The sequence below is a fragment of the Aequorivita sp. Q41 genome (genome assembly GCF_039831855.1).
Classification (GTDB): domain Bacteria; phylum Bacteroidota; class Bacteroidia; order Flavobacteriales; family Flavobacteriaceae; genus Aequorivita.
This window is the reverse complement of sequence record NZ_JBDPMS010000004.1, coordinates 1-57,671: the sequence shown is the minus strand read 5'-3', so window position 1 is coordinate 57,671 and position 57,671 is coordinate 1. Positions and strand designations below refer to the sequence as shown.

49 protein-coding genes are annotated in these 57,671 nt (G+C 33.4%); 36 read left to right on the top strand and 13 right to left on the bottom strand.

Features of this window, described 5'->3' with window-relative positions:
* Positions 1–215 precede the first annotated feature (215 nt).
* Together ABJ955_RS12810 and ABJ955_RS12805 are read right to left on the bottom strand one after the other, a co-directional pair.
* Positions 216–632: a response regulator gene (locus tag ABJ955_RS12810; RefSeq protein WP_347375028.1), complete on the bottom strand. Its 417-nt coding sequence runs from the start codon at positions 630–632 to the stop codon at positions 216–218.
* A gap of 10 nt (positions 633–642) precedes the next feature.
* On the bottom strand, positions 643–4,701 hold the full coding sequence (locus ABJ955_RS12805; RefSeq protein ID WP_347375027.1) for a PAS domain S-box protein: 4,059 nt from the start codon (positions 4,699–4,701) through the stop codon (positions 643–645).
* Between the two features lie 695 nt (positions 4,702–5,396).
* Here ABJ955_RS12805 and ABJ955_RS12800 point away from each other — a divergent pair.
* Positions 5,397–6,740, top strand: coding sequence for a DEAD/DEAH box helicase (locus ABJ955_RS12800; protein WP_347375026.1), 1,344 nt, complete (start codon positions 5,397–5,399; stop codon positions 6,738–6,740).
* Between the two features lie 2 nt (positions 6,741–6,742).
* Complete coding sequence (locus ABJ955_RS12795; RefSeq protein ID WP_347375025.1) at positions 6,743–8,056, top strand: DEAD/DEAH box helicase; 1,314 nt, start codon at positions 6,743–6,745, stop codon at positions 8,054–8,056.
* Positions 8,057–8,165: 109 nt separating this feature from the next.
* Here the strand turns inward: ABJ955_RS12795 and ABJ955_RS12790 are convergent, their stop codons facing one another.
* Positions 8,166–8,657 carry a DNA starvation/stationary phase protection protein gene (locus ABJ955_RS12790; protein WP_347375024.1) on the bottom strand — a complete coding sequence of 164 codons (492 nt, stop codon included), beginning with the start codon at positions 8,655–8,657 and terminating at the stop codon, positions 8,166–8,168.
* Positions 8,658–9,224: 567 nt separating this feature from the next.
* On the opposite strand from ABJ955_RS12790, the gene ABJ955_RS12785 reads away from it, so the two are divergent.
* The 28 genes from ABJ955_RS12785 to ABJ955_RS12650 all read left to right on the top strand — a co-directional run bounded on the left by ABJ955_RS12785 (position 9,225) and on the right by ABJ955_RS12650 (position 40,425).
* Positions 9,225–9,875: a hypothetical protein gene (locus tag ABJ955_RS12785; RefSeq protein ID WP_347375023.1), complete on the top strand. Its 651-nt coding sequence runs from the start codon at positions 9,225–9,227 to the stop codon at positions 9,873–9,875.
* Positions 9,876–10,089: 214 nt separating this feature from the next.
* Positions 10,090–11,220, top strand: a complete 1,131-nt coding sequence (gene wecB / locus ABJ955_RS12780; RefSeq protein WP_347375022.1) for a UDP-N-acetylglucosamine 2-epimerase (non-hydrolyzing) — start codon at positions 10,090–10,092, stop codon at positions 11,218–11,220.
* A gap of 124 nt (positions 11,221–11,344) precedes the next feature.
* Positions 11,345–12,556, top strand: a complete 1,212-nt coding sequence (wecC, locus tag ABJ955_RS12775; RefSeq protein ID WP_347375021.1) for a UDP-N-acetyl-D-mannosamine dehydrogenase — start codon at positions 11,345–11,347, stop codon at positions 12,554–12,556.
* A gap of 200 nt (positions 12,557–12,756) precedes the next feature.
* Positions 12,757–13,545 (top strand): 3'(2'),5'-bisphosphate nucleotidase CysQ, encoded by a 789-nt coding sequence (gene cysQ, locus ABJ955_RS12770; protein WP_347375020.1) that lies wholly within the window; start codon positions 12,757–12,759, stop codon positions 13,543–13,545.
* Positions 13,545–13,961: a DUF2061 domain-containing protein gene (locus ABJ955_RS12765; RefSeq protein WP_347375019.1), complete on the top strand. Its 417-nt coding sequence runs from the start codon at positions 13,545–13,547 to the stop codon at positions 13,959–13,961. Before cysQ ends, ABJ955_RS12765 begins: the two co-directional genes overlap by 1 nt.
* A gap of 9 nt (positions 13,962–13,970) precedes the next feature.
* Positions 13,971–14,567: an adenylyl-sulfate kinase gene (cysC, locus tag ABJ955_RS12760; protein ID WP_347375018.1), complete on the top strand. Its 597-nt coding sequence runs from the start codon at positions 13,971–13,973 to the stop codon at positions 14,565–14,567.
* Positions 14,564–15,469 (top strand): sulfate adenylyltransferase subunit CysD, encoded by a 906-nt coding sequence (gene cysD, locus ABJ955_RS12755; RefSeq protein WP_347375017.1) that lies wholly within the window; start codon positions 14,564–14,566, stop codon positions 15,467–15,469. The genes cysC and cysD overlap by 4 nt, the downstream gene beginning before the upstream one ends.
* Positions 15,470–15,508: 39 nt before the next feature.
* Positions 15,509–16,765, top strand: coding sequence for a GTP-binding protein (locus ABJ955_RS12750; protein ID WP_347375016.1), 1,257 nt, complete (start codon positions 15,509–15,511; stop codon positions 16,763–16,765).
* A gap of 31 nt (positions 16,766–16,796) precedes the next feature.
* Entirely contained in the window at positions 16,797–18,200 is a 1,404-nt protein-coding gene (locus tag ABJ955_RS12745) for a nucleotide sugar dehydrogenase (RefSeq protein WP_347375015.1), read from the top strand.
* A 5-nt stretch (positions 18,201–18,205) separates the two neighbouring features.
* A complete protein-coding gene (locus ABJ955_RS12740) occupies positions 18,206–19,213 on the top strand; it encodes an NAD-dependent epimerase/dehydratase family protein (RefSeq protein ID WP_347375014.1) in 1,008 nt (335 codons plus the stop codon).
* A gap of 96 nt (positions 19,214–19,309) precedes the next feature.
* Complete coding sequence (locus tag ABJ955_RS12735; RefSeq protein ID WP_347375013.1) at positions 19,310–20,143, top strand: sulfotransferase; 834 nt, start codon at positions 19,310–19,312, stop codon at positions 20,141–20,143.
* 23 nt (positions 20,144–20,166) lie between these two features.
* The gene (locus ABJ955_RS12730; protein ID WP_347375012.1) at positions 20,167–21,021 is read left to right on the top strand and encodes a sulfotransferase; all 855 of its coding nucleotides are present in this window, start codon (positions 20,167–20,169) and stop codon (positions 21,019–21,021) included.
* Positions 21,018–22,487, top strand: a complete 1,470-nt coding sequence (locus ABJ955_RS12725; protein ID WP_347375011.1) for a lipopolysaccharide biosynthesis protein — start codon at positions 21,018–21,020, stop codon at positions 22,485–22,487. Before ABJ955_RS12730 ends, ABJ955_RS12725 begins: the two co-directional genes overlap by 4 nt.
* A 22-nt stretch (positions 22,488–22,509) precedes the next feature.
* Positions 22,510–23,652: a glycosyltransferase gene (locus tag ABJ955_RS12720; protein WP_347375010.1), complete on the top strand. Its 1,143-nt coding sequence runs from the start codon at positions 22,510–22,512 to the stop codon at positions 23,650–23,652.
* A 25-nt stretch (positions 23,653–23,677) separates the two neighbouring features.
* Positions 23,678–24,883 carry an O-antigen ligase family protein gene (locus tag ABJ955_RS12715; protein WP_347375009.1) on the top strand — a complete coding sequence of 402 codons (1,206 nt, stop codon included), beginning with the start codon at positions 23,678–23,680 and terminating at the stop codon, positions 24,881–24,883.
* A gap of 64 nt (positions 24,884–24,947) precedes the next feature.
* Positions 24,948–26,027 carry a glycosyltransferase gene (locus ABJ955_RS12710; RefSeq protein ID WP_347375008.1) on the top strand — a complete coding sequence of 360 codons (1,080 nt, stop codon included), beginning with the start codon at positions 24,948–24,950 and terminating at the stop codon, positions 26,025–26,027.
* Entirely contained in the window at positions 26,024–26,782 is a 759-nt protein-coding gene (locus ABJ955_RS12705) for a hypothetical protein (protein ID WP_347375007.1), read from the top strand. The genes ABJ955_RS12710 and ABJ955_RS12705 overlap by 4 nt, the downstream gene beginning before the upstream one ends.
* A 91-nt stretch (positions 26,783–26,873) precedes the next feature.
* Positions 26,874–28,037, top strand: coding sequence for a glycosyltransferase family 4 protein (locus ABJ955_RS12700; RefSeq protein WP_347375006.1), 1,164 nt, complete (start codon positions 26,874–26,876; stop codon positions 28,035–28,037).
* Positions 28,038–28,105: 68 nt separating this feature from the next.
* Positions 28,106–28,717 (top strand): sugar transferase, encoded by a 612-nt coding sequence (locus tag ABJ955_RS12695; protein ID WP_347375087.1) that lies wholly within the window; start codon positions 28,106–28,108, stop codon positions 28,715–28,717.
* Positions 28,718–28,770: 53 nt separating this feature from the next.
* Positions 28,771–29,298, top strand: coding sequence for a GNAT family protein (locus ABJ955_RS12690; protein WP_347375005.1), 528 nt, complete (start codon positions 28,771–28,773; stop codon positions 29,296–29,298).
* A 33-nt stretch (positions 29,299–29,331) separates the two neighbouring features.
* Positions 29,332–30,378 carry a hypothetical protein gene (locus ABJ955_RS12685; protein ID WP_347375004.1) on the top strand — a complete coding sequence of 349 codons (1,047 nt, stop codon included), beginning with the start codon at positions 29,332–29,334 and terminating at the stop codon, positions 30,376–30,378.
* Positions 30,365–31,402 (top strand): GNAT family N-acetyltransferase, encoded by a 1,038-nt coding sequence (locus tag ABJ955_RS12680; protein WP_347375003.1) that lies wholly within the window; start codon positions 30,365–30,367, stop codon positions 31,400–31,402. The genes ABJ955_RS12685 and ABJ955_RS12680 overlap by 14 nt, the downstream gene beginning before the upstream one ends.
* Before the next feature lie 253 nt (positions 31,403–31,655).
* Entirely contained in the window at positions 31,656–32,198 is a 543-nt protein-coding gene (locus ABJ955_RS12675; protein ID WP_347375086.1) for a sugar transferase, read from the top strand.
* Positions 32,199–32,531: 333 nt separating this feature from the next.
* Entirely contained in the window at positions 32,532–33,668 is a 1,137-nt protein-coding gene (locus ABJ955_RS12670) for an aminotransferase class I/II-fold pyridoxal phosphate-dependent enzyme (RefSeq protein ID WP_347375002.1), read from the top strand.
* Between the two features lie 3 nt (positions 33,669–33,671).
* Complete coding sequence (locus ABJ955_RS12665; RefSeq protein ID WP_347375001.1) at positions 33,672–35,624, top strand: nucleoside-diphosphate sugar epimerase/dehydratase; 1,953 nt, start codon at positions 33,672–33,674, stop codon at positions 35,622–35,624.
* A 265-nt stretch (positions 35,625–35,889) separates the two neighbouring features.
* A complete protein-coding gene (locus tag ABJ955_RS12660; RefSeq protein WP_347375000.1) occupies positions 35,890–36,555 on the top strand; it encodes a polysaccharide biosynthesis/export family protein in 666 nt (221 codons plus the stop codon).
* Positions 36,556–36,705: 150 nt separating this feature from the next.
* Positions 36,706–39,078 (top strand): polysaccharide biosynthesis tyrosine autokinase, encoded by a 2,373-nt coding sequence (locus ABJ955_RS12655; RefSeq protein ID WP_347374999.1) that lies wholly within the window; start codon positions 36,706–36,708, stop codon positions 39,076–39,078.
* A 21-nt stretch (positions 39,079–39,099) separates the two neighbouring features.
* On the top strand, positions 39,100–40,425 hold the full coding sequence (locus tag ABJ955_RS12650) for a capsule assembly Wzi family protein (RefSeq protein WP_347374998.1): 1,326 nt from the start codon (positions 39,100–39,102) through the stop codon (positions 40,423–40,425).
* Here ABJ955_RS12650 and ABJ955_RS12645 read toward each other — a convergent pair.
* The gene (locus tag ABJ955_RS12645; protein WP_347374997.1) at positions 40,422–41,426 is read right to left on the bottom strand and encodes a lipoate--protein ligase; all 1,005 of its coding nucleotides are present in this window, start codon (positions 41,424–41,426) and stop codon (positions 40,422–40,424) included. The two genes, ABJ955_RS12650 and ABJ955_RS12645, sit on opposite strands and share 4 nt — an antisense overlap.
* Before the next feature lie 97 nt (positions 41,427–41,523).
* Between ABJ955_RS12645 and ABJ955_RS12640 the strand changes: the two genes are divergently transcribed.
* Positions 41,524–43,080, top strand: coding sequence for an FAD-dependent protein (locus ABJ955_RS12640; RefSeq protein WP_347374996.1), 1,557 nt, complete (start codon positions 41,524–41,526; stop codon positions 43,078–43,080).
* 121 nt (positions 43,081–43,201) lie between these two features.
* On the opposite strand, the gene ABJ955_RS12635 is transcribed toward ABJ955_RS12640, so the two are convergent.
* Together ABJ955_RS12635 and mnmE are read right to left on the bottom strand one after the other, a co-directional pair.
* Entirely contained in the window at positions 43,202–43,630 is a 429-nt protein-coding gene (locus tag ABJ955_RS12635; RefSeq protein WP_347374995.1) for a peptidylprolyl isomerase, read from the bottom strand.
* Between the two features lie 112 nt (positions 43,631–43,742).
* On the bottom strand, positions 43,743–45,131 hold the full coding sequence (gene mnmE, locus ABJ955_RS12630) for a tRNA uridine-5-carboxymethylaminomethyl(34) synthesis GTPase MnmE (protein WP_347374994.1): 1,389 nt from the start codon (positions 45,129–45,131) through the stop codon (positions 43,743–43,745).
* Between the two features lie 164 nt (positions 45,132–45,295).
* Here mnmE and ABJ955_RS12625 point away from each other — a divergent pair, with 164 nt between their 5' ends.
* A complete protein-coding gene (locus tag ABJ955_RS12625; protein WP_347374993.1) occupies positions 45,296–45,655 on the top strand; it encodes a DUF4870 domain-containing protein in 360 nt (119 codons plus the stop codon).
* Positions 45,656–45,740: 85 nt separating this feature from the next.
* Here ABJ955_RS12625 and dnaN read toward each other — a convergent pair whose 3' ends face one another.
* The 5 genes from dnaN to ABJ955_RS12600 all read right to left on the bottom strand — a co-directional run bounded on the left by dnaN (position 45,741) and on the right by ABJ955_RS12600 (position 50,663).
* A complete protein-coding gene (gene dnaN / locus ABJ955_RS12620; RefSeq protein ID WP_347374992.1) occupies positions 45,741–46,859 on the bottom strand; it encodes a DNA polymerase III subunit beta in 1,119 nt (372 codons plus the stop codon).
* 211 nt (positions 46,860–47,070) lie between these two features.
* Positions 47,071–48,768, bottom strand: coding sequence for a gliding motility-associated ABC transporter substrate-binding protein GldG (gene gldG / locus ABJ955_RS12615; RefSeq protein WP_347374991.1), 1,698 nt, complete (start codon positions 48,766–48,768; stop codon positions 47,071–47,073).
* A complete protein-coding gene (gene gldF / locus ABJ955_RS12610; protein WP_347374990.1) occupies positions 48,765–49,472 on the bottom strand; it encodes a gliding motility-associated ABC transporter permease subunit GldF in 708 nt (235 codons plus the stop codon). The genes gldG and gldF overlap by 4 nt, the downstream gene beginning before the upstream one ends.
* A 52-nt stretch (positions 49,473–49,524) precedes the next feature.
* A complete protein-coding gene (locus ABJ955_RS12605; RefSeq protein WP_347374989.1) occupies positions 49,525–49,821 on the bottom strand; it encodes an antibiotic biosynthesis monooxygenase family protein in 297 nt (98 codons plus the stop codon).
* A gap of 2 nt (positions 49,822–49,823) precedes the next feature.
* The gene (locus tag ABJ955_RS12600) at positions 49,824–50,663 is read right to left on the bottom strand and encodes an SAM-dependent chlorinase/fluorinase (protein WP_347374988.1); all 840 of its coding nucleotides are present in this window, start codon (positions 50,661–50,663) and stop codon (positions 49,824–49,826) included.
* 106 nt (positions 50,664–50,769) lie between these two features.
* On the opposite strand from ABJ955_RS12600, the gene ABJ955_RS12595 reads away from it, so the two are divergent.
* Positions 50,770–51,723 carry a PhoH family protein gene (locus ABJ955_RS12595; protein ID WP_347374987.1) on the top strand — a complete coding sequence of 318 codons (954 nt, stop codon included), beginning with the start codon at positions 50,770–50,772 and terminating at the stop codon, positions 51,721–51,723.
* Positions 51,724–51,783: 60 nt separating this feature from the next.
* On the top strand, positions 51,784–52,734 hold the full coding sequence (locus ABJ955_RS12590) for a phosphoribosylaminoimidazolesuccinocarboxamide synthase (protein WP_347374986.1): 951 nt from the start codon (positions 51,784–51,786) through the stop codon (positions 52,732–52,734).
* A gap of 10 nt (positions 52,735–52,744) precedes the next feature.
* On the opposite strand, the gene ABJ955_RS12585 is transcribed toward ABJ955_RS12590, so the two are convergent.
* Positions 52,745–54,007: an acyloxyacyl hydrolase gene (locus ABJ955_RS12585; protein ID WP_347374985.1), complete on the bottom strand. Its 1,263-nt coding sequence runs from the start codon at positions 54,005–54,007 to the stop codon at positions 52,745–52,747.
* A 79-nt stretch (positions 54,008–54,086) separates the two neighbouring features.
* On the opposite strand from ABJ955_RS12585, the gene ABJ955_RS12580 reads away from it, so the two are divergent.
* A complete protein-coding gene (locus ABJ955_RS12580) occupies positions 54,087–55,460 on the top strand; it encodes an alanine/glycine:cation symporter family protein (RefSeq protein ID WP_347374984.1) in 1,374 nt (457 codons plus the stop codon).
* A 19-nt stretch (positions 55,461–55,479) separates the two neighbouring features.
* On the opposite strand, the gene ABJ955_RS12575 is transcribed toward ABJ955_RS12580, so the two are convergent.
* On the bottom strand, positions 55,480–56,565 hold the full coding sequence (locus ABJ955_RS12575; RefSeq protein WP_347374983.1) for a M42 family metallopeptidase: 1,086 nt from the start codon (positions 56,563–56,565) through the stop codon (positions 55,480–55,482).
* Positions 56,566–56,692: 127 nt separating this feature from the next.
* Here ABJ955_RS12575 and ABJ955_RS12570 point away from each other — a divergent pair, with 127 nt between their 5' ends.
* Positions 56,693–57,394 carry a DUF4294 domain-containing protein gene (locus tag ABJ955_RS12570; protein ID WP_347374982.1) on the top strand — a complete coding sequence of 234 codons (702 nt, stop codon included), beginning with the start codon at positions 56,693–56,695 and terminating at the stop codon, positions 57,392–57,394.
* The last annotated feature ends 277 nt before the right edge of the window (positions 57,395–57,671 follow it).

Below are 57,671 nucleotides of genomic sequence, written 5' to 3'. Positions count from 1 at the left end.
TCTTAAAAAACAAATATAGTAATTCAAAAAACAATCCATGGTTTTAAACCCAATGCAAGAGAATCTCTTTTATATTTAAAGAAGTGTATTAAAAGCAGTAGCAGTAACCCATTATATTTATAATGAAGCGGAGGCTACTTTAATAAGTAAGAGGAAAAAAAGTATCACAAGACCTTGTAGTGGTTAGATTTTTAGGGAAAAGTACGTGCAAAAAATTAATTTTTTCTTTTATCGTGAAACGTAGATACTAATGAAATAACTTCATCAGACTTTATTGGTTTTACAATATAATCAGAAATCTCTGTAATTCTATTGGAGAGTTCCACATCACTAGCATCAACAGAGGAGGACACCATAAAAATCTCTATATCCTTTTCAATATTCGGCTTAAGTTTTACATATTCGTCCATAAACTGAAACCCATCCATTATTGGCATATTAATGTCTAGAAGGATAATGTCAGGAAGGTTTTCCTTTGCGTTTTGGTTTTCAATGAAAAAATCTAAAGCCTCTTCTCCATCTGAAAAAACAAGAATATTTTTTGCTAATTCATTTGCCTTTAATATTTTAGACACCGTGTATTGATAAATTTTATCATCATCAATTACACAGATAGAATATAAATTTTTCATCCTTGTTTGTTTAAAAGATTACTGTAAAGATAGAACCTTTATTTACTTCACTGGTAGCAAATATTGAACCACCCATAGTCTCAACCTGTATTTTGGTTAAATAAAGTCCCACACCTTTTGCTTCAGGATGACGGTGAAATGTTTTATTAAGCCCAAATAATTTATGGCCATGTCTTTTAAGATCTATACCCAATCCATTATCTCGAAATGTAAGATTTATTTTACCGTTTATATAATCTGTTTGAATAAATATATCAGGTTTGCGATCTGGGGAACTATATTTAATAGCATTCGTTATTAAGTTAAGAAAAATACTTTCCATATAGGTTTTATGGTATTTAATAGTAGGGGTCTTTGAAAAATCACTTCTTATAGTTGTATTTGTTTCTATTATTTGGCCTGAAATAATTTCTTTTGTTTTAGCTAGTATTTTTTCAAAGTGTAATGTCACTAATGGTTTCTCAATTTCTTTTCTTGTTTTTATTGCTTCAACTAAGGTGTTTAGTGTTGTTGTAAGATGGCTAATTACTAACTCGAATTTTTCAAACAACACCTTTTTTTCTTCCTCATCATCAACCATTTCATAGAGGTGAAGTAATGCGTTTAAGTTACTTACAGGTGCGCGCAAATTATGGGAAGTAATATGCGCAAATTCTGCTAGCTTTTTATTCTGTCCAGTAAGGTGCTCTGTTAAAACCTCTAAACTTTCTTTGGCTTGTAGTATTCTATTTTCTGCCTGCTTCTGAACCGTAATATCACGAATGGCCACAGAAATTAATAGGCCTTCTTCTGTTTCCAGCGGACTTAAACTAATCTGGATTGGTATTTTTGCATTTTCTTTATTTATTCCGAAAAGATCCTCTTGAAATCCCATTGTGCTAACCTCAGGATTATTAAATAAAATTGCTTGATGAATTGTTTGGTCACTACTAAATCGTGTAGGAATAAGTATCTCGATAGATTTTTCCAGCAATTCATTGAGTGTATAGCCAAATAATTTTTCTGCTTGCTTGTTAATAAGTTGAATTTTCCAATTCTCATTCATAATAACCATAGCATCTGGAGCAGATTCTAATAAACCTCTAAACTTGTTCTCAGCCATTTTTTGCTTAGTAACATCTTGACAGGCACCAATAAGCTCAATTAATTCGCCTGCAGGATTGGTGATAAATTCAGCCAAAAGATGTATTATTTTTACGGTGCCGTCTTTTAGCAAAATACGGTGTAATAAATCATCAAAGCTTTTCGCTTCAAAAGACTTTTCAATGTGTTTGCTTACGCGTTCTTTATCGTCTGGATGTACATAATTAAAATAGGTTTCGAAAACAATGGTGGAGCCTTCTTCTTGCCCAAATATATCGTAAAGATTTACAGACCATAATACTTTATTCGTTATTAAATTCCATTGCCAGTTTCCCATTAAGGTAATTCTTTCAGCAAAACTTAATAATTGGTTTTTACGGATAAGTTCATTTTTTGCTTTTTTCTGTAATGTAATATCCCGAATTGCTGTAGAAACTAACAAACCTTCTTTGGTTTCTAGTGGGCTTAAACTTATCTGTATAGGTATTTCGTTTCCTTCTTTATTTATTGCTACCAAATCTTTACCAACCCCCATTTCTCTAACGTTGGGGTTGCTAAAAAAGCTTTTTTCATATAGCCTGTGATTGCTTGTATATTGCTTAGGTATTATTGCTTCTATAGGTTTATTGAGTAGTTCATCTAAAGTATATCCAAAGAGTTTTTCAGCTTGGTTGTTTATTAATTGTACTTTTCCTTTTTCATTTACAATAACCATTGCGTCTGGTGCTGACTCTAATAAACCTCTAAATTTGTTTTCAGCCATTTTTTGTTCTGTAACATCTTGGCACGTTCCAATAAGCTCTATTACTTTACCTTCATCATTAGTAACATTAATTGCTAAAAGCTGTATTGTCTTGATAGTCCCGTTCGCTAATACAATGCGGTGTATTGCATTATTAAATTGATTCCCATTTAAAGAAAGTGATATTTTTTCAATAACTAAATCCTTGTCTTCGGGATGTACAAAACCAAAATAGGTGTCAAAATTTACTGCCGAACCTTCTTCAACCCCAAAAATTCTATATAGATTAGATGACCATTGTAAAATATTGGTTGTAAGGTTCCATTGCCAATTTCCCATTTTGGTTATTTTTTCAGCAAAAAGTAATAGTTGGTTTTTTCGTAACAGCTCATTTTCAGCTGTTTTTTGCAGGGTTATATTGCGTATAGCTGCAGATATTAAGAGCCCTTCTTCGGTTTCTAAAGGACTTAAACTTATTTGGATGGGTATTTCTATTCCATTTTTATGTATGCCATAAAGATCTTTTTCTACTCCCATAGCTCTATAGTTAGGGTTGCCGTAAAAGCTATCTTGGTACATTTTGCTATTGCCTGGAAATGAAGCTGGAATAAGTGTTTCAACGGCTTTGTTTAGTAATTCAAGGGAAGTATAACCAAACATTACTTCAGCTTGCTTATTTACTATTTGAATCTCTCTTTTTTCATTTACAATCACCATCGCATCTGGTGCAGACTCTAACAAACCTTTAAATTTATTTTCTGCTATTCGTTGTTGACTAATATCTTGGCAGGTGCCAATCATCTTTATTACTTTGCCATGTGTATCAGCGTAAACAACCCCTTGAAGTTGGACGGTTTTTATTTTCCCATTAGTAACGATATGATGTGTAAAACTTTTAAAATCTGCGGTGTTTAAAACATGATCAAAATACGCACTAACAAGTTCTTTATCGTCAGGATGTACAAAATTAAAGTAGGTGTTAAAATTTAAAAGGGTTATTTTTTTATCAAGCTCAAATATATTATAAAGATTATTAGACCATTGCACCTTATCATTAGCCACATCCCAATACCAATGTCCCATCATATTAATCTCTTCAGCCAAGTTTAACAATTGGTTTTTTTGTAATAACTCATCCTTAATCTTTTTTCTTTCAGAAATATCAAATGAAATCCCTAAAACACCTATTTTTTCACCTATATCATTTAAAATAGCAGAAAGTGTAAGTTGAATAGGGAAGGTAGTACCGTCTTTTTTCACACAAGTCCATTCACGAGTATCATATTCATTGTGTTTTGCTAATTCATTAAAAGGGTTACATTGCTGTGGGGCTATACCGTATTTTGTAGCGATATCAACTCTAAATAAGTCTAACTCTGCTTTTAGATGGAATATTTTAGGACTTTTAATCCCTATTATTTCAGAAGCAGAATATCCTGTTAATAATTCAGCTCCATAATTGAAATGTTTAATAATGCCATCAGCCCCTATTGATATAATGGAAACTGGTCCCGTATTTAAGATAGCTCTCAATTCTGCATTAAGCTTATTTAAAGCCAATTTTGACTCTTTTAGATTGTTTTTTGAGATTGATAGTTGTTCATTTACTTCAGTTAGGGCTCTATTTTTATTTAGTAGATATTTTACCCCTGGCATATAGACTAATAAATACTCAATTAAAAAAAGTAAAACAGCTATAATGGCTAGTACAAACATTGTGCTAACTAGACATTTAAGATGCTCTTCGGGAACTTTCTGGTATTCACTAACTACAGCATCCATGGCTAAAAGATACGATGGTTCTGCAACTGCAATAGTTGTTACATTACTCTTTAATAATGTTGCATTGGGGTTGGCACTAATATTTCGAGATGCAGAAAGAATCTTGTTAAGGTAGGGTTCACTTATTAGTAATAAGGAGTCAATTTTACTATTGTTTTCATCTGTTTTATTATGGGAAACAAGATACTTATGGGAGCGTTCTAATGCATCAGTAACATCTTTTAATGAGTTTAAATAGCTGGTTTTAAGGGTGTCTGTTAGGTCGTTATTATATGCAAAGGCAAATTTAGCAACACTTTGACTTAGCATACGTTGCTTTCCAGACTTGCTAATTAAAAACGCATTATGTCTTTGTAACTCAGCACTTCGATGTATTATATAAAGAGCTGCCCCTAGAATTGTAAGCAAGGTAACAATAAGTAGGACGTACCTATTTTTAATAGTCGTAGTAGGTTTTTCCATCTTAATACTAGTATCTAATAGTAAAAAGATGAATTGTAAAAGTTAAAAAATTTTTAGGTGTGTAGGTTTGTTTTAGAATCATGAGGATTTTTAATTTAGTGTCACTAATTGGGTTGTTAGGTAATTGTTTGACGATGTATAGATTTTGTAGCTATAAGACTGCAAATGGTATGTTTGTAGTTCATGTTTCAAAATCTAATTTTAACTACACTTTAAGGGGATTACTAAATATATAAAATTTTAACTAAATATAATAAATTTTTCCTTAGTTTAGAATTGTTATTGTCTTTAGAGCTTAGATAATTTTGTTTTTAATGTATTTTTTTAAAAGGATTAAAGCTCTAATAACTCCTAGTTTCTGTTAATAAGCTTGCATATCCATCAAAACCATGTATTGATTTATACATTTCATATAATTACACTAATGAAGTGTTTAGCTTTCGCACACGAAAACACATAGCTAGCTTTCCCTGTGATGCCGTTACAGACTGTCTTAATGTAATGATAGCTTTAAAGATAAGCAACATATTTCCCGCTTTGAATAATTTGTATTATAAAAGTTACGATAGAAATACTTTAAGAGAAAGGCTTAAATTAAAAACTGAATAGAAGTAATTCGGGTATTGGTAACGAACTTCTCTCCAGAGTGTCCCATTCCTAGCAAAAGCCTGCCTATCTTTGCCGAAAATTTTTTTATGCCCAATACTTTTCCCGATTTAGGAATTAATAAGCAATTACAACAAAGTTTAGCAGCTTTAGCTATAACTGTACCTACAGATATTCAGTGTAAAGCAATTCCACAAATACTAACGCAGACCAAAGATATAGTTGCTTTGGCAAAAACAGGAAGCGGAAAAACCGCTGCTTTTGGGTTGCCTTTATTACAGCTTATGGATACTAAAAATACAAGTGTGCAAGCTGTAATTTTAGTGCCCACCCGCGAGCTAGGGCAGCAAATACACGCTACCCTGGTTTCATTCGCTTCACATAGCCCAGAGATTGCTATTGCAGCAGTTTGTGGTGGTATTCCTATAAAACCACAAATAGAGCGCCTAAAAACTGCTGCGCATATAGTTGTTGCAACCCCTGGTCGTTTGGTAGATTTATTAAACAGGAAAGCTATTACGCTTACAAAAACAGCATATTTGGTATTGGATGAAGCCGATGAAATGATAAGTGCTTTAAAAACAGATCTAGACAGTATAGTTGCAGCTATTCCCAAATCACGAAGAACACTTCTATTTACGGCTACAATGCCAGGTACTATTAAGCAATTGGTGCAAAACTATATGAGTAAACACGTGCTGCATATAGAAGCAGATATGGAAACAAAAGGGCATCAAGGTATAGACCATCAATTTGTGGTTGTAGCACCTATAGAAAAATTGGATGTTTTGTTACATTTTTTAAGTGCTAAGGAAGGAGAACGGGGTATTATATTTTGTAAAACAAAGGCCGCTGTTAACAAACTAGCAAAAAACTTAGCAATAAATAAATTTTCATCGGGAGCTATTCATGGAAGTCTAACACAAGCCATACGCGACCGCGTTATGGGACAATTCAGAGAAGGGCATATCGCTATTTTGGTCGCTACAGATCTTGCTGCTCGTGGGTTGGATGTAAAAGAAATTAGTTATGTAATAAACTATCATTTACCAGATACCTACGAAACCTATGTGCATAGAAGTGGCCGTACGGCTAGAGCAGGAGCAAAAGGACTTTCGGTTACTATTTTGCAGCAAGAGGAAGTTTTTGAAATTCCAGAATTTGAAGAAGAATTAGGGATTATTTTTAATGAAATGAAAAAACCAGATGCACAAAGTACCGAAGAAAACAATACCTTGCTTTGGGCGAAAAAAATATTTAAAACCAAACCCAATCGAAGTATTTCTGTTGCGTTTAAAGAAAAAATAAATACTGTTTTTCATCATTTAACCAAGGAAGAGTTGATAGATAAGATACTAGCACATCAAATAGCACAAACCACTGTTGTGGCTCCAAAAGAAGAAGCGCCAAGCCAGAAAAAGAAGAAAAAATAATAATGGCAAATCTTATAAAAAATCAACAAAGTATTCTGGAAAAGCTAGGAATAAAAGCTTTAAACCTGATGCAAGAAAAAGCAATCTCAGTTATAGATAAAACAGAAAATACTATTTTACTATCACCCACAGGTACAGGGAAAACATTAGCTTTTCTTTTACCAGTGCTAAAAACATTAAGTACAGAAAATCCTGAAGTACAAGCCTTAATTGTGGTGCCTACACGAGAACTTGCCATACAGATAGAGCAAGTAGTTCGAAATATGGGTTCAGGATTTAAAGTAAACGCAGTATATGGGGGTAGGTCGAAGAGTAAAGATAAGATAGAACTAAAACACACGCCAGCTATATTAATTGGCACTCCAGGTAGAATTTTAGACCATTTTGACGACGGTCGCTTTTCAAAAGCTACTATACAAACACTGGTTTTAGATGAATATGATAAATCCTTAGAGATCGGTTTTGAAGGGGAAATGCGTGAAATAATAAATGAGTTGTCAGGGGTTCGCAAACGTATTTTAACCTCTGCCACACAAGGTGTTGGGGTTCCTAAGTTTGTGAAATTAGCGAGTCCTGTAATTCTTGATTTTCTTTTAGAAAAAACAGACCCTAAATTAGCAATTAAAACGGTAATTGCAGCCGATAAAGACAAACTGGAAGCGTTGATAAATCTTGTGAATTACTTAGGCAATCAACCAGGGATTATCTTTTGCAATTTTAGGGATAGCATTGAGTTGGTAAGTGGATTTTTACTAAAAAATAAAATAAGTCATAGCTGTTTTTCTGGGGGAATGGAACAAAAAGATCGTGAGCGGGCTTTAATTAAATTTAGAAATGGAACAAGCAGGATTTTGCTAGCTACAGATCTTGCTGCCAGGGGGATTGATATTCCTGAATTAAAATTTATAATTCATTATGAACTGCCACATTCGTCAGTAGAATTTACGCATAGAAATGGTAGAACTGCACGCGTGAATGAAAAAGGAACGGCCTATGTTTTAAAATGGAAAAACCAGCTTTTACCAGATTTTATTGAAAAAACGGATGCACTAACTATTTCTAAAGTTTTTGAAAAAACTGAACAATACTGGGAAACGCTCTTTATCTCTGGCGGAAGAAAAGATAAGATTTCAAAAGGAGATATTGCAGGTTTATTTATAAAACAAGGAGGGTTAACCCAAGAACAACTTGGGGTAATTGAGTTAAAGCAGGACTGTGCTTTTGTGGCTGTGCCTTTAGCACTCGCTTCAAAGTTGGTTGAGAATTTAACTAATACGCGGTTAAAAAAGAAAAAGGTACGGGTGTATATTTTGTAAATTGTTTGTAGTTAATTAATCAAAATAAAAAACCTATTTAACTTGATTTCGTTAAATAGGTTTTTTTAAACTTTCAGGTTGTTATTTTAATGATATGTATGCGTAGGTATTATACTTCAGGATGGTTATCGCTACTTTTCATAGCCCAAGCATCGAGCATCCAACTTATTTTTTCAATATGACCAATAAAACCACCAATTAAATCGATCGTACCTTCATCTCCAGCCTCATCTGCTTTTTCAACTACTTTGCGCATTTGTTTTAAGAGTTTCCCGTGGTCGTCTAAAAGAATTTTTACCATTTCAAGGTCTTTTGTCTCTCCTGAAGATTCTTTAATATTACTCATTTCAAGATAATCAGAAAGATTACTAGTTGGTTGGTAGCGAAGTGTTAAGATGCGTTCTGCAATTTCATCTACTTTTAGTTTGGCATCTTCATACATTTCTTCAAACTTAATATGAAGGTCAAAAAAGTTGCGACCTACAACATTCCAATGGAAGTTTCGCAGTTTTTGATAGTATAAGTGGTAGTCTGCCAAAAGTATATTAAGCTCTTTCGCGGTGGCAGTTGTTTTCTTTTTATCCAGGTTTAAATAGCCCATAGTTTTCTTTTTTAGTTTTACTCAAAGATAACAAACAGCAGTGGTCAAATCAATTTTAAAGAGGCATTTAGCCTTTTTTTAACGCTTAAAATATAAGCTAAAAACCACAAAAAAACTTTTCTTGAGTTAATAGAGGACTTGATTTATTGTACCTTTTTTATTAATAAAAAAATATAAAAGCTGTAGCGTTATAGTTATTGCTGTAAACGGTGCTTTTGAAGCAGAATAAGAAATTATAATGGTTTATATTACTAATTTTAGGTTCGCATCTATCCTTGATAATATTTCTTTACTTATGTTTAATTTAAGAAGATAATTAAGAAAACAGTTTTAATTTTTAGGACTATACCCTGCTTTCTTTTGAAAAAAAAATAAAGAATGTGCAATTTTTTTAAATATATTAAGTTATAAATTAGCATTTTTGGCATTCAATCCTCATTAAAAAGGATAAAAGATATATTTCCTTTACTTTTGCGGCGGCTGTTATTATAAATTATATAATTTAAAATACTCAATAAAAGTGTTTGCCTTGGTAAGCAAAAAAATAATAAATTTAAATTATCCCCTATGATTTTGTTGAATACTAAGCGATTGTGTTTTGTTTTTTTAGTGTTAATTGGAATGTCTGCTTCCTCTCAGGAAGATAAATTTAATCGTATCTCTGTAGAGATAACCACAGGTGTTCATGTACCTTTTGCTCCAGTAAATCACATATCTCGAAGTAACTATGTAGGTTTTAAACAATTTCAGCTTTCCGGGCGTTATATGCTGACAGAGAGTTTTGGGTTAAAAGGACATTATGCTTTTAATGGTTTTTCTTCCTCTAAAAATAAAAATTATAAAATTAGTTTTAATCGTGTTGGACTAGAAGCTGTTGCGAATGTAGGGAAGTTACTAAAAGTTGATTACCGTCTTCGTGAGCGCTTAGGTCTTTTGGTACATTCAGGCTTTGGTATAACATTAGCGAAACCATCATTTGTTGACGGTACAGATCACATCGGCAATTTTTTAATAGGTTTAACTGGGCAAATAAAATTAAATGATAATTTTACTCTTTTAGGCGATATGACCTACGTGCGTAGTTTTGAACAACAATATTCCTACAAAGGTCAATTGATAAACGCTAATTTTGATCCTGTTTCAGGGAGCTTCGTGAATGTTAGTATTGGTATTATGTACAATTTTGGTGAAGAGCGCTATCATGCAGATTGGTATTAATACTGTGTTGTTGATATTTTATTTTTTTATATAATTTTGTTTTTTATTCTAAATTTATACTTCTTTCTTTTCTTTTTCTCCCCCTTTTAATTTGAGAACATAACATAGAGTTAACTTTATAACGTCATTATTTGTCGTTTAATCGGAGATGATTTTCTATATTTGTGACTTTTTAAAAAAATGTTAACTTTTTAACAAATAAGGGATTGTTTTAATGAAAAAGATTCTTATAGTATTCGGAACCAGACCAGAAGCTATTAAAATGGCTCCTTTGGTGAAGGAGTTTGAATTACATCCAGAAGAATTTGATGTACGAGTTTGCGTTACTGCCCAACATCGTGAAATGTTAGACCAGGTTCTAACTTTTTTTGATATTAAGCCGCAATATGATTTAGATTTGATGAAACCAGGTCAGGATTTGTACGGTCTTACTGCAGCTATTATCACGGAATTAAAACCTGTATTAGAAGATTTTAAACCCGATTTTATTTTTGTTCATGGAGACACTACAACAACTATGGCTTCTAGTATAGCTGGTTTTTATAGTGGTGCTAAAGTATGTCATATTGAAGCGGGTCTTCGTACTCATAATAAATACGCACCTTTTCCTGAGGAAATTAACAGACAGATAACGGGGCGACTCACAGATTTTCATTTTGCACCGACCACTGCTTCTAAGGAAAACTTAGTAAAAGAAAACATTGATCCAAAAGATATATTAGTAACAGGTAATACCGTTATAGATGCACTAATTCAAAGTGTAGAAAAAGTTAAGCGCGAACCTAGTTCTTTAATTAAGGACTTAGATGACAAATTAAATAAAGCCCCTTTATTGCTGGTTACAGGTCACAGAAGAGAAAATCACGGGGATGGTTTTATTCGTATTTGTGAAGCATTAAAAACAATTGCTATTGAACGTAAAGAATTACAAATTGTATACCCTGTACACTTAAACCCAAAGGTATTAGAACCTGTTAATCGTATATTGGGTGATATAGAAAATATTCATTTAATAAAACCCTTGGCTTACCATGATTTTATTTGGATGATGGATCGAGCTAAAATAATTATAACAGATAGTGGTGGAGTACAAGAAGAAGCTCCGAGTTTAGGTAAACCTGTTTTAGTAATGCGCGAAACAACTGAACGACCGGAGGCTGTTGATGCGGGAACCGTAATTTTAGTTGGCACAAATACGCAAAAAATAATTAATGAAACATTTGCATTGCTAGATAATGAGGCTCATTTTAAGGAAATGAGTAGTAGGCATAATCCGTATGGTGATGGAAATGCTTGTAGTAGGATTGTTAACTTTATGAAGGAATTAGATTTAAAGAATGTTTAAAAAGAGTGATTGCTACTGCAGCTTTGAACGTCTGGTTTTTTTAAATTGATGTATATCTAACCATATGTTTTGACTCTTGCTAATAAAATGAATACTAAATAAGAATGAAATTAAAAAACAACAAATGATTCCAGATGTAGTAACCATAGGTTTAGGATATATAGGATTACCAACCTCAGCTTTAATGGCTTCTAAAGGCATACAAGTTCATGGTGTAGACGTGAATGAAGAAGTTGTTAAAACCATAAACCAGGGCAAAATTCATATTATTGAAATGGATTTGGAAGAAGCTGTAGCTTCGGCGGTAAAATCTGGGCATTTAATTGCCGATGTAAAACCGGTTAAAGCAAATACCTATTTAGTAGTTGTTCCAACCCCATTTAAGGGTAATCATGAACCAGATATTTCATATGTTGAGGCAGCGACAAAAGCTATAATTCCGTTATTAAAAGAGGATGACTTATATATTATAGAATCTACGTCCCCGATTGGAACGACTGAAAAAATGATGGAGCTTATTTTTAAAGAGCGCCAAGAGCTTAAAGGCAAAATTCATTTAGCATATTGCCCTGAAAGAGTACTGCCGGGCAATGTTATGCACGAGTTGGTTTATAATGATAGGGTAATAGGTGGGGTTGATGCTGCAAGTACTGAAAAAGCAATTACATTTTATAAACAATTCGTTAAAGGAGAATTACACGCTACGAACGCACGTACAGCGGAGATGTGTAAGCTTACAGAAAATTCAAGTCGCGATGTGCAAATAGCTTTTGCAAATGAACTCTCTTTAATTTGTGATAAAGCAGGTATAAATGTTTGGGAGTTAATCCGGTTGGCAAACAAACACCCTCGTGTAAATATCTTACAGCCTGGTTGTGGAGTTGGTGGCCATTGTATAGCTGTAGATCCTTATTTTATTACATCCGATTTTCCTTTAGAATCACAAATTATTGGGAAAGCAAGAGAAATAAATAATTATAAAAGCTTTTGGGTGGCAGAACAAATTAAAAAAGCACGTCATGCTTTTCAGTTAGAACATGGACGCCCTCCTGCCATTGCATTAATGGGGCTAGCTTTTAAACCCAATATTGATGATTTACGTGAATCTCCTGCAAAATATATAGTCCAAAAGGTTATACAGGAATCACAGGATGAAACCTATTTTATTGTAGAACCAAATATTGTAGATCATCAAGTGTTTAAAATTACGGATTATAATGAAGCCGTAGAAAAAGCTGATATAATTGCACTGTTGGTGGCACATAATGAGTTTAAAGAATTAGAATTTTCAGCTGAGCAGGTTGTTTTAGATTATTGTGGCGTTAGAAACAGCTAAAACAAAGAGTATGTAATTTTCTATACTTTAGCGTATTGATTTGAAATTTGAGAAGATAAAATTATTTAAGGACATAGTTGTAAAAAATTTACATTCACAAAGAAAGGCTTCACTAAGATGAAATTTTGTGAGGTGGTAACCAAAAGTATATTGAAAAAAAATTATTATAAAATTCAAATACCAAAGGATTAAAAATATTTATGAGAAACAATTTAAGCATTGCCATAAAGGCAGCAATAGAAGCAGGAATTGAAATACTAAAAGTCTATGGCACGAACTTCCAAGTTGAAGTTAAAGGAGATGAGTCGCCACTGACTCAAGCTGATAAGAATGCTAACGATATTATAAACCGATATTTACTACCTACAAAAATTCCAATTATTAGTGAGGAAAATAAACAATTAGACTATGAGCAACGGAAAGATTGGAGTCAATGCTGGGTGGTCGATCCTTTAGATGGTACTAAAGAATTTATTAAACGAAATGGAGAATTTACAGTTAATATAGCGCTTGTTAAAAATGGTGTTCCTATACTAGGTGTTATCTATGTTCCCGTAACTAAAACGCTTTATTTTACGACAGAAGATGCTACAAGCTCCAAAAAAATTATCCTTGAGTCTGAAAATATAGAAATTGACGCAATCTTTCAAAAAGCGATCGCAATAAAGCCTCAGATCGATAATGATATAATAAAGATTGTGGGTAGTAGATCCCATCTCAATGAGGATACTAAAAATTTTATAGACGATATTGAAAAAAACAATAAGGTAGAAATTGTAAGTAAGGGGAGTTCCTTAAAATTTTGTTTGGTTGCAGAAGGTTTAGCAAATATTTATCCACGTTTTGCACCGACGATGGAATGGGATACTGCTGCAGGAGATGCAATTTGTAGAGCGGTAGGTTTGCAAGTTATAGATCAATCTACTAACAAACCTTTGGTTTATAATAAAGAAAATTTATTAAATAACTATTTTTTGGTTAAAAGCTAATGTTAGGAAAATCCCAAAAAAGACATATTGCAAAAGCTATAACTTGGCGATTAGTAGGGACTATAGATACTATATTGATATCTTGGTTTATAACTGGTAATCCCTGGACGGGCTTGAAAATTGGATTAGCAGAGGTGCTAACAAAAATGATATTGTATTATTTCCATGAACGTGTCTGGTTTAAAATTAACTTAACAAAGGCTGGTATCATTAGAGAAAGTAGAGTGAGGCACATAGCAAAAACTATTACGTGGAGAGGTGTTGGAACGTTAGATACAATGTTGTTAGGTTGGTTGATAACAGGAAATCCATTATCGGGCCTTAAAATTGGAATGTCTGAACTCTTAACTAAAATGGTTCTATACTACTTACATGAACGGGTGTGGTATAGACTAAATTATGGTTTAAAAAATTGATGTGATTTTATGGAAAAAAACATACATAAATACGATTTTACAATTAATAAAGAAAACCGGAATAACCATAAAAAACATGGTTCACTTTTAATTTGGTTTACGGGCCTTTCGGGATCTGGAAAATCTACCATTGCTAATGCGGTAGAGCAAGCCCTATTCAATAAAGGTATTCATACTTATTTATTAGATGGAGACAATGTTCGTAAAGGAATCTGCTCCAACCTAACTTTTTCACAAGAAGACAGGTCTGAGAACATACGTAGAATAGGGGAAGTTGCTAATCTCATGATGGATGCCGGTTTGGTGGTCCTAGCCTCTTTCGTTTCCCCATACCGTGAAGATCGCGAAAGAGTTAAAAAAATTGCTGGTTATACAAATTTTGTGGAAGTCTTTGTTAATACGCCAATTGAAGAATGCGAAAAACGAGATGTAAAAGGGCTGTATAAAAAGGCTAGAACGGGTGAAATCACAAATTTTACTGGCGTTAATGCCCCCTATGAGTTACCTTTGGCCCCAGATATTGAAGTGGACACTACCCAATTAGATTTGGAAGCTATTGTAGATTTGATTATAAAACAAATACTTGGAAAAATACAAAAAAAATGAGTAAGTATTATTTAAATTATTTAGACGAATTGGAATCAGAAGCAATCTATATCCTTCGGGAAGTATGGGCGCAATTTCAAAATCCTGTAATTCTATTTTCAGGAGGTAAAGATTCAATCCTTATAACGCATTTAGCACGGAAAGCGTTTTACCCAGCCAAGATTCCTTTTCCTTTAATGCATGTAGATACGGGGCATAACTTTCCAGAAACTATTCAGTTCCGTGATGATTTAATTAAAGAATTAGGCGTACCCCTTATCGTGGGTTCTGTTCAAGAATCCATTGACTCAGGTAGGGTTGCTGAAGAAAAAGGAAAAAACGCTACTCGCAACGCGCTTCAAATTACAACTTTGCTTGATGCCTTAGAAAGTAATAAAGTAGACTGTGCTATTGGTGGTGGAAGACGCGATGAAGAAAAAGCTCGGGCCAAGGAACGCTTCTTTTCACACCGAGATGATTTCGGGCAATGGGATCCTAAAAATCAACGTCCCGAACTATGGAACTTACTTAACGGAAAATATTTTGAAGGGGAGCATTTCCGTGCTTTTCCAATAAGTAATTGGACCGAAATGGACGTTTGGAATTACATAAAACGTGAAAATATTCAAATACCATCATTGTATTTAGCGCACCAACGCCAAGTAGTATGGCGTAGCGATACTTGGATTCCTGTTTCAGAACATTTAAAATTAGAGGAAAACGAAAAAATTGAAACCAAAAAAATCCGTTTTAGAACCCTTGGAGATATTACTATTACTGGGGGAATAGAATCTGATGCAGATACATTAGAAAAAATTGCGGAAGAAGTTTCTGCTATGAGAATGACGGAGAGAGGAAATCGTTCAGACGATAAACGCTCTGAAACGGCAATGGAGGATAGAAAAAAACAAGGTTATTTTTAGGATTTCTTAACTAAACAAAAAATTATAAATTCAGAATAAATGATAGTAGATAACAATCAATTATTACGATTTACCACAGCTGGGAGTGTTGATGACGGTAAAAGCACATTAATAGGAAGACTGCTTTACGACTCAAAATCAATATTTGAAGATCAATTGACTGCTGTAGAAAATACAAGTAAGAAAAAAGGGCACGATAATATTGACCTTGCAATGTTTACAGATGGTTTAAAAGAGGAGCGTGAGCAAGGGATTACCATTGATGTGGCATATAGGTATTTTACAACTCCAAAAAGGAAATTTATTATAGCGGATACCCCAGGGCATATTCAATATACTCGAAATATGATAACGGGGGCTTCCACTGCTAATGCCGCTATTATTTTAGTCGATGCGCGACATGGAGTTATTGAGCAAACTAAAAGGCATTCCTTTATTGCTTCGCTTTTGCAAATACCACATTTAATAGTATGTATAAACAAAATGGACCTCGTAAACTATGACGAAGCAGTTTATAATGATATTGTGAGTCAATATGAAGAGTTGTCCTCAAAGCTTGTTACTAAAGACATCACTTACATTCCTATAAGTGCACTTTACGGCGATAATGTTGTTAATCGATCTGAAAACATGAAGTGGTATAAAGGCGCCGCTTTATTATACACCTTGGAAACGCTGCACATTACGAATGACCTTAACAAAATTGACGCCCGTTTTCCAGTTCAAACAGTCCTTCGTCCACAAAGAGAAGGTTTTATAGACTATCGAGGTTATGCAGGTAGAATAGCAAGTGGTGTTTTTAGAGTAGGGGATGAAATAATAGCACTTCCCTCTGGTTTTACCTCAAAGATAAAAAGTATTGATGGCTTTGAAAAGCAATACGATGAAGCTTATGTACCAATGTCTGTCTCCATAACTTTGGAAGATGACATAGATATAAGTAGAGGCGATATGATTGTTAGAACTAATAATAAGCCAGAAACATCACAGGAGTTTGATGTTATGTTGTGTTGGATGAGTAATAAACCTTCTCAACCAAGAGCAAAATATACTATTTGCCATACAGAAAATTTGCAAAAAGCTATGATTAAAAGCGTTTTGTACAAGGTGGATATCAATACATACGATCGTATTAAAGACGAAGACACTTTTGAGATGAACGAAATAGGGCGGGTAACCATTAGAACCACCAAGCCATTAATGATAGATTCCTATGGTACTAATCGTACAACTGGAAGTATAATTTTGATAGATGATAATACCAATGAGACTGTTGCGGCAGGAATGATAGTGTAATTGAAACAATTCAATTTTATACTTTTTTAAAATGAAAATAAAAAATATTTGTTGTATTGGAGCTGGATACGTTGGTGGACCAACAATGTCAGTACTTGCACTAAAAAACCCAAATATAAAAGTCACGGTAGTTGATGTTAATGAAAGTCGGATTGCGGCCTGGAATGATCCAGATTTAACTAAGTTACCAATTTACGAACCTGGTTTAAAAGAAGTCGTTCAAGAAGCAAGAGGCCGCAATTTATTTTTTAGTACGGAAGTAGAAAAAGCAATTGAAGATTCAGAAATGATATTTATCTCTGTCAATACTCCTACCAAGACCTACGGAAAAGGAAAAGGAATGGCTGCAGATTTAAAATATATTGAATTATCTGCTAGACAAATTGCAAAAGTTGCCACTTCAGATAAAATAGTAGTAGAAAAATCTACACTACCTGTTAGAACAGCACAGGCCATAAAGGATATTTTAGATAATACAGGTAATGGCGTTAAATTCCAAATTCTTTCTAATCCAGAATTCTTAGCGGAAGGTACTGCGGTTGAAGATTTATTAAATCCTGATCGTGTTTTAATTGGAGGAGAAGAAAGTGAAGAAGGAAAAGAAACAATAGCTGCCTTGGTGCAAATTTATGCTTCGTGGATTCCACAAAACCAAATCCTTACAACAAATGTGTGGTCATCAGAACTTTCAAAATTAGTTGCAAATGCATTTCTTGCACAACGGGTTTCTTCAATCAATGCTATTTCAGAGTTATGTGAGGTAACAGGAGCTGATGTAAGTGAGGTTAGCAAAGCGATTGGAATGGATAGTAGAATAGGACCAAAATTCTTAAAAGCTTCAGTAGGTTTTGGAGGCTCATGTTTTCAGAAAGATATATTAAATCTTGTGTATATCGCTAAATCGTATGGTTTGAATGAAGTTGCTGATTATTGGGAACAAGTGATCATTATGAATGATCATCAAAAAAATAGATTTGCCGAAAACATTGTTACTAAGCTATATAATACCGTCTCAGGAAAAAAGATAGCATTCTTAGGCTGGGCATTTAAGAAAGACACCAATGATACTCGTGAGTCTGCTGCAATTTATGTAGCTGATGCCTTGCTAAATGAAGAAGCAGAGATTACTATATACGACCCTAAGGTAGATGAAGAAAGAATTTATGCAGATTTAGATTATTTAAATACCAGAAGTTCAGCAGAAAATAGAAGATTAGTAAAAGTAGTTACGGATCCTTATAGTGCTTGTAATAATGCGCATGCCATTGCTGTGTTAACAGAGTGGGATGAATTTAAAGCATACGATTGGCAAAAAATATATAACGCTGCTGTTAAGCCTGCTTTTGTTTTTGACGGGAGAAAGATTTTGGACGGTGATATGATGACAAGTATTGGCTTTCAACATTCAGCAATAGGAATAGGAAATAATAATTAATTGGTATGAAAATATTAGTTACAGGAGCGGCGGGGTTTATAGGCTATCATTTATGTGAGAAGCTACTTTCTTTGGGGCATACTGTTGTGGGATTAGATAATATTAATGATTATTATGATACTAATTTAAAATTTGCTCGTCTTAAAAATTTAGGGATTGCAGAAAGCCGTATTAAATACAATAAGAATGTGGTGAGTGAACTGCACCATGAGCAGTTCATTTTTATACAGATGAATTTAGAAGATCAAAACAATCTTCCTCTACTTTTTGAAAACAATACATTCAGCATGGTATGTAACCTTGCAGCCCAAGCTGGTGTTCGCTACAGCATTGAGCAACCAATGAAATACGTTGAAAGTAATATAGTAGGTTTTGTAAACTTGTTAGAATGCGTTCGGCACGCCAAGGTTGAAAAACTCGTTTATGCCAGTAGTTCTAGTGTATATGGCATGAACGATAAAATACCGTTTTCTGTTGAAGATAATGTAGATCATCCTATTAGCATGTATGCGGCTACAAAAAAAAGTAATGAATTAATGGCGTATACCTATAGCCATTTGTTTGGCATAGCAACAATAGGCCTTCGTTTTTTTACAGTTTATGGGCCTTGGGGAAGACCAGATATGGCAATGTTTCTATTTACCGATGCTATTTTAAATGATAAACCTATTAAGGTTTTTAATGAGGGCAATCTGTCAAGAGATTTCACCTATATTGATGATATTATTAACGGAGTGGTTGCTACTATGCTTACCAAACGGGACGAAAAACCAACCCATTCAATATATAATATAGGCAACAGCAAACCAGTTAAACTATTAGATTTTATAGAAGCTATAGAAAAAGAAACTGGTAAAGTGGCTCAAAAAAATATGATTTCAATGCAACCTGGTGATGTTATGCAAACTTGGGCAGATACTTCAGCATTGTCAAAAGATTTCAACTACGAACCAACCACTTCGATCCAAGACGGAATACGTAGTTTTGTGAGTTGGTATAAAATGTTTTATTAAAAAAAACCTGACTGAAACTATATTTTAGTTGAAGTATAAACAATTGTGAGGTAGCTTGAAAGTAATATTTATAATCAAACTTAATTCATTTAACGAATGTTTTTAAAAAAAATAATAAAAAAAATAATTTCAGAATACAGGTCTTTAACATGGAAGAGAAGATCTCTTCCAGATTTTTTAATTGTTGGAGCTCAAAAAGCAGGAACGACAAGTTTATTTTATTACCTATCTCAACATCCTCAAATTGTTTCACCCTATAAAAAGGAGGTTCATTATTTTGATGGAGGGTTAAATCCTAAGGTTGATACTTATAAAAAAGGTGAAAAATGGTATAGATCTAATTTTCCATTAAAACCAAAATCTAAGAAAATTAAAACTTTTGAAGCTTCTCCGTTATATCTTTTTAATCCTTTGGCTCCAAAAAGAATTAAAGAGTTATTACCTAATGTAAAGATAATAATACTGCTTAGAGATCCTGTAGAGCGAGCAATCTCACAGTATCATCATGAAAATAAAAAAGAAGAATGGGATAATTCTCCTATTGTGAAAGCAATGCAAATGGAGGAGGAAAGAATGAAAACAGCACTTGAGTCTAAAGACTATAAAAGTAAAGAGTTTATTAAATATTCATATAAAGCTAGAGGAAAGTATGCAGAACAAATTGAAAGATATTTTATGCTTTTCCCAAAAAGCAATATACTCATTCTTGAAAGTGACCAATTTTTTCAGAAACCCCAAGAAGTTTTAAAGAAAATTTTGAGCTTTGTGGAAGTGGATGATCAATATGAATTTAAAAATTTAACCCCTAAGAATACAGGTAAGTATAAAGCTGAGAATGTAAATGATGAAGTGAAAAATTATTTAAAAAACTATTTTAATGAGTCTAATAAGGAATTATATGAATTATTAGGCAAAGACTTTAATTGGTAGTTATTTTATTTAATATGAAAAAAATGAAGATTCTTTATATACTGTCTGATGTTAGATCTGGCTCTACTTTACTTGAAAATATTTTTTCCTCTGCCAATCATATAAAGTCTGTTGGTGAATTATGTTATTTGGGTAGTTACTTAAATAAATGGTCTGTTGGAGAGTCAACGAACTGGAAGTGTTCATGTGGAAAAGATTTTCAAGATTGTGAATATTGGAAAAATGTGCTTGATTTGTTAAAAGAGAAAGGACACTCAAAAATTACAGACACAAAAATTATAAAGACATTTAATACTTTTCATACACGTGTCAATATTACTGATTTTAATAAAAACAAAGAAATTGTTAAATTATTAAACGATGTTTATACAACTGTATTTGATTTAGATGAATGTGAAATTATAGTTGACTCTTCTAAAGATGAGTCGCAGTTATTAGCTTTGTATAAACAAATAGATTTTGATATAAAAGTTGTATATATCAAAAGAGATATTCGAGCGGTAACATCATCAAAATTGAAATGGTCGATTAAACGAGAAAAGAAAAAAATCAATAAGTTTAAAATTTTAATTCTTTCTAAATTAAAAACTTTCCGTCAAAAATCTGTTTTAAAACACGTTGATGATAAGGATAAAATTTTTATTAAATATGAAGAATTGGCTCGTTATCCTCAAGAAACTATAAATCAAATTACTCAAAAATTTAATTTAGAAAAGATAAAAGTTCCTGAGTATATGGAACAAAGAGACGAACATGCAATTGCCGGAACACCAAACCGTTCTAAAAAAAGAAAAATTCAATATGATGATTCTTGGGTAATCGAATCAAAAAAGAACTTTTTATTTCATATAGTTGGTAATTTTTTCGATAGGATATGAGTGTTTTTAAACAAATTAAAAATGGTGGTTTATGGAGTGCACTCGAAACTGGCGGTATGATTCTTTGCCAGTTTTTGTATATAATCTTTATGGCAAGATTTCTCGATAAAGCTGATTTTGGTTTGATGGCTATTGTCAATGCAATATTGAATATAGGTAGTATTATTACAGACGGAGGAATGGGGGCGGCATTGATTCAAAAACAAGGAATTACAAATAAACATAAAAATGCAGCACTTCAAGGAGGTTTTTTATTAGGTTCCATATTTTTTCTAACTTTTTTACTTGGAGCAGAACAGATTGCTCATTTTTTTAACAATGCACAACTACCTAATCTTTTACGAGTCAGTGCTATAAGTTTTATTTTCTTATCACTTAGTAGTGTGTCTTTAAACTTATTATATAAGACCTTCAACTTCCGTTATACATCAATAGTTGCGTTAATTTCAATATTTGTCGGTTATACTATAGGTGTTATAATGGGGTTTTATGGATATGGTGTTTGGTCTTTGGTTTTTGCTTCATTAACCGTTACTCTATTAAAAACAATAGGATATTTTTATTTTGCACCTATTAAAATTAAATATGGTTTTTATTTTAAAGAGTGGAAAGAATTGTTTGGATTTGGTTCTGGTATGATTTTATTAAAATTTAGTACTTATTTAAGTAATGGAGGAGTTAATTTACTTTTAGCAAAAACACTTCCGGTGAGTACATTAGGGGTTTTTGAAAGAAGTTCTCAGATTAAATCTTTACCTAGTAAGCATTTAGGAGATATATTAAATAAAGTAATGTTTCCTATTATGTCTCAAATTCAAGATGAGAAAGAAAGGCTTTTTAAAGTGTTCTATTATGGGTTAGGAATCAGTAACTCCATTTTATTTCCATTGACCCTTTATCTTGTTTACTTTAGTAACGAAATTGTTAATATTATGTTGGGAGACAAGTGGACAGAGGCCGTAATTCCCTTGCAAATTATGTTTTTAGTTTTGCCATTTGCGATATCCAATCGAATGGCAGATTCTGCGATTAGAGCTAAAGGCTTAATTTATAAAAATGTAGTTAGAAAGTGTATTTATATTGTAGTATTATTATCGTCTACATTTATATTAGGATATTACTATGGGATTATAGGGGCTGCCATTGCTGTAACTGGAAGTTATATTTTTAATTACCTTCTAATGATTCACTTAATTAAAAAAATCTTTAAAAAGACATTTAAAGAAATTTTTTATGTATCGTTAAGAGAATCATTAAGACTGACTTTTTTGGTAGGAATACTTCTTTTACTTTATCATTTTACTGTTCAGTACTTTACTATAAATTATTTAATAACTTTTTCTGTTTTTTCAATTTTAATGGTTATCTCTGTAGGAGGATTAGTTCTTACAAAACCCAAGTTTTTTGGTACGTTTATCAATGATTTAGTTATATCATTCAAAAAGAAAAAAATAAAGAAATTGTAAGTAAAGAGTTTAATTTAGTTCTATGAAGATTCTTCTAATTAGTAGTTATCCAAATAATCACCATAATAGTCGTTCTATTTTTGTTTATCGATTAATGCAATCATTAGCAAACTTAGGGTGTACAATTGTAGTAGTTTCTCCTGAAAATTGGCGGGATAAAAATAAAGAATATGTTAAGCAACCAGGTGATCAGGAATACGGCTATGAAGCGGCAACAGTTTATCGCCCAAAATATTTTGATTTTCCAAACCGAATTAGAATAGGAAAATACTCCTTAGGAAGATTTAATACAATTCCCCATAAAAAAGCAGTTTATAAAACACTTAAAAACTTAGATTTTAAACCTGATATTATTTATTCGCATTTTTTATACCGATCTGGTCCCGCAGCGATTATGGCAGCAAAACATTTTAATGTCCCAGCCGTTGTCGCTTTAGGAGAATCATCTATGGAAAAACATGAAAGTATCTTTGGGAAAAAAAATATGCGAAAGCTTATTAATCAATTTTCAGGTATTATAAGTGTTTCCCATAAGAATAAAAACTATTGTGTAGAAGAATTGTGTGTGCCACATGATAAAATACAAGTATTTCCTAATACGGTAAATCATGAAGTCTTTTATCCTCGGGATAAATTTGAAATGAGAAAAAAATACAAGCTCCCACACGATAAGTTTATTGTCGCTTTTACGGGTCATTTTATAGAACGTAAAGGACCATTACGTGTATTGGAAGCAATCAATGGGTTAAATGATGATATCGGAGCGGTATTTATTGGAAGTGGCAAACAAGAACCTATTGGAGAAAAAGTATTATTTAAAGGAAAGGTTACCCATAAACAAGTAGGAGAGCTTTTGAGTGCGAGTGATGTTTTTGTTTTACCTACTACAAACGAAGGGTCTTGTAATGCGGTGGTAGAAGCTATGGCTTGTGGGTTGCCGATTGTGAGCTCCAATATTGAAGCTATCAACGAACAAGTAAGTCAAGATAATGGTATACTATGCCACCCTGAAAATATAACGGAAATAAGAAAGGCTATTCAAACATTATATACTGATAAAAAATTAATAGAGAAAAAAAGAATAGCGGCATTAAAAACTGCAAAATCCTCATCATTAGAAATTAGAGCAACGGGTATTTTAAATTTTTTAAAAAAACAAATCTGATGATTGATTTATCATGAAGAAAAATTTGGCATATAAAATAAAGATTATTAGTCTTTGCTTATTTGTATTCTCATTGGGAATAGAATATTGGGATCCTTTTGGTTTTCGTAATATTTTTACAATAACAAAGTTTGCAGGACTGTTATATGCTTTCTTCTCTTTTTTTGATATTAAAAGAAATTTTGCCATAACCAAACAAAATAAGCTATTGGTTTATAGCAGTTTAATTTTATGGTTTTGGTTAACCTTTGTTACTTTAATAAGTTCATCTTTGATTGGTGAAGACATATTTTTATTTCTGGGAGTTTTACAGGTTATAATCCTATTTTGGCTAGTGTTTAATGATGTAATGAATAATCCCAAAGTTCGAAATTATGTTTTTTTATCTTTTATTTCAGGAATTGTTTTCATCTCAATATTACTCTCTTTTGGAATAGGAATAGAAGATAATAAAGGAGACCTTATTAATGATATAGATAACACTCGAATATATTTTATGGGAATGAATCCCAATAGAATTGGCGATTTAGCAGCTATTGCAGTTTTATTAGTTTTTTCGATTGTTTTTTCAGGGAAAAATAGCAATAAACTGAGGTATTTGTTATTAATAACTATACCCAGTCTCTTATCAATTATTGGTTTTAGTGGATCGCGAGGTTCTTTTATTCTTGTTTTCTTAGGATTAGGTGTTTTTTTTATGTTAAAAAAGAGCAAGGCTTTTCAGAAAATTTTATTTATAATAATAGGAGTGGTTTCTGGGGTTCTTATCAATAATTTCATGAGTAATTTTGACCTTCTTCAGAAAAGACTAGCAAGTAGTTTAAATAGCGGAGAAGCAGGAGGTAGGATTGAAATATGGGAAGATGTATTTAATATAATACAAGAAAATCTAATTTTTGGAGTAGGACATGGAGGCTATGGTTTTAAAATGGCTCAGATATATGGTGTGCCTAAAGACTCCCATAATTTGTTTTTATTTGTTTGGGCTGTTGGTGGTACAATTGGATTGGTTATTTTATTAATTTTCTATACAAAAGTTTTTAAAAACAGTTGGTTTAATTTAAGAATAAACGGTGACGCTACGAATATGATGATTCTTGCTGCTGCATTATTAATTGTTTTTAAATCTGGAGGGGCAATTGATTTAAAAGTGATTTGGCTTATGCTTGCTTGCATTACTGCTGTTGAATATAGTAGTGGTTCTTTTAGGAAAAAATTAAATAATATATAATCATACATAAAAACAATAAGCGTATCATTAACTCAACAAGCTTATATAAGCTCCGTTACTAATTATGAAAAACAAACAAATATTATATATACCAGGACAAGATATTTCTATCGACGATGGTTCTGGAATTAATGAAAGAAATTTTGTAAATACACTGCTAGCTAATGAGGTTAATGTATTGATACCAAAACCTGCCAATACTACTATATTATCAAATACAACTGCTTATAAAAACCTACATAGTACTAGTTGTACTATAAGTAAGAAAAATCCTTTTATGTACTTATATTATATTTACCAACAAATTGGTGATATAAAACGAATTGTTAAAGAAAATGATATAGCTATAGTTATATTTAGATTGGGATTTTTTCCATTAGATATTCTTTATGTAAAGAAAATATTAAAGAAAAGAGTGTTTTTAAAACACTTAACTTTCTTAAGCTCCTCTCAAAAACAAAACGTACAACTAAAAATTGTAGGTGTTATAAGATCGCTATTTGTAAGAAAAAGTTTGATAGATGGATGCGATACTCCTTCGTATATGACTAAGCAGTATGTTCAAAAATATTATAAGCTAAATAATATTCACATAGCTAAAAATGGCACCCCAAAAATTGAGGTAAACAGGATAGAACTATCTAAAAGAAAAGATTATATCTATATAGGAAGATTAAGTAATGCTAGAAATACACCTTATTTATTGGAATCATTTTCTAAATCTAATAAAAGTATAGATATTTTTGGGTTTGGTGAATTGGAAGATCTAACTATTGAATATTCCAAGAAATACGAAAACATTAATTTTCATGGCAAAGTAGCATATAATGAAATAATAAAAATTTTACCAAATTATAAATTTGGTATAGATTTAACCTATGTTCAGACTGAATTTGGCAAAGCTTCTTATTCCCAAAAAATAGCACAATATTTAGCGTATGGGTTAAACGCTATAGTGGTTGATTGTCCCGACAATATGTTTATTAAAGAAAATGATTGTGGTGTTTTATTTGACCCTGAAAAAGGGGACTTAGATACCCTTCTCAATCATATAGAATATCAGCGTTTTGATCCTTTGGCTATTGGAAAGTATATATATGCAGATGAGATAGTACAAAGTTTAATACAGTTTTGGAAAAAATGATACTATATATAGCAGGCTATGGGCGAAGTGGTTCAACACTTTTGGATATCATTCTTTCAAACGCAAAAGACGGATTTACCTTAGGGGAAATAAGTAATATATTTAATGAAAAAATTAAAGTTACCGATCCCTTTTACGCCGATATTTTTTTTCGGACCTGTGCCGAACTCAATCTTTCTGATTCTGAAATTAAGAAAATAGAAATGTCCGATAAGCTATTCCATGATTACAGTTCGAAATATGGTTCTTTTTGGAATCATTTTCTCAAGAACATAAAAGAGAAGCAGGAAGTAGAATACTTTATAGATTCTTCAAAAACAACTTGGCATACTTTTTTAAGACCGTATCATTTAGCTAAATCTGGTTTTGATGTCAGAATTATATTTCTAAAGGCATCTTATAAAAAAGTATGGCTATCTGCATTAAAAGGCTCAAATAAATCTCTTACCTCCAATAATGCACCTATAAAAAAAAATTATGTTTTTGCATTTAGAACTCTTATTTCTAAGTTTTTAATCGATTTACTTACGAGTTTATATTATATAAAAAATAAAAATAAGTACTGCAAGCTTAGTTATGAGGACTTGATTGCTGACCCGCTGAAGACCATTCAATTAATTTCCAAAGAAATTGAAGTTAACTTTATTGACCTTGATGATAAGATTAAACGAAATGAATTCTTAATCAAAGGAGGTTATCTTGGAAATCGACTTAGAAAACAAGGGGCTTATATTAAAATAAAGACTGCTAATTAAATTTTATATAAAAAAGGTTTTTAGTGATCCATACACTTTAAATTATCAATATAATTTTAATGTTTAATTTATTGTATTTAATAAGAATTTTGTGAAGAAAAAAAAACTCATTCGTATTACCACTGTCCCTGCTTCTCTTGATATACTTCTTGAAGGACAGATTGAGTATATGCAAAATTATTTTGAGGTCTGTGCTATTTCATCTGATAACAATACTTTAACAGCTTTAGGGAAGTCTAAAGGATATACAACCCATCACGTGGAAATGACTCGGAAGATAACGCCACTTTCCGACCTTAAAGCGGTTTATAAACTTTATAAATTTTTTAATAAGGAAAAACCTTTCATTGTTCATACCCACACTCCTAAAGCTGGGATTGTAGGGATGATGGCAGCTTGGATGGCTAACGTACCACATCGACTGCATACAGTTGCTGGCTTGCCTCTTATGGAGGCGACAGGCCCTAAGAGAGTACTGCTTAACTTAATAGAAAAGCTTACATACAGCTATGCCACGAAAGTTTATCCAAATTCCAAAGGGCTTTTTGATTTTATAATTTCTGAGAATTTAGCCAAACCAACTAAACTCAAAATAATTGGAGAAGGAAGTAGTAATGGGATTGATACGCAATATTTTGATCCTACGCCCTTTGTTTCTATGAGAAACTCTCTTCGTCAAGAGCTTGCTATTTCACAAGATGATTTTGTATATGTTTTTGTAGGTAGACTTGTAGGAGATAAAGGTATCAATGAATTGATATCTGCATTTCAAAATTTAAACTCACGACCTACTTCAAACCTCTCAAAATTAGTATTAGTAGGACCATTTGAAACTGAATTAGACCCATTAAAAGCTGAAACATTGCTAGCGATTCAGGCTAACCCAAATATTGTTTCTGTCGGTTTTCAAAGGGATGTCCGGCCATACTTTGCCATAGCAGATGCCTTGGTCTTTCCTAGTTACCGTGAAGGCTTTCCTAATGTGGTAATGCAGGCGGGAGCAATGGGCTTACCCTCAATTGTATCGGATATTAATGGATGTAACGAAATAATAATTCCTGATGTAAATGGAATACTTATACCTTCCAAAAGTACTAAAGCATTAGAAGAAGCAATGCGCACCATACTGGAGGACACAAACCTATATCGAGAATTAAAAAATAATGCTAGAGTACAAATAACAAGTCGCTTTCAAAGGCAACAAATTTGGGAGGCGTTATTATTAGAATATAAATCTTTTCTTCGGAAAAATTAAATTGAAATATTCTAAATTTGTAAAGCCAACCTTTATCCTTATTTTCGTATATAAAACCAAAAGCCTTGATTTACCAAAAGATAATTAAACCCTTTTTCGATTTTTCTTGCTCTCTTCTGGGCTTAATTATAGTATCTCCTATCTTTATAATTGTGATGATAAGCCTTGCCTTGTCAAATCAAGGAAAACCTTTCTTTTTTCAAGAACGCCCTGGTAAAAAAGGAAAAATATTTAAAATTATCAAGTTCAAATCGATGAACGATAAGAAAGATGTGCACGGAAATTTGCTTTCGGATGCTGAAAGACTAACTCCCATTGGTGCTTTGGTTCGTAAAACATCACTTGACGAAATTCCTCAATTGCTGAATGTGTTAAAAGGAGATATGAGTCTAATTGGACCAAGACCATTATTAGTTCATTATCTCCCCCTTTATTCTGAGTTTCAAAGTAGACGGCATAATGTAAAACCAGGGATTACTGGGTGGGCACAAGTAAATGGAAGAAATATTGCAAAATTTAGCAAGCGGTTTGAATATGATGTTTGGTATGTTGATAATTTGTCTTTTAAACTTGATGTTAAGATATTTGTTATGACTATCAAGAAAGTTTTTAAATCTGATGGGATGATAAATGGACAGGATATTAAAGATGTTGATGATTTAAAATTTAATGAATTTTAAAGTTCAATCTCAGCGTTTTTTAAAATTAATTAAACTTTAATTAAAATAATATTATGAGAGTATTTCTTAGAGCGTTCAATAAAACAGATAGTGAAATCATTTATCCTTGGTTATGCGACCAAGAAGTTTTGTCACTAACTGGTGGGAATTCTTATTTTGCTTCAAAAGATTATGTAGATAAGTGGACAGAAAATAAAATATTTAATACGAAAGATTATTATTTGGCTATATGTCTAAATGAAACCCAGGAAATGATTGGATATTTGAGTATTAATGATATTGATCATCAAAATAGAAAAGCTGTTTGGGGTGGATTATTAATCGGCAATAAAAATTATTGGGGAAAAGGAATTGCTACAGAAGCAGCAACATTGATGTTAAAGTTTGTTTTTGAAGAATTAAACGTTAATTTATTTTGGGCTTTTTGGTTGGAAGAACATACTGCATCTATCAAATTAGGGGAAAAATTGGGGTTTAAAAAAATTGGTATTTTACCTCAAAGTCTATTTAAAGCTGGAAAATTTCACAATCAATGCCTAATGTATATTTTGAAAGAAGATTATATCCAAAATCCCGAGTAACGTTTTCAAATCAAAATAAATAAATATAGCTGTATGAAAATTAAAGAATATGGTTCCGATTTTCATTATATTGATTCAGAAAAATGGAGGGCTGTAAATACTATTAATTCATTTTTTGCGGAGAATGATTTAAATTTATACTATTCTGGAAGGGCAGCCCTATATGCTATTTTGGAAACAGGAATAAAGAATAATGGATGGCATACCCTCGCAATTCCTTCATATTATTGTCATGAAGTAATAAATTTCATCAAGCCCCTTTCCATAACAATTGAATATTATGAAATTACTCCATTTAAAGAAATTGAGTTTAACATAGAAAATTGGGAAGATAGTGCACAAACTGCAGTTTTAATAGTGGATTATTTTGGAGTAGATAAAATAGATTATTCCCAATTAAAAAATTCAATTATTATTGAAGATTTTACACACAATATCGAATTTTTTAAAAAAAGTAAAGCAGACTATTGTTTTGGATCATTAAGGAAAGCCTTACCAATTCCAGTAGGTGGGTTTTGTTATTTTGGAAATAGTAAACCAGTAGCGATAGCTCCCTCTAATTTGCAGGCAGATTCTGAGACAATGGCTAGGTTTTCTGCGATGTATTTAAAAAATCAATTTTTAAAAGGGACATTTGCGAATAAAGATTTTTTTAGAAAACTATACGCTTCAACGGAGGAAAATTTTACTCATAATTTTGCTTATTCTTCTCTTCCAAATAGTGCAAAAGATTATCTTAATTCCCTTTTAGTACAAGAAATTTTTGACGCAAAGAAAAAAAACTTGTCCCTAGCAAAATCATTACTTCAACAAAATGATTCCTTTGAATTAATGTCTAGTAAAGACAATACCGATTTTGCGTTAACATTAAAATTTAATGATTCAGAAATAAGAGATTCTTTTAAAAGTTATTTAATAAATCATAATATATTTCCCATTGTTTTATGGCCTAACCAATTTATAGCGGCCAATAAACAATTTGAACAAACAATTTTATTTATTCACGTTGATTTTCGTTATAATAAAGAAGATATAACAACAATTATCAACATAATTAATCACTATTTTGATAAAGTATAACTTTCAAGTTATTAAAGCTAATTCCAACGAATGGAATGATACCCTAAAAAAAAGTCATGAATTTGACTTTTACCATACTGAATTCTACCATAGCCTAGAAAAGGATGGGACTCCGATTATGTTATTGGTTAGTAGTGGTGAAGATTTTATAAGCTTACCTTTAATTATTCGAAATATCCAAGATTCTGAATATTTAGATGCAACTTCGGTTTATGGATATTGCGGCCCTATCGCTAATAAACCCATAGAAGCTATTGATTTTGATTTTCTAACTTTTTTTAAAAATGAGGTGCTTAATTATTTTAAGCAAGAAAATATTATCTCCGTCTTTTCACGGTTACACCCTTTAATTGCTCAAAAAAATATATTTATTGACTTTGGTGATTTGGTTGAATTAAACAAAACCGTTTCCATAGATTTAACTATTCCTGTTGATGAACAACGTCGCATTTATAGAAAATCGTTAAAATCTGAATTGAACCAGTTAAGACGCTTTGGTTATACTGTTGAGGAGCCTAAGGATAAATTTGAAATAGATGCTTTTATTGAAATTTATAATTCCACAATGGATAAATTAGAAGCTTCTGAGGGGTATTATTTTAGTAATGAATACTTTCACTCCTTTCTAAAGAATAAAGACTTTGAAAGCAAACTTCTCTTAGCAAAATTCGAAGGAGTAATTGTTGCTGGAGCCATCTTTACTATAGTAGGTGGTATTATGCAATACCACTTAGCAGGTACAAAGCAAGAATTCATTCAAAAAGCTCCAATGAAATTAATTTTGGATGAAGCTCGTCTATTGGGTACTTCATTAGGTCTAAAATATTTACACCTGGGAGGTGGTGTTGGAGGAGAAGATACAGATTCGCTTTTTAGGTTTAAAACAGCTTTTTCGAAAAATTTCCATCAATTTTCAGTATGGAAAATGGTTGTAGATAAAGAAAAATATCAAGAATTGGTGATAAAAAAAGCGTTGAATGATTCGGACAGTGGCTTTTTTCCTTTATATCGTCTCTCTACTTAAAAAAGCACAGTAAGGCAATAGAGATTATTAAACGTGGTATTGTAGTTGTGTTTTGTTATAATTATTACAATCAACCCATTAACGATATTTATAGCACATGCCAATAGCTATAGTATCTATAAGTAGTATTGAAGCCCGGATTAAAAATTGAGATATCTGAAGACAGGAGAGTACTTAAATTCTTCAGCTTTATCATAAGCTAAAGAATTACATATCAGTGTACGAAATTTATAAACACTAAAAATTATCCCCCATCAAAAGAATATTAGAAATACTACTCTCATTGCTATTACTAATCCTACTAGGTTGGCTATTGCTATTGTTAATTTTAATTGCTTTTTTAGATACAGGTAGAGGAATATTTACACAAATTCGTATTGGTCAATACGGAAAACCATTTAAAATTTATAAAATTCGAACTATAGGGTTGCATTCTAAAAAAATCTCTCATTATGGAAAGTTTTTACGAAAATCTAAGTTGGATGAATTACCGCAACTAGTAAATATATTTTTAGGAAAAATGAGCTTTGTGGGATTTCGTCCAGATATTCCTGGATATTACGACAAGCTAGCAGGGGAGTCTAGAAAAATTTTGGAATTAAAACCGGGGCTTTTTAGTAGGGCTGCTTTTAAATATTTTAATGAAGAATATGTATTATTACAGCAAGAAGATCCACTTAAGTATAATGACGAAATTATTTTCCCTGATAAAATTAAAATGAACCTTCAGTATTATTACACAAGATCTTTTTTAGAAGATTTAAAAATTATAATTGCATTTTTTAGAAATAAATAAATGTGTAATTAAAGTTTTTAAACTTCACATTTCCATAGTTTTAGGTGGTTTTTAAATATTGACGAATTCTTACTTAATCTTCACTTTATCGAAAATAAATTCACATAAACGATAAAAAAAGCACTTTTCGTAATAATTTCCTACATAAAAGATATGAGTAATGAGATATTTTTTTAACTTTGTCAACTCCCCATTTACTATTTTTGTATTGAAATTTTATATACTTAAGTCAATTCCAAATAAATACCAAAAGGGTTAAGTATGTAAGTATTCAAAATAAATTTTAAGATTTGAATTAAATTCAAAAATGGTTCTATGCATACCATTTAACTCATGAAAGAAAAAATTTATTTATCATCACCTCATATGGGGGGTACTGAAGAGAAGTATGTAGGAGAAGCTTTTAAAACCAATTGGATTGCACCTTTGGGACCAAATGTATCTTCTTTTGAAGAAAGTTTGGAAAACTATTTGTCTTCAGGGAGTTATGTAGCTGCGTTAAGTTCTGGTACTGCAGCTATTCATTTAGCTTTAATTTTATTGAATGTGGAACGAGGAGACGAAGTTTTATGTCAAAGCTTAACGTTTTCTGCTTCTGCAAATCCTATCTTGTATATGGGCGCTACGCCAATATTTGTTGACAGTGAACCAGAAACATGGAATTTATGTCCGAACCATTTGGAAGCTGCTATAAAAGATAGATTAGCAAAAGGAAAAAAGCCAAAAGCAATTGTAGCCGTTCACTTATATGGAATGCCGTATCAAGTGGAAGCTATCGAAGCAATTTCAAAAAAATATGACATTCCAGTTATTGAAGATAGCGCAGAAGCATTAGGAAGTAGTTACAAAAATCAAAAGTGTGGCACTTTTGGAGCAATTTCTATTCTTTCATTTAATGGTAATAAAATTATAACTACATCGGGTGGTGGTGCTTTGGTATCTAGAAAGCAGGAGCATAAAACTAAAGCTATATTTTTGGCTACGCAAGCGCGCGATGAAGCACCGCATTATCAGCATAGTCAGATAGGCTATAATTATAGACTGAGTAATGTTTGTGCTGGTATTGGTAGGGGGCAAATGGAAGTGCTCGATACACATGTAAATTTACGCCGTAACATGAATCAATTTTATCAAAAACTTTTTGCATCTGAAAGTTTAATTCAAGTTTTTGATGAACCCTCAACAGATTTTTATAGTAATCATTGGTTAAGTTGTATAAAATTCACTGAAAACAATACAACTAAAAATTCAGATGGGCTACGTGAAGCTTTCCTAGCTGATAATATTGAATCTAGACCCTTGTGGAAACCAATGCACTTACAGCCTATTTTTAAGGATGCTCTTTTTTATGGAGATGGTACTAGTGAGTCGTTATTTAAAAATGGACTTTGCCTTCCTTCAGGAAGTAATTTAACCGATAGCGATCGCACACGTATTCAGACTATAGTTGTAAATTATCTTAATGCTTAAGGTATGAATAGAAAAAATAAAATTCCGAAGAAACTGATTGTTCTTTACAGTCATTTTAGACGATTTGTATTAGAACAAAGTTACTTGCCCCGATGGATTGTAGTTTTGATTGATCTGTGCATTTGCCTTTTTTCTTATACGATTACGTTGCTTATTTTACGTGATACTCCATTAAAGTTTTACGATGTTTTATCATTTCCTCAAAAAGCATTTATTTTATTATCACTTCATCTTGTTTGTTTTATGTTATTCCGCTCTTATTCAGGAATTATTAGGCATAGTACTTTTACAGATGTATATAGATTGGCTTTAGCAACTGCCTGTGTTCTTTTTATAACCATTACAGGAAATAGGCTTTTTGAAATGTTTGTAGGATATAGAATCTTCCTTTCTACAAGTCTTTTATTATATGCCTTCTTTTCATTTACATTGTTAACTGCTTTTAGAATTACGGTGAAAGAAGTTTATCGTTTCTTTCGTAAAGCGGCATCTGGCAATTTAAAGAAACGTGTAATCGTATTGGGGGTGGATGATCAAACAATTGCACTGACTCAAGCTTTAATGTCAGATTCGAGCTCGCAATACCGTCCAATTGCATTCTTAAACTCTACTGAAAAACGTGGTAAGTTTAAACTTATGGGGCTTCCGGTAATAAGCGTTCAAGGTAGTTTGCCTGAAGAAATATGTAATTATAATAATGAATTAGGTGCCGATGGGGTATTATTAGTAAGTAATCTTTTTACAATTCCAGAAAAAAATACAATAGCAGAATGTTGTTTCGCTAATGGCTTAGGGGTTTATAATATTTCGTTACCCGAGCAATGGAAAAAACCAAGCGATATGCAGTTACGGATTACTCCAATGCAAATCGAGGACCTTTTGGAACGAAACGTAATAGAAACAGATATTAAATTAATTTCAGAAGATTTATACAACAAAACAATATTAGTAACTGGAGGTGCAGGAAGTATTGGAAGTGAACTGGTAAGACAGATTGCAGTATTTAAACCTAAGAAACTAATTGTTCTAGATAATGCAGAGAGTGCTTTACATAATATTGATGTCTTCCTAAAGAAGAATTTCCCAGATTTAAAATACCAATGTTATTTGGCAGATATCACCTTGAAAGGTCGAATGCAAGGGATATTTAAAAAATTCCTTTTTGATGTGGTTTTCCATGCTGCGGCATATAAGCACGTACCAATGATTGAAAAACATCCGCGTGAAGGTATTTGTACCAACACCTTAGGCACCCGTGTTCTTGCAGATTTGGCTCATAAGTACCGTTGCCAGCGTTTTATAATGATTTCAACAGATAAAGCCGTTCGACCTAGTAATGTAATGGGGGCGTCTAAACGCGCTGCCGAAATGTACGTACAAGCACTACAGCGGCAACCCGATGTAACTACAAAATTTATAACTACTCGCTTTGGGAATGTTTTAGGAAGTAATGGTTCTGTAATTCCATTTTTTAGAGAACAAATTAAAAATGGCGGACCTGTTACGGTGACACATAAAGATATCATTCGATATTTTATGACTATACAAGAGGCTTGTCAGTTAGTTTTACAGGCAGGAACTATGGGTAGAGGAGGAGAAATTTTTGTTTTCGATATGGGTAAACCCGTTAGGATATTAGACATGGCAGAACGAATGATAAAATTAAGTGGCCTAGTACCCTATGTAGATATTCCTATTGAAATAACAGGACTTCGCGAAGGAGAGAAGCTTTACGAAGAACTCTTGAATGACGGAGAATGCACCCTTCCAACTTTTCACCCAAAAATAATGGTTAGTAGTGTAGTGGAATATGACTATCAGGAAGTAAAAGATGCATTAGATGAGTTGAGCTATTTAGCTAATAATGTAGGGAAGAAGAAAAACCTTATAAAAAGATTAAAGATCTTGGTGCCTGAATATTTAAGCCAGAACTCTGTTTATATGGATTTGGATTAAGTTTTCTCCCGTAGAATTCTGTATCCCCTTTAGTATGGATGATTTTATACCTGAAAATAAACTATTTATTAAATTACAGATATAAAATCCATTAAGCTTTAATGCCAAGTCGAAAAAAGAAAAAGTATATATTTGCAAAAAAAAATAAATGAAAAGATTTTTAGGTACAGTTTTGCTATTAGTTTTAGTAATGATTTTGGGAGTATCCTGTGTTTCTAGGGAAAAATTAGTTTACTTCCAGGATTTAGAGCAACAAAAGCCGTTGATGGACAGTATCCAAAACAGTTTTAAGATTCAACCTAATGACCTTATAAGCATCGTTGTTTCTGCCTACGATCTTAGTGCTGTTCGTCCTTTTAATTTAATAAGCGAAACCCGCCCAAATACAGATTTTTCTGGGATTTCATCTAGCACCACGCAACAGCAGGCTTATCTTACTGCCGAAGACGGTACAATTGATTTTCCAGTCTTAGGAAGAATCAAAGTAGCAGGCCTTACCAGAAGCGGCTTAAGTGAGCTCTTGGTAAATCGTATTTCAGAATATGTAAAAGATCCTATAGTAACTATACGCGTGGTTAATTTTAAAGTGAGTATACTTGGTGAAGTAGCGAGACCTGGCACATACAATGTTGAAGGTGAAAGACTCACCATACCAGAAGCGCTTGGTCTGGCTGGCGATATGACGATTTTTGGACGTAGAGACAATGTCCTCGTAATCCGTGATAATGGTAATGGTAAGCAATATAAATACCTGGATTTTAGAGACTCATCGGTATTAAATAGTGATTTTTATTACCTTCAACAAAATGATGTAATATACGTAGAACCAAACAATGCCCAAATTCAGAGCAGTAGCTTTAATAGAAATACTAGTATATATATAAGTATTGCCTCCTTACTATTATCCGTATTAGTAATTGTCTTTAGGTAGTAATCAAAATTACAATCACGCATTGAGCCTTAAAAATTGACCAATACACCTAAAGCTTAAATTAGGAATTAAAAGTTTCAATAAAAAATACGTTTATAAAACCAGAAACTTCCAACCCCCAGCTACAGACTAATATCAACCGAAAAAAGCATGCAAGACATACCAAATAATCAGAATCAAGCCGAAGACCAAGAACTAACCCTTCGTGAGCAGCTAGAATCCTACTTGCGTTATTGGCCGTGGTTTATAATTGCAGTCTTTATAGCCTTGCTGAGTGCTTATATTTACCTGCGCTACACCGTTCCTTCCTACAAGGTAACCGCAACTATTTTAATTAAAGACGAAAAAAGCAACTCTTTTTCTGAACTTTCCGCTTTTCAAGATATGGGACTTTCAGGCCTTTCGAATTCCGATTTTGACAATGAACTCGTAATCCTAAACTCTAAATCTCTTACCGAAAAAGTAGTAGATGAGCTTAATCTTCAGGTGAGTTATTTTAAGGAAGGTAATGTACGCGATGCAGAAGTTTTTTATAATCGTCCTTTTAATGTAAAAGTACTTCCTAATCCTGAAAATAAAGAAGCTCCAATAGGCTTTTTACATATAGCGCCCCTCAATAATACTTCCTTTTCTATTAAAATAGATGGGGAAGATAAGGAAACACATAAATTTGGAGAACCATTGATGTATGATTGGGGTACCATCATTGTTTCGCCTAATTTGGAAGTTTTAAACAGGCAATCTGAAAATAATGAGCTTCGCGTTAGTATTAATAACAAAGAAGTAGTTGTAAGTAACCTTCGTAACAATATATCAGCTACCCAAGTGAGCCAAAATAGTAGTGTTATTGGCTTGGAATTAGTATCTCCAGTCCCTGATAAGGCCAAAGCTATTTTAGATGAATTGATTAAACAGTATAATGAGGATGCTATAAACGATAAAAATATGATTTCTCTTAATACGGCCAACTTTATTCAAAGCCGTTTAGAAATCATTACTAGCGAATTAGATAGTGTAGAAACTGGGAAGGTAGAGTTTAAACAGCAAAATCGTTTGACAGACATTGCCGCAGAAGGGCAGTTGTTTTTGGAGAATGCAAGTGAGTTTAGCAAAAACCAACTGGAAGTTGAAACTCAAATTGCGCTGATTAATATCATGCAGGAGTATATCCATAATGGTAATCCAGACGATTTACTACCAGCAAACCTGGGTGTTGAAAAGGAGGGTTTTGCTGACGAGATTAACCAATTTAATCAATTAGTACTTGAACGCAATAAACTTTTACAAAGCAGTACACCAAAAAACCCCTTGGTTATAGGCCTTGAAGATCAAATTGCAGGCTTGCGTGAAAATATAAAACAAAGTCTTTCTAATGTAAAAAACGGCTTGCAGGTACAACGTGGTCGTCTCAACCAGCAAGGTGCCAAAATAGGTGGTGAAATATCAGCAATTCCTGCCAAAGAGAAACAATTTAGAAGTATTAGTCGACAGCAAGAGATAAAAGAGACACTATATCTCTACTTATTGCAAAAACGTGAAGAAACAGCTATCTCACTTGCCGTTACCACTCCAAAAGCGAAGATTGTAGATAGGGCTTATAGCTCATCTGAACCAGTGTCTCCCAAAAAACAGATAATTATGTTGGGAGCTTTTATATTAGGGCTCTTAATTCCATTTCTCATTATTTATATCCAGCAGCTGCTAGATAATAAAATTAGAAATCGCGCATACGTAGAACGTAATGGTGGAGATATTCCTATCGTTGGTGAAGTGCCTGAAATTGGAAAAAAAGAGAATGAGCTAATACAAGTTAACGATTATTCTGTTTTAGCAGAGTCTTTTAGAATTCTGCGTACCAATTTACAATATCTAGTTCTAAACAAACAAGAGGAAACCGAGAGGGGCAAAGTAATTTTTGTTACTTCCACAGTTAAAGGAGAAGGGAAGACCTTTGTTTCATCAAACCTAGCCATTACCTTGGCAAACAGTGGTGCTAAAGTAGTACTAGTTGGTGCAGATATCCGTAATCCACAGCTACAACGTTATATTCATCACGAATATATAAACGATGGAGTAGTGGAGTATTTGGTGTATAAAGACTCTACAGCAAAAGAGTATTTGCAACACTCAAAATCGCAAGATAACCTTTGGTTAATGATGAGTGGGACCATTCCTCCAAACCCCGCTGAGTTATGGTTACAAAAAAGAGCCGGTGAGCTTTTTAGCGAGCTTTCCAGTCAATTTGATTATGTTGTGGTAGATACTGCCCCATCCATGTTGGTAACAGATACGCTCCTTATCAACCAATATGCAGATATTACTCTATATACCCTAAGGGCAGGATATACAGAAAAAAGGCTCCTAGACTTCCCATTAGAACAAGAAAAGACTAAAAAACTTAAAAATGTTGCCTTCGTCCTCAACAACGTAAGCATGGCTAATTTCGGTTATGGTAATAAATATGGTTATACTTACGGCAAAGAGAAAAAATCTTTCTTTAAGCGTTTTTTTAATTTAAATTAATTAACGCTCTAAATGAAGTTTTTGCAATTAATCATCTTGCTTTCTTCCATGATGGTTTTTTCACAGCAATTTACTTTAAATGGAAAAATAGCTGCAACAGCAATTGTATCGTCTGAGAATGAAATTCCTTTTTGGTTTTATACAAATTCCAATTTTTCAATTGCCGAATTAACAAATGCTTCCATAACCGGGGAGATAACAACAAAATTGAAATTTTCCTCATTCAATATTATTGCTGGCACAGCAATATATGGTAGGGATGGGGTTGAAGATGCCGTGCAACGTAGGGATTTATATATTCAATTTGAAAACCCTTGGCTTTTTGCAACCGTAGGATCTAAAAAGGAAGCTGAAGTTTTGGATGGGCTTTCCGCAACAAACCAAAATTTTCTTTTATCAGGCAATGCAAGACCCCTGCCTGGAATTATTTTGGAAGCTAATAACCCTATTAAGATATCGAATACGTTTGCTGTAGATTGGGCAATAGCGCATTACGTGTTAAATGATAAGAGATATGTAAAAAGCCCTAATTTACATCATAAAAAGTTAGCTTTTATAGCTACATTTAATGAAAAACATAAGTTAACAGCTAAAATCCAACATTATGTTCAGTGGGGAGGTACCTCCCCAGAATACGGTAAACTGAAGGATGGCTTCAATGATTTTTTTAAAATTTTCTTTGCATCCAAATATAAAGAGATTGGTCTGCAAGGGGAAATCCAAAACGCAATAGGCAACCATTTAGGTTCCTATATGCTTAATTATGAATATAAAAATCGTTGGGGGCAATTTTCCGTCTATCATGAGCATCCTTTTGAGGATGGTTCTGGAACCCGTTTGGCTAATTTTCCAGATGGCGTTTGGGGCGCTTTCTTTATGCCCAAAAATCAAAAAATTATTTCCAGTATTTTATATGAATATATTGATACTATGGATCAAAGTGGGGTTTCCATTAGCGGTAGAGATCATTACTTCCGCAACGCAATATATAGAAGTGGGTGGACCTATGAAAAAAACATAATTGGAAGCCCATTTATCCTTTATAATAAAACACTTCCTTTAGATGTAAATTCATCACGCTTTTTAAGCAATCGCTCTAAAACACATCATCTTGGGATAGCTGGTGGGTTTAAAAAATTTCAATGGAAATTTAAGAGTACACTAGCCAAATATTTTGGAACCTATACTAGGCCGTTCAAGCCGGAATGGAAATATTGGTATACTTACGGATCACTTTCTTATAAAGTTGAAAAACTAGGAACTTTTACCATACTGGGGGGGGTGGATGTTTCAAATGTATCGAAAACGCTTATTGGCGGCGGAATTCAATATTCCTATAGCTTTTAAACTTCGTCAGCACCATAGATTAACTCAATAAACTCAGGTTTCGAGATATCTCCAAAATACTCGTTGGTATTTATATTTTTTAAGATTTCAGAAATAGATTCTTTTTCATAACGTGTGTTTATCAAGAGCTTTTCAAGCTTTTCTACGGGTTCTTTCCCAAAGAAATCTCCAAATATTTTAAAATCTTTTATATGTCCTTTTTCTACGAAAATTCGTAAATCTATTTCACCAATAGTAAAACGTTTGCTTCGTTGTATGTTGAATTTAGGGGATCGACCATAGTTCCAATCCCAAGTATCATATTTTTCTTCTTTTAATTCATGAACTTTTTTCCACTCATCAGCTGTTAAATGATAGCTTTCAAAAGGTTCACTTTCTTCATACAAACCTTCCAGCAAAAGCTGCCTAAAGCTTTCAATTTCCATTGGATTGTTTAAAAACTCTGAAATATTTGCCACCCGACTACGCACCGATTTATGACCCTTAGATTCAATCTTACTCATTTTAACATTTAAGGCGTTTACAACTTCGCCTAAATTAGTATTGAAAAGCAAGGTGCCATGGCTTACCATTCGTTTTCCCGTAGAAAACTGAGCGGTCCCAGATATCTTTTTTTCTGCAACTTGAATATCATTTCTGCCTTTTAACTCCGCATCAAGTCCAAAATTTTGAAGCACTTTTATTACAGGCGCAGTAAACTTTTGAAAATTGCTTAAACTTTTCACATCGTGATTTGTAATAAAACTAAAATTAAGATTTCCAAAATCATGATACACTGCACCACCGCCCGAAATTCGCCTAACCACATGAATGTTATTTTTTTCAATATATTCATGGTTTATTTCCTCTAACGTATTTTGATTTCGACCAATAATAATGGACGGCTCATTTATATAAAACAGTAAATAATCAGTTTCAGAGCTAAAATTTCGTAGCGCATATTCTTCAAGTGCAAGGTTCAATTTAGGGTTGGTAACACCGTTATTTTCTATAAAAATCATATTTTTCTTTATTTCAAAACAAAGGTAACTAAAATGAGGTTTTATTTTCAGCTTATGAAAATTCGCTATAATGATTTAACAACTATCTTTGCCAGCTATGAGTAAATTGGTTCAAATAGCAATATTACCGCATCAGCAAGAGGATTTAGATTACATCCTTGAGCTTGCTTTGGAAAAGGAAAAATTACGAAGCGAAAACATAGGTGATTGGAGAATACGGAAACGTTCTATAGATGCCCGAAGAAAGCCAATAAAAATCAATTTACAAATTGAATTTTGGTTAAAAGGTGAAAAAAGGGAAACAATACCTCCATTTATTCCTCAGGATGTTTCTAAAGCAAAACAAATTGCTATAATTGGCGCAGGTCCAGCAGGACTTTATGCGGCTTTACGCGCTATAGAAGCTGGCATGAAACCTATCGTTTTTGAGCGTGGAAAAGACGTTCGTGAGCGTAGAAGAGATTTAGCTACAATCAACAAAGATCAAATAGTAAACCCAGAAAGTAACTATTGTTTTGGGGAAGGTGGCGCAGGAACCTATTCTGATGGAAAACTTTATACGCGCTCAAAAAAACGCGGAAATGTACTCAAAGCATTAGAGTGGTTTGTACATTTTGGCGCTGATGAAGATATTCTAATAGATGCACACCCGCATATTGGTACGAATAAACTTCCAAAGATAATCACTGCCATGCGCGAAGCAATTATTGAAAATGGAGGGGAGGTGCATTTCAATTCAAAGCTAACAGATTTAAAACTAAAACAAAACGCTATTGAAGCTATTCAGATAAATAATACTGAATGGCAACAATTTGATAATGTTATACTTGCTACAGGGCATTCTGCGAGAGATATATTTTATCTACTTCATTCAAAAAATATAAAAATTGAAGCCAAACCTTTTGCAATTGGAGTTCGTGTTGAGCATCAACAAGAGCTGATAGATTTTATTCAATATCACGGGGAAGATGATAATCCATACCTGCCACCAGCCAGTTATGCATTGGTTGAACACGTTGACGGATTAGGCGTTTACTCATTTTGTATGTGTCCCGGGGGAATTATTGCGCCATGTGCTACCGAACAAGAAGAAGTGGTTACCAATGGTTGGAGCCCCAGTAAACGAAACAATCCGTATGCAAATAGCGGAATTGTAGTAAGTGTTGCTCCCAAAGACTTGCCTAATTTTAAAGATGCTGACCCTTTTGTCTGCCTCGATTTTCAAAAATTAGTCGAGCAACGTTGTTGGGAAGCAGGAGGGAAGACCCAGAAAGTTCCTGCACAACGGATGATAGATTTTATAGAAGGGAAAATTTCGGAAGACTTCCCTAAAACGTCATACCAACCCGGAATTGTTTCTGCAGATTTAAACGAAGTGCTCCCACCGCTAATTTCCAAACGTTTGAAAAAAGCTTTTATAGCTTTTGGAAAAAAAATGAAGGGATATTATACCAATCAAGCAGTACTGCATGCGCCAGAGAGTAGAACTTCTTCCCCCATTTCTGTGCCTCGAAACCCTGAAACCTTAGAACATATTGATGTAAAGGGACTTTATCCGTGTGGCGAAGGTGCGGGTTATGCCGGTGGGATTATTTCTGCTGCAATTGATGGTATTAATTGTGTGGATGCAATTGTAGCGAAAAGGAAAGTATAATCCTCTTATAGTATTGCATTGCTTATAAAATTTGGTAATTGAAGCGCACCTACAATAAGTTTAACACACAAAAAAGGCCACCAAAATGGCAGCCTTTTTAAGAAAATATGGTTTATAGAAATTACTTTATTTCAAGTAATTCTAAATCAAATATTAAATCTTTTCCAGCTAAAGGATGATTGGCATCAACAATAATAAAATCGTCTTTTACATCTGCCACACGCAGTTGACGCTCACTTCCATCAGGATTTTTTGAAACAAGCCCCATACCTACTTCAGGTTTAATTTCCGGTGGAAGATTATCATTAGGTATTTTTTGGAAAAGTTCTTTTTGAACATCGCCGTATGCTTCTTCTTTAGGAATGGTAATGGTTTTCTTTTCATTCACTTTCATATCTACCAAACCTTTTTCAAAACCTGGTATTAACCTACCTTCTCCAAGCTTTACTTCAAGTGGCTCACGTTGCACAGAACTATCGAATACTTGTCCATCGTTTAGTTTTCCTGTGTAGTGAAGTTTTACGGTTTCATTTCCTGTTACTTGACTCATAATGTGTTTTTTTTCGATTATTTAATCAATAAGAAGGCAAAACTATGGGTTTCAATAGCCAATTCCACAGAAATTGAGCATTATTGTTATTGTTTAAGGAAAGATTAACGAATTACTTTCCGATACAGAAGTTCGCAAAAATGTTTCCTAAGAGCTCATCGTTAGATATTTCACCGGTAATTTCACCAAAATAATAGAGTGCTTGACGAATGTCTATAGCTAGTAAATCGCCACTTAGGCCACTGTCTATGCCTTCTTGCACTTTCACTATTTCTTCCAATGCTTTTAGCATAGAATCGTAATGACGGCTGTTAGTAACGATAGTTTCGTTATTGCGAAGTGCACCCGTATTTACAAAATCGAGCAATCTATTTTGAAGTGCTTCAACACCTAATTTTGTTTTTGCCGATAATATTTGAAGGTTATTAATTGCAGCTTGTAGGTTTTTAATTTCTTTATCTGAAAGCGTATCTACTTTATTTGCAACAATAACAAGGTTTTTTAAGGGGTATTTATTCTTTATTGTTTCTATTTCAAGTTGAAATTTGGTGCCTGATACTTGAAACTTTTCAGCATCAAATAAATAGATAACCACTTGTGCGGCTTCAATTTTTTCGAATGTTTTTCTGATTCCTAAGCCTTCAATTACATCTACCGTTTCACGAATTCCAGCAGTATCAATAAAGCGGAAACCAATGCCCCCAATAGTTATTTCGTCTTCAATGGTGTCTCTGGTAGTTCCTGCAATGTCGCTAACAATGGCGCGTTCTTCATTTAAAAGTGCGTTTAATAATGTAGATTTTCCCACATTAGGTTCGCCAACAATAGCAACTGGAATTCCGTTTTTTAACACATTTCCTGTGGCAAACGAATCGATTAACCGCTTTAAAACATGGGTAATTTTTGAAATTAGTTTTTGAAATTCTTCCCGATTGGCAAACTCTACGTCTTCTTCAGCAAAATCAAGTTCTAACTCAATCAAACTCGCAAAATTCAATAATTCTTCACGAAGCCTTTTTATTTCTGAAGAAAATCCCCCACGCATTTGCTGAATGGCTAATTGATGGCTGGCAGCACTATCACTGGCAATTAAATCTGCCACAGCTTCGGCCTGACTAAGGTCCATTTTTCCGTTTAGAAAAGCGCGTAGGGTAAACTCACCAGCTTGTGCCATTCTGCAACCTTTCCGAAGGCATAATTGGATTATTTCTTGTTGTATATAATTGCTTCCATGGCAAGAAATCTCTACAACATCTTCACCAGTATAACTGTTTGGGTTTTTAAAAATAGAGGCAAGTACTTCATCAATTATCCGTTCTCCCTCCTTAATATGTCCTAAATGAACCGTATGTGTTTTTTGTTTTGCAAGTTCTTTTCCAGAAACTGAAGTGAATATAGTGGATGAAATAGATATCGCTTCTGGCCCAGAAAGTCGTAAAACAGCAATTGCACCTGCACCTGCAGGAGTTGCCATTGCCACGATTGTATCAGTGTGTGTCATTGGTTGCAAAAGTACTAATTATTGTGGTTTGGAATAGTTTGTTCGTGCGCAAATAGTTTTTTGATTACTCTTGAATAGAATCTGTAACATTTTTAAAACTTTTTATACTTATAAAATGTAGTATTAATTTATCAATCAAAAAATCAATCAAAAAATCAATCACAATGGAAATAATCAGCCAGACAGGAAAAAGAATCGACAACCAATTATTGGTATTAACGCATTTATCGCAGTTGCTAACGTATGTAACAGGTTTTGGAGGCCTACTTGTGCCATTGGTGCTTTGGCTTACTCAAAAAGATACGGTAGAAGGAATGAACGAGCATGGAAAATCGATAGTTAACTTTCAGCTATCGCTTTTACTATATGTTTTTATAAGTATTCCTGCTATTTTTCTATTAGGATTAGGGATTTTAATGCTGCTTGGGATTGGTGTTTTAGGTTTTGTAATGCCTATTGTAAATGCTATAAAAGCTACTAGAGGTGAAAAAATTAGCTATTTTATGACTATAAAATTTATTTAAAGATTGTTTTTAGTTAAAAAGGAAAAAAGGATCGTCTATACATTTTTAGAGGATCCTTTTTCTATTAATTATTTTTAAGCTTGTGTTAATTATTCAGCATCACTGGCATTACAAGCATTGTAACGTTTTCGCCTTCATCAAGCCCATCAACGGGTGTAAGAATTCCAGCACGGTTTGGAAGGCTCATTTCTAACGAAACTTCATCACAGGTAAGATTATTTAGCATTTCGGTAAGGAAACGGCTATTAAACCCAATTTGCATATCATCCCCTTGATAATCGCAAGTAAGGCGTTCTTCTGCTTTGTTGCTATAATCAATATCTTCTGCAGAAATATTTAATTCTGCACCAGCTATTTTTAAACGAATTTGGTGTGTCGTTTTACTAGAGAAAATAGAAACACGACGCACGGAATTCAAAAATTGGTTTCTATCAATAACTAATTTATTTGGGTTTTCCTTCGGAATAACTGCTTCGTAATTTGGATATTTTCCATCAATTAAGCGGCAAATCATTTCAGTACTTTCAAAAATGAATTTTGCATTGCTATCGTTGTATTCAATGACTACATCATCTTCACTTCCAGCAAGAATGCTTTTTAAAAGCGTTAATGGTTTTTTCGGCATGATGAATTCTGCAGTTTGCGAAGCGCTTAAATCATCACGCGTATACTTTACCAATTTATGAGCATCGGTAGCTACAAAAACTAAGTTGTCTGTTGAAAACTGAAAGAAAACACCACTCATTACAGGTCTTAAATCGTCATTTCCAGAAGCAAAAATAGTCTTGCTAATAGCTGTAGCAAGCACATCGCCCTGCACAACGGTTGATGACGGATCTTTTAATTCAACTGCATTTGGGAACTCTTCACCACTTGCGTATGCCAAGGCATATTTACCGTGGTTTGAACTAATCTCTATCGTATTATTATCTTCAACAGTAAAGGTTAACGGTTGCTCAGGAAAAGTTTTTAGCGTTTCAAGCAAAAGCCTTGCCGGAACGCAAATCATTCCTTTTTCGGTACTTTCTACTTCCAGTTTTGAGGAAATTGTTGTTTCCAAGTCGGAAGCTGAAACAGTTAATGATTTTCCGTCAAGATTGAATAGAAAATTATCTAAAATAGGCAAGGTATTGTTATTGTTGATAATACCACCCAAAACTTGTAGCTGTTTTAATAAATACGAACTCGATACGATGAATTTCATTATGTGTGTTTTTTATGAAATAATTCTCAATAAATGTACATCAGAAGGTCTTACTTTATTCCAATTCAAAATGTGAAACCTCAGTCAAACTTTTTGATAGAGTATTGGATTCATTCAGCTTGCTGTGTATTTCTACTTGGCTCAATATAAACTCTGACGAAGTACAAATATATTTCAATTGAAGTGTTTGTTAAAACAAACTTATCAACATTTAGCGGGTGTATTTGCGTTTGCGGTAGTAGGCAAAACCAATTCCAAATACGGTTAGTAACCCTAAGGGTAGCAGTATATTAAGTGTTTGCCATTTGCTGCGTTGTGTCGCAGTTTTTTGCGGATCAAGAAAAGGTACCGCAATTTGCCGTGTTCGAATGTTTATAAGTCCGCTGTCATCAAGAAGGTAATTGACTGTATTAAGCAAAAACTCCTTATTTCCGTAGAATTGATTGGTCATTTTATCGAAGCCAAGTTCAAGCGGACGATTGCCTTGCATTTGGTTTTTTATTACATCTCCATCACTGATAATAACCATTTTTGAAGGGTTTCCATCGTCTCTATTTTCTAGTTCACCTCCAAATTTTATGGGCTTTACTCGATTTTTATATGCTGAAGTAAATTTTCCTTCTAACAAAACAGCCAAAGGAACTTCTCCAGCATTGTATTCATTTGGATCTGGGCCTTCATTAACGACTTTTAAATTCTTTGGAATTTCCACATCAAAGTCAATAGGAGCGGGGAGACCAACAATTTTTGTTATGGGTGAAGTGGAAAGCAATACTGTCTTTTTAATATTGTTTGGTAGCGTATCGATTGCGCTAGCATAATCAAATTTTACAGCTTCAATATTTGAAACAATTGGGTGATTGTTTGCGCTACTAGTTAAAGGGCTAAAAAACCACGGATAGCGATTGTACTGTGTTTCACGTTCATCACCATTTGCTAAAACAATGGGCGCGGAATATACATCTTTTACTAAATTTGGATTTATACGAATACCGTATTTAAAGAAGAAATCATTCAGGTTTAAGTCTTTTCCGAAGGCAAAAGTATTTCCAGAAACAGTATCAACTTGCATTTGCGTCGCATCCAGAAGCCAAAGCGAAGTACCTCCGTTCATTGTATATTGATCGAGTATGTATTTTTCAGCATCAGTAAATGATTCTGTAGGTTGTGCTACAACAATTAAATCAAACCCTTTTATGGTTTCCAACGTTTTTTTAGGATTAGCCTCCACAGAATCTAAAGTAAAAGGAGCTATAAAATAATAGTCTCTTAAAGTTGAAAAGAAATCTGCAATATAACGGTCTTCATATTCCCCATTCCCTTTTAAAACAGCTACTTTTTTAGACTTATCTGTGGCTATTTTTTTAAAGCCATCTGCAAAAGCATATTGTAGGTTTTGTAAAGAACTATTAACACGTTCTTCAGAAGTAGCACCAAGCAAGTTTTTTAGAAGGCCAATTTTAACTGATTTTCCATTGTGGTGCGCAAGTGCCCATGGATAAACAAGTTCAGTGCTTTGCTTGCCGTTTTCGGAAATGGAAATTTGAGCAGCTGTTAATCCAAATTTTTCAAATTGCGTTTGAAATGCTTCATCGCCTTTTTCGGTGGGATTAATAAATTCAAATTTTATATTCGAATTATAAGTCGAAAATTCATCTAAAAGCTGTTTGGTTTCATTTTGAAGTCTTCTAAATTCAGGTGGAAAATTTCCTTTTAGAAAAACATCAATAATAAGTGGTGAATCTACTTTATCAACAATTTCCTTGGCTTCTTCAGAAAGTGTAAAACGTTTGTCTTGTGTAAGATCAAAGCGTTTGTAAAAGTAGCTTCCCACGAGGTTTAGAAGCACTAGTCCAATACATACGATTGCTAAGGAAACAATATTTTTTTTAATTGAAGTGCGCATCATTGTTTCTTCAATTTAAAAATGGTTAACGCAATAAAAAATATGGTTATACTCAAAAAGTAAATTAAATCTCGTGTATCCAAAACGCCTCGTGCCACACTATCAAAATGTGCTTTCATGCCAAATTGTGAAATATTAAAAGTTGAAGAAGTAACTCCTTCAAAACCATAATAAAGAACAAAACAGAGCAAAACAGCAATGATAAAAGCCACTATTTGGTTCTGCGAAAGTGTGGAGGCAAATATGCCAATGGCAGTATAGGCGAGCACTAAAAAAAGCAAGCCAATATAGGAGCCAATAGTGCTACCTACATCCCAATTTCCGGGAGGATTTCCTAATTCTGAAATGGTAAAAACATATAAAATAGTAGGGATTAAAGCAATTAAAATCAAGAATACAGCTCCAAAATATTTCCCTAGCACTATTTGTTTTAATGTTATTGGTTTGGTAATTAAAAGCTCCATGGTTCCCATTTTCATCTCGTCGCTAAAAGCACGCATGCATACTGCAGGAATTAAGAATAGCAAAACCCATGGTGCGAGTTCAAAATAGGAGGAGAGGTCTGCAAAACCAGCATCAAGAATATTGTAATTGCCACTGAAAACCCATAGAAATAAGCCATTGATTATCAGAAATATCGCAATTACCAAATACCCGATGGTACTGGAAAAGAAAGTATTTATTTCACGTTTTATTATGGTTAACATATATTGTTTTAGCAATGGTTTAAACCCATCTTTTATTTCCCTAATCCCTAAATTACGCTAGCCTATGAAGTGTATCCACACTCCAAGCTGCTGCTTTGGCTTTAAACATTGGTTTTGTTACGCTCCAAACGTCTTTAAAAAGGGTGCTATTTCGGTAATTCTCCAAATCAGCTTCATCATTCCAACGGCTATAGGTGAAAAAGATTGTTTCATCATTTTTATCGTTGTATAATTCTAAAAAAGTACAGCCTGGGAAATTTCGAATTTTTTGTTTTACGGTTTCAAAATTAGATAAAAAAGCAGGAATGTTTTCTTTTTTAAATTCCATTTTAACGATTCTTGTAAACATAACTATTGTTTTGTAATAAAATTGATCATAATTGCATCTCGATAATCCAGTCCAAATAAGGAAGTTGCGCCTCCAACAGTTTTTGAGCTACTTTTATAGATTGCCAATTCAAGGTAGTTTGAGGAATTCCAAAGAGCTAATTTTTTTCCATCTTCTTCTCTTTTTTCCGGAGGAAGGTCAAAATTTATAGCTTCGCTGTAATGTGCGTATATTCTATCAAATTTCGCCGTTCGGGCATTTACAATAAAATCTCTTCCACGACCTACTTCTTCAAACATTTTTTTGGTAATATTACTAACCACATTTCCGTAATTATCTATGTAAATTACATTTCCACTAATCTGACTTTCTTTATTACTTATTACAGGTTTTATACCTGTAAGTTCCTTAATTTCAGTAATATTTTTACCAATAACATCTAGTGTGCCGCCTCTTGAAATATGTCCAGCAACTTTCACAAATACATCTAAAACTGGAAAATTACTAATTACGCGGTCGTGGATATTTATTTCAACAATTTTTTCGGGACGTACTTCCGAAGTAAGCATTGAAATGATACCATTATCAGCACATACAAAATAATGCCCATCCATAAATACTGCAATATGTTTGTTTTCAGGATTTAATTCAGAGTCTACTCCAATTACATGAATGCTTCCTAAGGGGAAACTTTTGTATGCATTTTGAATAATATACGCGGCTTCGTGTAGATGAAATGGCGATACAGAATGCGAGATATCAACAACTTTTGCATCTTCCATTTCTGTATAAATCGCCCCTTTAACCGCGCCCACAAAGTGATCCTTCTCGCCAAAGTCTGTAGTAAGCGTTATTATAGCCATAAATTATTGTTGATATTTTCTTAAAAGAATTACCACAAAAATAGGTTACTTTTGTTAGTAGCAAAACTATTTTTTGCATATTCCATATAATAAAACTGGACGCCTTTTGAACGAACTTATCATTGAACTTACAGAGATTAGCCCAAGGGATTTTTTCGGGCTTGAAAACGCTAATATTGACCTTCTTAAAAAGTATTTCCCAAAACTTAAAATTGTAGCACGCGGTACTAAAATTAAAGCCTATGGCGATGAGGATGTACTTGAAGAGTTTGATAGGCGCATTTCAATGTTGTTGGAGCAGTTTATGAAGTACAATAAAATTGATGAAAACGTAATAGAACGTGTGCTTTTAAGTCGAAATAAAGAAGAATATGAAACTCCCATTGGCAGTGGCGAAACTATTGTTCATGGCGTTAATGGAAAACCGATAAAAGCCCAAACAGCAAACCAACGAAAACTGGTTGCTTTAATGGGAAAAAACGACATGGTTTTTGCTGTTGGTCCCGCTGGAACAGGAAAAACGTATACTGGAGTTGCACTTGCAGTTAAAGCACTTAAAGATAAAGAAGTAAAACGAATTATTTTAACAAGACCTGCAGTAGAAGCTGGTGAGAATTTAGGATTTTTACCTGGGGATTTAAAGGAAAAACTAGATCCGTATATGCAACCTTTATACGATGCTTTACGCGATATGATTCCTGCTGAAAAACTGGCTTCGCATATAGAAACTGGTATTATTCAGATTGCTCCTTTGGCATTTATGCGTGGTCGAACTTTGGACAATGCCTTTGTTATTTTGGATGAAGCACAAAATACCACCCATGCGCAAATGAAAATGTTTTTAACCCGTATGGGAAAAAACGCAAAATTTATGATTACGGGCGATCCTGGACAGATTGATTTACCACGACGCGTAATTTCTGGACTGAAAGAAGCATTGTTGGTTTTAAAAGATGTAAAAGGTGTGGGAATGATTTACTTGGACGATAAAGACGTAATTCGTCATCGTTTGGTAAAAGAAGTAATTGCTGCCTATAAAAATATTGAAAACGTAGATTAATTAGAAAATAGATTTTTGAAATAGAATGTTTTTTTCCTCAAAAATTTAAAAAAAGCTTGCATGAGTAATACAATAATAACAACCAACTTTCACTTTCCTGGACAAAAAAACGTATATCATGGAAAAGTGAGAGCAGTTTATACTTTAGAAAATAACCTACTTTTAATGGTTGCCACAGATAGATTGAGTGCTTTTGATGTTGTAATGCCCAAGGGGATTCCATATAAAGGACAAATTTTAAACCAAATTGCCACCAAAATGATGCGTGATACGGAAGATTTGGTGCCAAATTGGTTAATTGCAACTCCAGATCCAAATGTTGCAATTGGTGAAGCCTGCGAGCCTTTTAAAGTAGAAATGGTAATTCGTGGGTATATGAGCGGGCATGCAGCTCGGGAATATAAAGCTGGAAAACGCATGCTCTGTGGGGTGGAAATGCCTGAAGGAATGAAGGAAAATGATAAATTTCCACACCCTATAATTACTCCAGCAACCAAAGCCGAAATGGGCGATCACGATGAAGATATTTCAAGAGAAGATATTATTAAAAAAGGAATTGTTGCTGAAGCAGATTATCTAATCCTAGAAGACTATACGCGAAAGCTTTTTCAGCGAGGAAGTGAAATTGCTGCTAAAAGAGGATTGATTTTGGTTGATACCAAATATGAATTCGGAAAAACTAAGGATGGAAAAATTGTTCTTATTGACGAAATTCATACTCCAGATTCTTCCCGTTATTTTTATGCAGATGGTTATGAAGAGCGCCAAAAAAATAACGAACCACAGAAGCAGCTTTCAAAAGAATTTGTACGTCAATGGCTTATTCAAAATGATTTTCAAGGCTTAGAAGGACAAAAAGTTCCTTTTATGAGCGATGCGTATATAACCTCTGTTTCTGATAGGTATATTGAGCTTTACGAAAATATAACTGGTGAAAAATTTGTAAAAGCCGACGTTTCAGCAATTAATTCTCGTATTGAAAAAAATGTGTTGAATTATTTTAAGAAGTAATCCGTTACTCTTACCGCTCTCGAAAATTAAAAGAATGAACATACCCAATGCTCAGTTCCGTAAAATCTGCTTGCCCAAGGTTTGCGTTTAGATTAGCACCAATGTAGATGTTATTTTTTGGCGACTTTTCCATTCCAATTAAATAATACTTCAAACCCAATCGGGATGAAATACGTTGTTTTTTCTTATAACTTCCATCTAATTCACCCAAAACCCAACCTTCAGGAATTTCACGCGGTGTATTGTCCCAACCTTCATTAATGCGCCATTCTAGCTTGTATGCAGGTTTATAAAGATTATACCCTAATTGTAAATCGATACCTATATGGTTTAAAAGTACTTCGCCATGAAGACTAATTCCTAGATTGGTTGCATTATACCAAGGATTATCTGTGAAGTTATCAAACTCTCTTCCAGCTTGCACTAAAGATTCATTATCTTGTATATAATCGTAATAATGCTGGTAAAAACGATAGTAAAAACCCAAACCTACTTTAAATGTATTATTGTACACGCGGCCATATTCACCAGCTATAGTGTAAACATTTTTTCTATCATTAAAAGCTAGCGCGAAAACATTTTGACCTAATCCAGCGCGCAATGCAAAATAATCATTAATAGATTCTTTATAAGTAGAAGTTTTTTCTGAAGGAACTACTTCGGGATGCTTCAAAGGATTTTTTATAGCTGCTGAAATACTCACCAAAAATGAATTATATCCTTGGTTTAGCAAGCGTGTATGCCCGTTAGAATGATGTGAATATCCCAATCCAGTGCGCCAATCAATATTCTTAGTAGTGTAAATTTGGTAATATAAATACATTCTAAAAGCCCAAGTAATATCTGTTGTAACTGCTTGGTTTTGTGGATTTGTTAACGGATCATACTTTTTTGTGAAATAAGAAGCGCCCATTCCAGTTAAAACTTTCCATCGGTCGCTACCAAAAGCTTTAAATTCTAAAAATGGCATTGCGGTGATTGCAAACCCTAAACTGTCCAAGTTTCCGAACTCAGTTACACCAATAGAAAAACCTGTATTAGGCCCTTTTAAACGCTGCGCCCATTGCTGAAGATTGTTGGTGTGCTGCCGTCCAAAATTTAAAATAATTTGCTTTTGAAGTTCTGTGTCGGGAAAGCCGTCGTTTGATTCCATTGTTTTCCCAAAAAGCACTTCAGGAGTAAAGGTAAATGCACTTTTTTGCCAATCGCTATTAGTTTGAGCAATTGTAAAAATTGAGATAAAAAGAAAAAAAACGGTTAGTTGTTGTTTCATTTGGCGTTGCAAGTAACAATTTCCCTGTTAATTTTAAAAATTTTAAGCCTACATTTATACTAAATTTTAAAAAGCTGGTTTGGAAAAAGTAAATGATTTTATAGCAGCGATGGCTTCTTTCGCATGGGGATTACCTTTATTAATACTTTTAATTGGCGGCGGATTATATTTATTGATTCGTATTCAATTTTTACCATTTCGTTATTTAGGTCATGCAATTGCTGTGCTTCGCGGAAAATATGATGATGAAAATGATGCAGGTGAGATTACACACTTTCAAGCCCTAACTACAGCGCTTTCGGCTACCGTTGGTATGGGGAATATTGCTGGCGTAGCTGTAGCCATTGCCATTGGTGGTCCTGGTGCAGTTTTTTGGATGTGGGTAAGTGCCGTAATCGGAATGTCTACTAAATTTTTTACTGCAACGTTAGCGATTCTCTATCGCGGAAAAGATAGTGAAGGAAAAATTCAAGGCGGACCTATGTATTTTATTCGTGAAGGTTTAGGAAAAAAATGGTTGCCCATGGCTGCACTTTTCAGTGTTGCAGGATTGGTAGGAGCCTTGCCCGTATTTAATGTAAACCAACTTACACAGGCAATAAATGATATTCTTTTGAAACCGGCAGGGATTTATAACGGTTTTCAAACAGATTTGATAATTGGTTTAATCCTAGCTGGAATTACCGCAGTTGTTATTTTAGGAGGATTATCGCGCATAAGTAAAACTGCTTCTAAGTTAGTTCCATCAATGGTTATTCTTTATTTTATATTGGTTTTAATCATTTTAGGAACCCATATTGATGTTGTTCCGAAGTATTTGGGACTTATTTTTACCGATGCATTCTCCGCAAATTTTTATAAAGGCGATGCATTTTTGGGTGGCGTTATCGGTGGAATTATACTTTTAGGCATTCGTCGCGGCGCATTTTCAAACGAAGCGGGGATTGGTACTGCACCAATGGCGCATGGAGCTGCAAAAACAAATGAACCAATCCGAGAAGGTTTGGTTGCTATGTTAGGCCCTGCAATAGATACATTGATTGTTTGTACGCTAACTGCCTTGGCAATTTTGGTTACTGGCGTTTGGCAAAGTAGTGATGCAAATGGCGTAAGTTTAACTGCAAAAGCTTTTGAAGAAAGTATTCCTGTTTTTGGAAAATATGGCTTGTTGGCTTGTATTGTGATATTTAGTATCTCCTCCCTTTTTTCATATTCATACTATGGTACCAAGTGTATGTCTTTCCTTTTTGGCGCAAAAAATAAAGGTATTTATAATTACTTCTACATTATAAGCATCCTTGTTGGCGCCACAACGTCATTGAGTATGATGATTAATTTGATAGATACGTTCTTCGCCTTAATGGCAATTCCAACAATGACGGCTACAATTATTTTAGCACCAAAGGTTATAAAGGAAGCAAAAAAGTATTTTGAAAAACTAAAGAATGCTTAAATGTTGAAACTTTTAGCTATTAATCAAAATAGCTAAAAGTTTCACCATCTTTTATATTAAGTAGAGTTTCATAAATTAATTTAATCACATTTTCTACATCATCCCTGTGTACCATTTCTACTGTAGTGTGCATATATCTTAAAGGCAATGATATCAATGCGCTTGCTACGCCGCCATTACTATAGGCAAAGGCATCTGTATCTGTTCCGGTTGCTCTTGAAAGTGCCGCTCTTTGGAAGGGAATCATTTTCTTTTCAGCAGTTTCAACAATTAAATCTCTTAATTTTTGCTGCACGGCAGGTGCGTAGGCAATTACAGGACCACTTCCAATTTCAGCAAAACCTTGCTTTTTCTTATCAATCATTGGGGTAGTGGTGTCGTGGGTAACATCTGTAACAATTGCTACATTTGGTTTAATGCGTGCTGCAATCATTTCTGCACCTCTAAGTCCGATTTCTTCTTGTACCGAATTAGTAATGTAAAGTCCAAAAGGAAGTTTTTGTTTATTCTCGTGAAGTAATCTTGCAACTTCAGCAATCATAAAACCACCCATTCTATTATCTAAAGCACGGCAAACAAACTTGTCTCCATTCAAAATGTGAAATTGATCTGGATAGGTAATAACGCAGCCTACATGAATGCCCATTTTTTCTACTGCTTCTTTATCCTTTGCACCAACATCTATAAAAATATTATCAGGTTTTGGTGTTTCTTCTTTAGCTTTATCTCTTGTATGAATCGCTGGCCAACCAAAAACACCTTTTATAATACCATTTTTGGTGTGAATATTTACAATTTTAGAAGGTGCTATTTGATGATCGCTTCCGCCGTTTCGGATAACGTACAGCAAACCGTTATCATCTATATAATTTACATACCATGAAATTTCATCTGCATGCCCTTCAATTACAACCTTAAATTTTGCATCTGGGTTTATAACTGCAACAGCAGTTCCGTAGGTATCTGTAATAAACGTGTCAACATAGGGTTTTAAATAATTCATCCATAGCTTTTGTCCATCCCATTCATAGCCTGTAGGCGCTGCATTGTTTAGGTATTCTTCTAAAAATTGTAACGATTTGTCGTTTAATATTGATGTATTCATAGATTATTTATTCTGAAAAGATAATTGTCTGGTAAAATTAGCAATTTCTTATTAAGCCCAACAAGGCAATTTGCTTATTTTTGAAACGTTTTTGAGTATTATATAGCTTTTGATTAAAACTATTTGAATGAAAATCAATATTACCTTATATATATGTATAACATTTTTCAGTTGCTCCTCCGTTTTTGGACAAGTTGAAAATGAATCGCTGGAAAAACAAAAAGATTCCACCGAGATAATGTACTATATTATTAAAGGAGATACTATAGCTCGTGAAATTATTAACCTGGATGAAGTAGTCCTTTTGAAAAAGGTTAAATTTATGTCTGAACAAGACAGACGACGTTATTTAATACTTCGCAGAAAGACCAGAAAAGTTTATCCGTATGCCAAACTAGCTTCCGAACGATTAACAACGATGACGGAACGGTTAAATACAATTGAAAAAAACAGCGATAAAAGAAAATATACCAAGCGTGTTCAAAAATATATTGAAGGTGAGTTTTCAGAACAACTTAAAAACCTAACACATACTGAAGGTCAAATTTTAGTAAAGCTTATTCATAGGCAAACGGGCCGCACAGCTTTCGATCTTGTAAAAGAATTACGCAATGGTTGGCGTGCATTCTGGTATAATACTACCGCCAGTCTTTTTGAAATATCACTTAAAGAAGAATATAAACCGTTTAATGTAAAAGAGGATTATCTAATTGAAGATATATTAGAGCGCTCTTTTCAAAAAAACATCCTTGAACGGCAAGAAGCTGCTTTTCCAATAGATTATCTTGACTTAAAGGCACATTGGAACAAAAAAAATGTTGATAACTAAGAGTATCAAACAGTTGCGTGTTATTTAGAAAGATAGTATGTTTGTAGTTCGCTCTTTTATTTTTTTGCAACCAAATATATGTTCTAGCGGCTTTATTTATCACAATTGCTAGGCTAGTACTTTTTTTCATATATTTTTTTTATTTTTTTCAATCCTTAAAAGGATCGTTTTCAAGGGCTTATTTATTCTTGAAAAAAACATTCAAAAAAAAGCATATAATAAGTTTGTGGGAATGGAAAAGGGTTCTATATTTGCACCCGCTTAGCGCAACAGATTA

Coding starts and splice junctions, on each gene's coding strand:
- ABJ955_RS12810 (WP_347375028.1), bottom strand. CDS start 632: ATGAAAAATTTATATTCTATCTGTGTAATTGATGATGATAAAATTTAT.
- ABJ955_RS12805 (WP_347375027.1), bottom strand. CDS start 4,701: ATGGAAAAACCTACTACGACTATTAAAAATAGGTACGTCCTACTTATT.
- ABJ955_RS12800 (WP_347375026.1), top strand. CDS start 5,397: ATGCCCAATACTTTTCCCGATTTAGGAATTAATAAGCAATTACAACAA.
- ABJ955_RS12795 (WP_347375025.1), top strand. CDS start 6,743: ATGGCAAATCTTATAAAAAATCAACAAAGTATTCTGGAAAAGCTAGGA.
- ABJ955_RS12790 (WP_347375024.1), bottom strand. CDS start 8,657: ATGGGCTATTTAAACCTGGATAAAAAGAAAACAACTGCCACCGCGAAA.
- ABJ955_RS12785 (WP_347375023.1), top strand. CDS start 9,225: ATGATTTTGTTGAATACTAAGCGATTGTGTTTTGTTTTTTTAGTGTTA.
- wecB (WP_347375022.1), top strand. CDS start 10,090: ATGAAAAAGATTCTTATAGTATTCGGAACCAGACCAGAAGCTATTAAA.
- wecC (WP_347375021.1), top strand. CDS start 11,345: ATGATTCCAGATGTAGTAACCATAGGTTTAGGATATATAGGATTACCA.
- cysQ (WP_347375020.1), top strand. CDS start 12,757: ATGAGAAACAATTTAAGCATTGCCATAAAGGCAGCAATAGAAGCAGGA.
- ABJ955_RS12765 (WP_347375019.1), top strand. CDS start 13,545: ATGTTAGGAAAATCCCAAAAAAGACATATTGCAAAAGCTATAACTTGG.
- cysC (WP_347375018.1), top strand. CDS start 13,971: ATGGAAAAAAACATACATAAATACGATTTTACAATTAATAAAGAAAAC.
- cysD (WP_347375017.1), top strand. CDS start 14,564: ATGAGTAAGTATTATTTAAATTATTTAGACGAATTGGAATCAGAAGCA.
- ABJ955_RS12750 (WP_347375016.1), top strand. CDS start 15,509: ATGATAGTAGATAACAATCAATTATTACGATTTACCACAGCTGGGAGT.
- ABJ955_RS12745 (WP_347375015.1), top strand. CDS start 16,797: ATGAAAATAAAAAATATTTGTTGTATTGGAGCTGGATACGTTGGTGGA.
- ABJ955_RS12740 (WP_347375014.1), top strand. CDS start 18,206: ATGAAAATATTAGTTACAGGAGCGGCGGGGTTTATAGGCTATCATTTA.
- ABJ955_RS12735 (WP_347375013.1), top strand. CDS start 19,310: ATGTTTTTAAAAAAAATAATAAAAAAAATAATTTCAGAATACAGGTCT.
- ABJ955_RS12730 (WP_347375012.1), top strand. CDS start 20,167: ATGAAGATTCTTTATATACTGTCTGATGTTAGATCTGGCTCTACTTTA.
- ABJ955_RS12725 (WP_347375011.1), top strand. CDS start 21,018: ATGAGTGTTTTTAAACAAATTAAAAATGGTGGTTTATGGAGTGCACTC.
- ABJ955_RS12720 (WP_347375010.1), top strand. CDS start 22,510: ATGAAGATTCTTCTAATTAGTAGTTATCCAAATAATCACCATAATAGT.
- ABJ955_RS12710 (WP_347375008.1), top strand. CDS start 24,948: ATGAAAAACAAACAAATATTATATATACCAGGACAAGATATTTCTATC.
- ABJ955_RS12705 (WP_347375007.1), top strand. CDS start 26,024: ATGATACTATATATAGCAGGCTATGGGCGAAGTGGTTCAACACTTTTG.
- ABJ955_RS12690 (WP_347375005.1), top strand. CDS start 28,771: ATGAGAGTATTTCTTAGAGCGTTCAATAAAACAGATAGTGAAATCATT.
- ABJ955_RS12685 (WP_347375004.1), top strand. CDS start 29,332: ATGAAAATTAAAGAATATGGTTCCGATTTTCATTATATTGATTCAGAA.
- ABJ955_RS12670 (WP_347375002.1), top strand. CDS start 32,532: ATGAAAGAAAAAATTTATTTATCATCACCTCATATGGGGGGTACTGAA.
- ABJ955_RS12665 (WP_347375001.1), top strand. CDS start 33,672: ATGAATAGAAAAAATAAAATTCCGAAGAAACTGATTGTTCTTTACAGT.
- ABJ955_RS12660 (WP_347375000.1), top strand. CDS start 35,890: ATGGACAGTATCCAAAACAGTTTTAAGATTCAACCTAATGACCTTATA.
- ABJ955_RS12655 (WP_347374999.1), top strand. CDS start 36,706: ATGCAAGACATACCAAATAATCAGAATCAAGCCGAAGACCAAGAACTA.
- ABJ955_RS12645 (WP_347374997.1), bottom strand. CDS start 41,426: ATGATTTTTATAGAAAATAACGGTGTTACCAACCCTAAATTGAACCTT.
- ABJ955_RS12640 (WP_347374996.1), top strand. CDS start 41,524: ATGAGTAAATTGGTTCAAATAGCAATATTACCGCATCAGCAAGAGGAT.
- ABJ955_RS12635 (WP_347374995.1), bottom strand. CDS start 43,630: ATGAGTCAAGTAACAGGAAATGAAACCGTAAAACTTCACTACACAGGA.
- mnmE (WP_347374994.1), bottom strand. CDS start 45,131: ATGACACACACTGATACAATCGTGGCAATGGCAACTCCTGCAGGTGCA.
- ABJ955_RS12625 (WP_347374993.1), top strand. CDS start 45,296: ATGGAAATAATCAGCCAGACAGGAAAAAGAATCGACAACCAATTATTG.
- dnaN (WP_347374992.1), bottom strand. CDS start 46,859: ATGAAATTCATCGTATCGAGTTCGTATTTATTAAAACAGCTACAAGTT.
- gldG (WP_347374991.1), bottom strand. CDS start 48,768: ATGATGCGCACTTCAATTAAAAAAAATATTGTTTCCTTAGCAATCGTA.
- gldF (WP_347374990.1), bottom strand. CDS start 49,472: ATGTTAACCATAATAAAACGTGAAATAAATACTTTCTTTTCCAGTACC.
- ABJ955_RS12605 (WP_347374989.1), bottom strand. CDS start 49,821: ATGTTTACAAGAATCGTTAAAATGGAATTTAAAAAAGAAAACATTCCT.
- ABJ955_RS12600 (WP_347374988.1), bottom strand. CDS start 50,663: ATGGCTATAATAACGCTTACTACAGACTTTGGCGAGAAGGATCACTTT.
- ABJ955_RS12590 (WP_347374986.1), top strand. CDS start 51,784: ATGAGTAATACAATAATAACAACCAACTTTCACTTTCCTGGACAAAAA.
- ABJ955_RS12585 (WP_347374985.1), bottom strand. CDS start 54,007: ATGAAACAACAACTAACCGTTTTTTTTCTTTTTATCTCAATTTTTACA.
- ABJ955_RS12575 (WP_347374983.1), bottom strand. CDS start 56,565: ATGAATACATCAATATTAAACGACAAATCGTTACAATTTTTAGAAGAA.
- ABJ955_RS12570 (WP_347374982.1), top strand. CDS start 56,693: ATGAAAATCAATATTACCTTATATATATGTATAACATTTTTCAGTTGC.